This is a genomic window from Rhodopseudomonas sp. G2_2311 (genome assembly GCF_047501505.1).
Classification (GTDB): Bacteria; Pseudomonadota; Alphaproteobacteria; order Rhizobiales; family Xanthobacteraceae; genus Rhodopseudomonas; species Rhodopseudomonas palustris_H.
The window spans coordinates 1-57,306 of record NZ_JAZDRK010000006.1 but is presented as its reverse complement, the minus strand read 5'-3'; the positions used below and the strand labels follow the sequence as shown (position 1 = coordinate 57,306).

The following is a 57,306-nucleotide window of genomic DNA, read 5'->3' as shown; positions in this document are numbered from 1 at the left end:
CGGCAGCGTGTAGACCAGACCGAAGGTGCGAGCGTGATCGCGGAATTCGGATTTCGACAGCGCGCTGTTGTCGATCGTGCCATCGGCGGCAGCGGCGACGCCGGCGGAGACCGCCACGGCGATGAGCGCGGAAGTAATCGAAGTCAGCAGGGTGGTGCGCATGAGTTGGCCCTTGGTGGGAACTGAACGGGGGCGATGCGATCGCGCAGGCGCGGTCCCGATCGGGCGCGACGTGCGATCCGCACCAGGCGGTCGATGACGAGACATCGACTGCGAATTACCGATGCTGCATGACAGTGCTGTTGCAGACGCCCCGCCGCGGCCTGAGGCGCACTGTCGCAGATCGGCGCGACGGCGCGCGCCCGATCGTCGCGTTGGATGACAAAGTGGCCGCAACACCGCCTCGTTTCGTCCTGATACATATTGCGCAAATCTTGGCGTAGCAGGTGATGAATGATCGATCGGCGTGAATTGATGAAGGCCGCGACGGGGCTTGCCGGCTTAGTCCTGTTCGGCAGTTCCGCCGCGCTGGCAGCCGACGCACTCGCCGATACGTGCGCGCGGCTCGAAGCCGGCAGTGGCGGCCGGCTCGGCGTCGGCGTGCTCGACACCGCCAGCGGCCGCATGATCGGTCATCGTCTCGATGAGCGATTTCCGATGTGCAGCACCTTCAAGGCGCTCGCCGCCGGTCTGGTGCTGGCGCGGGTCGGCCGCAAGCAGGAAAGCCTCGACCGCCGGGTCAGCTACACCAAGTCGGACCTCGTCACCTACTCGCCGGCGACCGAGAAACACCTCGAGGGCGGCATGACGATTGCCGAGCTGTGCGAGGCCGCGATCACGCTGAGCGACAACACCGCCGGCAATCTGTTGCTGGCGAGCTTCGGCGGGCCGGCCGGGCTCACGGCGTTCGCGCGATCACTCGGCGACGACACCACGCGGCTCGATCGCATTGAAACGGAACTCAGCCAAGCGCTGCCCGGCGATCCGCGCGACACCACCTCGCCGCGTGCGATGGCGCAGACTCTGCGCGCGCTCACGCTGGGTGACGCCCTGTCGGCGACGTCGCGCGCGCAACTGATTGCTTGGCTCAAGGCCAACACCACCGGCGGCACCCGCCTGCGCGCCGGCGTGCCGTCCGGCTGGGTCGTGGCGGACAAGACCGGCACCGGCGACAACGGCACCGCCAACGACGTCGCCGTGTTCTGGCCGCCGCAGCGTGCGCCGTTGATCGTCACGGTGTATCTCACCGGCGCGACGGTGGCGCGCGATCAGCAGAACAAGATCATTGCCGATGTCGGCGTCGCGGTGGCGGACGCCATGCGCGGCTGAGCCGCGAGGGCGCGGACGAGGCCGGCCATGACGGCGACTGATGAAAATGACGCGCTCGAAACAGTCGCCGAGGGGCAGCCGCGAGCGCGATGCCTCAGCTTCGCTTGGCCGTGCCGGTGACGAGCTGGGTCTGGCCGGTGGCCGGATCGGTGACGACGTTGCGGATCGAGGCAGTGTCGTTCTTGCCGAGCGCGAACTTGGTATCGCCAATCCGGAACGAGCCGTCCTTGATCAGCACGCTCTGATACTTCACCGTGCCTTCGCTTTGATACTTCACCTGCGCGCGGAAGCCCTGCACGTCGGAGACGGTGATCGAGAATTTCTTGGTGTTCGAATAGGTGCCAGTCCAAGTGCCGTTGTAGAGCGCCGGATCGACATTGACGTATTTGGTCTTCGACGGCGTTTGCAGCGCCGCGGACGTATAACCCGACGCCAGCACGCTCATGATGTCAGCCATCGCGCGGCTCCCATGACGAATCTCGCCCGGGCACTCCACACCCGGCGGGTTAACAGTGTGTTAAGGATTGGCGCGTCGGTTGGCCACAGGCCCTGTGAGCGCGCAAACAAAAACCCCGCCGGTGAGGGCGGGGTTTGTAGCTATCAGCTCTACGTGGCGTGCGATCAGTGCGCGGCTTCCAGCGCCGCCTGCTCCTGGCGGGCGATGGTGCCCTTGACGGCGCTCTGCACCTTCTCGAACGCCCGCACCTCGATCTGGCGCACGCGCTCGCGCGACACGCCGAACTCGGCGGCGAGATCTTCCAGCGTCATCGGCTCGTCGGCGAGGCGGCGCGCCTCGAAGATCCGCCGTTCGCGCGGGTTGAGCACCTGGATTGCGCCGTTCAGCGCGGCCCGGCGCTGGTCGAGCTCTTCATGCTCGGCCATCACGGCTTCCTGGCTCGGCGACTGATCGACCAGCCAGTCCTGCCATTCGCCCGGCTCGCCGTCGTCACGGATCGGCGCGTTGAGCGAGGCGTCGCCGCCGAGACGGCGGTTCATGTCGACCACGTCCTGCTCGGTGACGCCGAGACGGGTCGCGATCAGCTTGACCTGGTCGGGATGCAGATCACCCTCGTCCAGCGCCGAAATCTTGCTCTTCGCCTTGCGCAGGTTGAAGAACAGCTTCTTCTGGTTCGCGGTGGTCCCCATCTTCACAAGTGACCACGAACGCAGGATGTACTCTTGAATCGACGCCTTGATCCACCACATCGCGTAGGTGGCGAGGCGGAAGCCCTTCTCGGGCTCGAACCGCTTCACCGCCTGCATCAGGCCGACGTTGCCTTCGGAGACGACTTCGGAAATCGGCAGGCCATAGCCGCGGTAGCCCATCGCGATCTTGGCGACGAGGCGAAGGTGGCTGGTGACGAGTTGATGCGCCGCGTCGCGATCACCGTGTTCGCGCCAGCGCTTGGCGAGCATGTACTCTTGGCCGGGCTCGAGCATCGGAAACTTGCGGATTTCCGCAAGGTAACGAGCGAGGCCGGATTCTCCGTTAAGGACCGGGAGCGTAGCAGCACGGGCCATTCAGCGCCCTCCAATTGGGTTTCAGGCCCCCGATAGCGGGCGGCCAGGCAGGCGGATCGCTGTGTCAAAGCCGACCGGCCTGCGATGTTCCGCGTTGGGCCATCCCAACGCACCTGCAATATACAATACGTTAGTCGCGCAAGTTTAGTTACGGTCTTGTCACGTCGTTGTTACGCCGCAACAACGCGGTGAAATGATTTACGTTTTCTGACTTCGCCGCGTCATTCCGTCGCGATCAGCGCGGCCTGAAGATGCGCCAAATCGGCCGGCAGGGGCGATTCCCAGGTCAGTACCTCGCCGGTCGACGGGTGCTCCAGCGTCAGCAAATACGCGTGCAGCGCCTGCCGTCCGAGCTCCGATAGCGCGCTCCGCGCCGCCGGGGCGAGCTGGTTCGCCTTGGTCTTGAAGTGCGGCCCATAGACGTCGTCGCCCAGCAGGGGGTGGCCGAGATGGGCGAGGTGGACGCGGATCTGATGGGTCCGCCCGGTCTCGAGCTGGCACGCGATCAGCGCTGCGACCGGCTTGCCGTCCTTGCCGGCGAAGTTCTCCAAGACCTCCCAATGGGTGATTGCCTCGCGGCCGCCCTGGCGCACCGCCATTTTCTCGCGCGCATGCGGGTGGCGGTCGATCGGCGCGTCGATCGTGCCGTATTTGCGGCCCGGAACCCCCCAGACGAAGGCGAGGTAGCCGCGGCGCAGTTCCCCGGTGCGGCCGTGGTCGGCGAATTGGGCGCTCAGCGACTGGTGCGCCTTGTCGTTCTTGGCCGCCACCATCAAGCCGGTGGTATCCTTATCCAGGCGGTGCACGATCCCCGGCCGCCTCACCCCGCCGATCCCGGACAGCGATGCGCCGCAATGCGCGATCAGGGCGTTGACCAGAGTGCCGGTCTCGTGCCCGGCCGCCGGGTGGACCACCAGCCCGCGCGGCTTGTTCAGCACGATGATGTCGGCGTCCTCGTAAACGATGTCGAGCGCGATCGCCTCGCCGGCCGGCTCGGCCGGGACCGGCGGCGGCACGTCGATTGTGATCGTCTCGCCCGGGGAGGCGTGATAAGCGGGGTCACGGACGGCGTTGCCGGCGATCGCCACCCGGCCGTCGAGGATCAGCGCTTTCAGCCGCGACCGCGACAGCTCGGGGCAACGCGCCGCCAGCACGCGGTCGAGCCGCGGCGAGCCCTCGTCGCCGGCCACCACCACATTCACGGGATTTTCCGGCGTTTCGCCCACAACCGCACCTTCCAAAACAGCCGCCTTCAAACAGAGATTCGCATGACCGACACCGCCACGCCCGACCCCACCCCCGAGCAGGCCGCGCTGTTTGCGCGGGTGCGGCGGATGATGCTGATCGCGGGCCTGACCACGACGCTGGCGGTGGCCGCGGTGTTGATCGCCATCGGCTATAAGCTTTTCCGCGCCGAGGGAAGCGCGCCGGCCGCGACCGAGCACACCCTGCGGCTGCCGAAGGGCGCGCGTGTGGTCTCCACCGCCTCCGCCGGCGACTATGTGGTCGTCACCCTCGACATCGGCGGCGCCACCGAGCTGCGCACCTTCGAGGCCAAAACCCTGAAACCGACCGGCCGCCTGACCTTCGCCACCGAACCGTAGGCGGATGGGGGAGAAGCCGTTCGGGCACCGTTCGATTGGTGAGCCGACCGCTGCCCCATCAAAGCCGTCATGGCCGGGCTTGACCCGCCTGCGCGGCCGAAGCCGCTTCGGCGCGGCGAAGGCCCGGCCATCCACGCCACAGGCACGGACATTTCTTGTCGATGGATGCCCGGGTCGAGCCCGGGCATGACGGATTTCGGAAAAGCCCGCCCCCCGATCTTGCGGCGGCGCGGTTTCGCGGCTATTGGTTCGGCCCTCACGCTCCCTTCGTCTAGCGGTTAGGACGCGGCCCTCTCAAGGCTGAAACAGGGGTTCGATTCCCCTAGGGAGCGCCAGAGCTTTTTCCTGAAACGCTGATCTTTGAAAAATTTCGTGCGGGAAGCGTTGTTTGCGTCCGATCGACGACAGGCATCCGTTGTTTTTTCTTGTCGCGCCTTTCTCTACCAAACCATTAGCCAAATATGGCGAGGGGTGAGCTTCTCTGTGCTGTGTAGTCGTTTAGTGCCAAGAGAAGCCGTCGATCTTTCAAAAAGGCCACTTGATGACGCAGGATGTTTGTTGCGAGCGCTGAGCGTGCTTAGGGAGCTAGACAAAATAAAATAAGGCGGTCTGCGTTGCTTGAATTCTGGAACTCGGATGTTGGTAGAGTCGCGCTTGGAGGCGTAATTGCCGTGAGTGGGCAACTTGTGGCTACCCTGCTTGCATGGCTAAAAGAGGCGCGTTTCGCCGCGGCCAAGAAACGCAAAGATGCTGAGTATCTCGCAATGCGTCTAGTTCTTACTTTGGATTCACTTGTGGGCGCTTGTTATAATGCAGTCCACGATCCGCTCATGACAAATAACGAGGGCATCGTCGAAAGCAGTGTGTCTGATCCAACGCTCACGCTGCCTACAGATGGGGACTATAAAGCGCTTCCGCGAAATCTAATGTATCAAATACTCTCCATTCCGAATAGGCTGGACGATATCAAAGAAGGTCTTGCGGCCACGTCGGAAGACTCATTCCCTCCAGATTTTTGGGAGTACTATGAGTATCGCGAAGAACACTTTGCTAAGCTTGGCCTCAAAGCTCTGGAATTAGTTGATGCTCTTTGCCGGCAGTACAAAATTCCGACTCCAGAACGGCCTAAGCACTACACTCCGAGAGAGTCGTTCGAAGAAGTACTATTCAAGATTAAAAGAGCCCAGCGAGAGCGGTGCGAACGCAACACTGAGCTTGTTGCAAGATTAAAGGCCTAATCCTATTGGGAATGCTCTGCCTCTAACAGTCGATGCGCTCAGCTTTTCGTCTTCATCACCGCTTCCCGCTCAATCTCCGCCGCCACCACCACCGCCTCATCCGCCGCGACCGGCCGCGAGAACACGTAGCCTTGCACGAAATCGCAGTCGAAGGCGGTGAGCAGATCGACCTCCGCGGCGAGCTCGGCGCCTTCGGCGACGACGCTCATGCCGAGGCCGTGCGCCAGCGCGATGATGCCGCCGAGCAGCTTGCATTTCTCCGGCACGGTGGCGATGCCGTCGACGAAGGTGCGGTCGATCTTCAGGCGATTGAAAGGCAGGCGCGTCAGATAGCCGAGCGACGAATAGCCGGAGCCGAAATCATCGAGCGCGAGCTGGATGCCGAGCTTCGACAGCGCCGCGAGCGTCGTGCTGACTTTCTGCTTGGTGTGATCGACGAACAGGTTCTCGGTCAGCTCCAGGCACAGCAGCTCCGGCGGCAGGCCGGTCTCGGCCAGCACCGTGGCGACGACTTTTTCGAAATCGCCGTTCCAGATCTGCGCCGGAGACACGTTCACCGAGATGGTCCGGGCCGGCAGTCCGGCGTCGAGCCAGCCGCGCATCTGCTTGCAGGCATCGCGCAGCACCCAATGGCCGAGGTCGACGATCAGGCCGGTGGTTTCCGCGATCGGAATGAACTCCGCCGGCGAAATCGGTCCGCGCTCGGGATGGCTCCACCGCAGCAGCGCCTCGAAGCCGATCACCCGCCCGGTCTTGAGATCGATCTGTGGCTGATAGTGCGTGTTGAGCCCGCCGCTGTCGACGGCATGGCGAAGCCGCCGGCCGAGGTCGAGCTTCTGGTCGACCGCCTCGGCATACATCGGCTCGAACAGCTGCGCCCGGCCGCGCCCGGCTTCCTTCGCCATGTAGAGCGCCAGGTCGGCGTTGCGCGAAGCCTTCTCGGCGGTGGCGCCATGCTCTGGTAACAGCGCGATGCCGATGGTGGCGCCGATGCAGGCTTCGCCTTCGGCAAGCTCGACCGGGACCGACAGTTTCGCGATCAATCGATCAGCAAGCGCGGTCGGCGGTTCGCCAGATGGATTCGGACTGTCTGTCAGCACCGCAAATTCGTCGCCGCCGATCCGGGCGATAAATGCCTGCGGATCCAGCTCCCGCCGCAGGACTCTGGCGACGTGAATCAGCAGGCTGTCGCCGGTGGAATGGCCGAGCGAATCGTTGACCTCTTTGAAGCGATCGAGGTCGATCAGGTAGAGCGTGTGCTGTCCGTGCTCCGACAGCTGGTTTTCGAACAGATCGGCGAGTTTGCGCTTGTACAGTGCGCGATTAGCGAGGCCGGTCAGCGGGTCCGTATAGGCAAGCTGCTCGAGCCGCCGCTCCGCCTCCTTGCGATCGGTGACGTCTTGCGCGGTGCCGATCAGGCCGATGACCGTCCCGTTCGAAATCTCCGCCTTGCAGATGATGGCCAGGTCGCGCGGCGCGCCGTCGGTGTGCAGAATCCGGATGTCGGTGGCTTCCGTCGTGCTGGTGCGAAGCACGCGCTTCTGGATCTTCAGCAGGCGGGCGGCGTCGTCATCCAAAAAGAAAGGCTCCGTGCCTTCATAGGTCGGTTCGAACGCATCGGGCTCCAGGCCGAGCAGCTGATAGAGTTCGGGCGACCACACCGTCCGGCCGGTGTCCAGCCGATGCGTCCAGGTTCCGATCCGGCCGAGCCGATGCGCCTCTTCCAAGGCTCCGGTGCGCTGGTCGAGCAAGGTTCTGGCGGCGGCGAGCTGGGTGATATCACTCGCGGTGCCGCGATAGCCGAGGAATGTCCCGTCATCGGCAAAGATCGGCTTGCCACTGGTGGAGATAATGATCCGCGAGCCGTCATTGCCGATCGATGTGTAAACGAAGTCGCGGAACGGGCGATGCGCTTCCATGTCTGCCTGGTGCAGCGCCATGGAGGCCTCTTCTTCAGGTGCGTAGGCAAGCTCCCATCGGGCCCGTCCGCCGGACGCGACGGTCTGCAGCGCCGCGTTGCCGTCGAGTGATTTCGGGTAGGGCAGCAACCGATGATCGGGGCCGGACTCCCAACACCAGTCCGACGCGGTGCTGACGAAATCCGCCAGTCGCTGCTCGCTCACGGCGAGCTGCCGGAGGGCGGATGTTTCAGGGGTCGCATCGCGAACGATGCCGAACACGCGCTGCACCTGACCGTTCGCATCGAACTCCGGTTCGCCGTGCACGACGCAATCGAGCAGGCGACCGTCAGGCTTGATCAGTTTGGTTTCCACCGCAAACGGCCGGCCCTCCGTCCAGCACGCGGCGTAGTGAGCCTGCAGAATCGCGTGGCTGTCGGTGAGGTCATGATCGTGAGCCGGCGTGATCGCGACGCAATCGTCGGGCGTTTCGGCGTCGTAGAGGGAAGCGAATTCGGTCGACATCCAGAAGTCGGTTGCGGCGGCGCTGTGCGACTCCCAATACGCGGCGCGTGCCATCCGCATCGCGCGACGCAGCGACCATTCCTGATGCCACCCCCGCGGTTCTCGTGGGTATGGCTGCCGCAATGACACTCCACGAACGGCCATCTCTCACCACCCAAGACGAACCCTCACCAGAGTACAGTCGTAACATGGTGCCGGTCGGCATCAGAGCGAAAGTTCCAACGAGATCAGAGTGTTCGCCATCGTGGTGTAATTTGCGTGAACCGAACTGGGAACCGGCCGGGCCGCTACCAGTCTGACCGAAGGCGGAACTTCGGGTTCCGGTGTTGTCGTGGAAGCGCGCAGGCCACAACGCTCCTAATTTAGTCTCCTCGCGGTCGTTCAACCGCCGCGGTACAGCCCACGGCGGAGGTGATCGCCCGCCATCTGGTGTTCGGCTGCTGGCAGCACTGAACCGGTGACGCTCAGCGCAGCGCGGCCACCGACGCAGCTTCGCTGGTACGCAATCGGAAGATCACGAATTTCTCGATCAGGATCGATTTCTGTTCGATCTGCTGCCACGAGAACCCTGCTTCCTGCGCCCACGCTCTCAGCAGCGGGATGTTGGTGTCGGAGGACAGCAGCAGCAGCATCTCGCCACCAGCCGCGAGGTGCCGGCGCGCCGAGCCGAACAGGTCGCGGAGATGGCAGTAACCCGGGCCGGCGACCCAGGCATGGTCGGCGATATCGACCGGCTCGCCGGCGAACGACGGCGGGCTCGAAATAATCAGGTCGAATCTTTCATCTGGAGTGACGGCCGAGAACAGGTTCGACAGCCGCGCCTCGACGCGATCGGCGACGCCGTTGGTCGCGGCGTTGATCCGGGCGGCGTGCACCGCGTTGGGATTGATGTCGAGCGCCACCACCTTGTCGGCGCCGGCAAGCGCGGCCGACAGCGCCAGAATGCCGGACCCGGTGCCGATCTCGACGGCGCGCTTGCCCCGCAGGTCGAGCCGCCGCAGATGCGCCGCGAACATGCCGCTGGTGACGAACACGCCGGGATGAAACACCGACGGCGGCACCTCGAGCACGAGGTCGCCGACGCGGGTTCGCCGGGTGCGTTTGCTGGAGAGGATGAAGGTGTGAGACGCCCAGTGGACGAATTTGCGGAACAGGGTGCGAGGCAGCGAGTAGCGGTCGGCCGTGGCTGGGCCACGCAGCGCTGAATCCGTCAATGTTTCCCCCCAGCTTTGAGCTTGGTCGGGCGACAACGACGGTCCGGCGCTACCGTTCCTATCTGCGCCGGAGGCGATGACGAAGCGATGAGATACTGCGCGCTTAGTGCGCGAGCTGCTGCCTCACCCAGCGGACGATCTCTCCCGCCGGCATCGCGCCCGAGGTCCGGGCGCGCTCGCGTCCGTTCTCGAATAGGATCATGGTCGGAATCCCCTGAATGCCGAGCCGGCCGGCGATCTGCTGCTCGTTGTCGGAGTTCAGCTTGATCAGGCGGACGTTCGGCTCCAGCTGATGCGCCGCCTGCTCATAAGCCGGCGCCATCGCCCGGCACGGCCCGCACCACGGCGCCCAGACATCAACCAGCACCGGCACGCTGCTCCGCGACACCTGCTTGTCGAACAATTCACCGCTGACGTCGGCCGGATGGCCCTCGAATAGCTTATGACCGCACTTGCCGCATTTGCCATCCAGCGCCGGCCGCTGCTCCGGCAACCGATTGACCCCGCCACAATGCGTGCACACCACGAGATGGTCGGACATGGTCGGATCCTCCTCGCCGACAGATGTAGTGGTCGTCTGCGTCATTGCGAGGAGCAAAGCGACGAAGCAATCCAGGTCACGCTGCGCGGCCTCTGGATTGCTTCGCTGCGCTCGCAATGACGGGGCGAGGCTTTGCTACGGCACCAGCACGGCGGCGCCGAGCAGCTCGCCGGCGCGGAGCTTGCCGAGCACGGCGCCGGCCTCGCGCAGCGGGAAGGCGTGGGTCTCGGTCCGGATGCCGGCTTGCTGCGCCACCTTCAGAAAATCGACACCGTCCTGCCGGGTGAGGTTGGCGACCGAGACGAGCTGGCGTTCTTCCCACAGCAGGTCATACGGAAAGCTCGGGATGTCGCTCATGTGGATGCCGGCGCACACCACGCGGCCGCCTTTGCGCACCGCCTTCAGCGCCGCCGGCACCAGGCTGCCGACCGGCGCATAGATGATCGCGGCATCGAGCGGCTGCGGCGGCAGCTCCTCCGAGGCGCCGGCCCACACGGCGCCGAGGCTGCGGGCGAAGTCCTGAGCGGTGCCATCGCCGCCGCGGGTGAAGGCATATACCTGCCGCCCCTGCCAGCGCGCGACCTGCGCCACGATGTGCCCGGCGGCGCCGAAGCCGTAGATGCCGAGCCGCTCGGCGTCTCCGGCAATCACCAGCGAACGCCATCCGATCAGTCCGGCGCACAGCAGTGGCGCAATCGTAACGTCATCGCCGGCCTCGCCGAGCGGAAACGCGTAGCGCGCGTCGGCGATGGCGTGGGACGCAAAGCCGCCGTCGCGGGTGTAGCCGGTGAACAGCGGCGCGTCGCACAGGTTCTCCATGCCGCTTCTGCAGTAGCGGCACACCCCGCAGGTGTGGCCGAGCCAGGGAATCCCGACCCGGTCGCCGACCTGGTGACTAGTGACACCGGCGCCGACCGCCGCGACGCGGCCGACGATCTCATGGCCGGGAATGATCGGATAGCGGATGTTCGGCAATTCGCCGTCGACGACATGGAGGTCGGTGCGGCAGACGCCGCATGCACTCACCGTGACCATCACCTCGCCGTCGCCCGGCTGTGGCGTGTCGCGCGGGTGCCATTGCAGCGGCGTGCCCGGCGCCGTCAACACCATCGCATCCATCGCGATGCTCCAGGGTCGGAAAGATCGGATAGTATGGATATAACGCGCGCAGGCTTATCAATCAAAGCCGAGCCGATCAGCTCCGCTCGCGTGCCACCCAGTTTTCGCCCAGCTTGCGGTACTGTTTCTTCACCGCCGCCCAGGCGACGCGATGGGCGGTCGCCTCCTGCTCCTCCGCGCCGCGATCCTGGTACTCGGCGAAGGCGTTGTTGAAGGCCGCGATGTAGATCTCCTGCGCGTGCAGCGGCAGCCGGACTTGCAGCCCCGGCGGTAGATCGTCGGTGGAAGCATAAGGCACGCAGGCCCTCCCTTATCGCGCCGCTCCGCCGAGGAACTGGCGACGGTGATCGCCCGTTCCTGGGTCGTGCGGCGCTACCTGTCGCGACGCTCGCACCCGATTGCGGCAAGCTCGCGTCGCGGTGTGGGCGTTGACGCCGGTCAATCGGCCGGCTGGCCCAGGCTCCTAGACTGACACCAGCCCGGCCGATCGGGCCCCGGCCAACAAAATAACAAGCACGGGGGAGATGGCGATGACGTCTCCGGCTTCGGACTTGCCGCCGCTCAGCGGGCGGTCGTTCGCGGTGCTGCGCGAGTTGATGGTCGAGCGCCAGATTGCAGCGCGCGGCGTGCATGATCCGCGCGTGCTGGCCGCGATGCGCAAGGTGCCGCGCGAAGCCTTCCTGCCCGAACCGATGCGTGATCTGGCGTACGAAGACGCGCCGGTGCCGATCGCCGCCGAGCAGACGATGTCGCAGCCCTATATCGTGGCACTGATGGTCGAGGCGCTGCTGCTGCAGGGCGGCGACAACGTGCTCGAAATCGGTGCCGGCTCCGGTTACGCCGCCGCGGTGCTCGGCGAAATCGCCGGTCACGTCACCACGGTCGAGCGCATCGCCGCGCTGGCGGACGCTGCTGCGGCAAAGCTCGCCGCGCTCGGCTACGGCGATGTCGACGTGCATCGGGGCGATGGCACCCGCGGTTGGCCTGCGGCCGCACCTTACGACGCGATCGTGGTTGCCGCCGGGGGGCCGCAGGTGCCGGAGTCGCTGAAGGCCCAGCTCAAGATCGGCGGGCGGCTGGTGATGCCGGTCGGCGCCGATCAGCACGCCCAGGAGCTGGTGCGGCTGACGCGGCTCGGCGAGGCCGATTTCAAGCGCGAGCATCTCGGCGACGTGCGTTTCGTGCCGCTGCTCGGCGCCGAAGGCTGGCAGCAGCCGGAGCCGGCCGGCAGGACGGCACGGGACAACGGATGATCAGGGATGATCAACCTTGCGGAAGATCAGCATTGCCCGATCTTCATCGGTCTGGAACAAAGGCGGTGCTAAAGTTCGAGGATTGGCCGTCGGCGCCCGTCACGGCCTCCCCTCATGACCACTTCGAATCAAATCCAACAAGACGCAGCCGGGGAGCGCGACATGATCAAGGATCTCATCGTCAATCTCGAACGTAGCACGGATCGCCAGCAGATCACCGACATCGCGCTCGGCGTTGCCGAGCTGTTCGGCGCTCATGTGGCCGGCTGCTGCTTTGCCTATGATTCGCTGCCGAGCTTCACGATGCCGGACTTTCCGTCCGACGTGCTGAGCAAGATGCTGGCGGCGAGCGAAGAAGCGGCGCGCGCTGCGGTCGCCCAGTTCGAAGCCGCCTGCAAACGCGAGGGCGTCTCGGCCGAGCATCATCTGCTCGAGACCGCCTATGGCACTTCGGGACGTTTCCCCAAGCTGGCGCGCCGGTTCGATCTGTCGGTGATCATGCAGTCCGACGCCGAGAACGGCGACAATGACATTCTGATCGAGCAGGTGCTGTTCGACTCCGGCCGGCCGCTGCTGATCGTGCCTTACATCCAGAAGACGCCGGTCAAGCTCGATCGCGTGATCTGCTGCTGGGACGGCAGCCGCGCCGCGACCCGGGCCATCAACGACGCCAAGCCGTTCCTGCGCCGCGCCGGCCAGGTCGAACTGGTGATCGTGCGCGACCACAAAGTACGCGATCCCAACGAACTGCGCGGCATCGAGATGGCCAATCACTTGGCGCGCTACGACGTCAAGGTCGACATCAAGACCATCACGGCGCCCGATATCGGCGTCTCCGGCACCATTCTGTCGCACGTCGCCGACACCTCGGCCGACCTGTTGGTGATGGGCGGCTACGGCCACTCCCGCCTGCGCGAATTCGTGCTCGGCGGCGTCACCCGCGAGATGCTGACGTCGATGACCGTGCCGGTGCTGATGTCGCATTGAGGCGGCCGTTCGGCACTCTGGCCGAACTCCTCACCGTCATTCCGGGGCGCGCGCAGCGCGAACCCGGAATCTCGAGATTGTTGCGCACCAGCCGGTTTCCACGACGTCGAGATTCCGGGTTCGCTTGCTCACGCAAGCGCCCCGGAATGACCATTGCGATCGCTCCGAGTCCGCCCCGCAATGACCGAGTGTGCGTGGCGTAGTAACGCTACACACACTTCCGAATATACGGCCGGTTGATCTCCCACAGCTCGTCCAGGATCTTCTCGGCCGCGACCGCCGAGTTGACCACCGGATCGATCAGCAGCGCCTGCAGGGCGAGTTCTTTCGAGGCGTGAACGGCGGCTTCGACCGCGAGCTGCTGGACGCTGGCCTGCATCAGCATCAGCTTGGCGATCGGGTCGGGCAGCGGGCCGAGCGACACCGGATGCACTCCGGCGGAGTCCACCGTCACCGGGACTTCGACGGCGAGCTCCGCCAGCAGGTTGGGGATCACGCCGCGATTGAGCACGATGCCGGACTCGATGAAGCGCTTCTGGTTGTGCAGCATCGCGGCGATCACCGCGGCGCCCCGCTCGCCCGACGGCTCCGTCCACCACTGCGGAATCGGCATCGTGCCGCCGAGCACGCCGTTCAGCTGGGTGAGGAATTCGCCGCGCCAGCGTTCGTCCTGATTGAAATCGTAGCCCTTCTCGCCGGCTTCCCAGCCATACGGCAGATACTCGCCGAGATGATCGTCGCTGCAGGTCAGCCAGTAGCCGAACGCGCGATACAGCCGCCGCGTGAACCGCCAGGCATCCGGATCGAAGCTCTGCTCGGCGGCGCGAAATCGCGGATACAGATCCTCGCCGGTGTCGCGGTGGCGGATTTCTTTCAGACACTGGAAGTGATTGAGCCCGGCGCCCCAGACTTCGATCTCGTCGCGCGGCATCTGCATGATGTAGGCGACCGCGTCGCGGCCCATGAAGATGCCGTGACACAGCCCGATGTGGCGCACCTTGGTGTAGCGGCCGAGCGCCAGAATGATCCGGCTTTCGGGATTGGAGTAGTTGAGGAACAGCGCGTTCGGACACAGCTCCTCGATGTCGCGGATGAAGTCGAACACCAAGGGCAGCGTGCGCAGCGTGAAGAACAATCCGCCGGGGCCGCCGTTCTCGCCGAGCGTGTGACGGATGCCGTGCTTCTTCGGCACCTCGAAGTCCTGCTTCCAGAGCCGGTTGCGATCGATCGCGGTGGCGTTGATGACGAAGCCGGCGCCATCCAGCGCGGCGCGGCGGTCGGTGGTCTGCTCGATGATCAGTCCGGCACCGGACCTTGCGTTCATGAGCTTCGCCAGCTCCGTCATTCTGCCGAGCGTTGCCGGATTGCGTCCGACCAGCGTCAGCGTCGAACCGGCCAGCACCGGCGACGCAAACAGGTCACGAAACATGCTGAGACCGAACGACGCACTGGAGGCGCCGAGGAACACGATCTTGGTGGTGTTGGTCATCTCAGGTCGCCTCCGCCGGCAGGCCGGTTAGCCGCGTGGAGCGGGCAGATCCGCGCATGGGCTTTCGCCTGCTACTCCGCTGCAAACGGATCTGAAGTGAACCGCAGCCGTGCGGGCGCGGTCTTGACGCCGATCAACGGCACCGGCACATCGCCACGCCACACTGACTGCCCGCCCGCCTGTCGAAATTTCCTCAAAAGCATCAAACCGGAGTGCGCCTCGCGATGGTCGACATCGTCACCCTTACGCCCAATCCTGCGATCGACCTGTCGACGTCGGTCGAGCGTTTGGTGCCGAGCCGCAAACTGCGTTGCGCGGCGCAGAAGCGCGATCCCGGCGGTGGTGGTATCAACGTGGCGCGGGTGGTGAAGCGGTTCGGCGGTGACGTCGAGGCGATCTTTCCGGCCGGCGGCTTCACCGGCAAGCTGCTCAAGCTGCTGCTCGACGAAGAGAACGTGCCGAGCCGGATCGTCGAGGCGGTCGCCGAGACGCGCGAGGACTTTTCGGTCAGCGAGAACGCCACCGGCGAACAATACCGCTTCGTGCTGCCCGGCCTGCCGCTCGCCGAGCACGAATGGCGCGGCATGCTCGATGCCTTGGCGGCGACCTCGCCGGCGCCGAAGATCGTGATCGGCAGCGGCAGCCTGCCACCCGGCGTGCCGGTCGATTTCTACGCGCAGGCTGCTGCGGTGGCCAAGCAGCTCGGCGCCAAGTTCTTCCTCGATACCTCCGGCAAGCCGCTGACCGCGGCGCTGGCGCAGGGCGTCACCCTGATCAAGCCGAACCTGCGCGAGATGCAGGAGCTCGCCGGCCGCCCGCTCGGTTGCGAGAAGGAATGGGTCGACGCCGCGCGCGCGCATATCACGGCCGGCCAGGTCGAGATCGTGGCGCTGTCGCTCGGCCATCTCGGCGCGCTGCTGGTCACCAAGGACCAGGCGCTGCGCTCGCCGGCACTGCCGGTGACCGCTGTGTCCACCATCGGCGCCGGCGACAGCTTCCTCGGCGCAATCGCGCATCGGCTGGCGCAAGGCGGCTCGATTGCAGAGGCGTTCCGGCTCGGCCTGGCGGCGGGCTCGGCGACCCTGACGGTGCACGGCACGCAATTGTGCGACCCGGACGAGGTCGAGCGGCTCTACGCCCAGGTGATCATCGAGCCGATCTGACCGAACGAGAGGCTCGCGCGGTTTTACCGCGCGGGCAAAGGAACTGTTCGCGGAACCCTTGGTTGACGTGCGCTAGGGCTGGCGGCGCGTTGCCAGGAGTTCGCATGTCCCAAGACGAGTCCCGACTTCACGACACCGACATCCCCGATCCCGCCGACGGCACGGTGGCGTATGACGGCCCGGCCGGCGGCTGGGGCTCGCTGCAGGGGATCAGCAGAATTTTCGGCAAAGAGTGGAGTTCGCCGGCCGCGATCGAAACGCTGATGCGCCAGAACAAGCCGAAGGGCTTCATGTGCGTGTCTTGCTCCTGGGCCAAGCCCGCCGACTATCACACCTTCGAATTCTGCGAGAACGGCGCCAAGGCGACGCTGTGGGAGCTGACCAGCGCGCGCTGCACGCCGGAATTCTTCGCCGAGCACAGCGTCACCGAGCTGCGCGGCTGGTCCGACTACGATCTCGAAATGCAGGGCCGGCTCACCCACCCGATGCGCTACGACGCCGCGACCGATCACTACGTGCCGTGTTCGTGGGACGAGGCGTTTCAGGCGATCGGCGAGCATCTAGGCTCGCTCGATCCGAAGTCGGTGGTGTTCTATGCGTCCGGCCGCGCCAGCCTGGAGACGTCGTATCTCTACGCGCTGTTCGCGCGGCTGTACGGCACCAACAACCTGCCCGACAGCTCCAACATGTGCCACGAGACCACCTCGGTGGCGCTGAAGAAGCTGCTCGGCGTCGGCGTGGGCACGGTGGTGTTCGACGATCTGTCGAACTGCGACGCGATGTTCTTCTTCGGCCAGAACACCGGCTCTAACAGCCCGCGTTTTCTGCATCCTCTGCAGGAGGCGGCCAAGCGCGGCGTCGAGATCATCACCTTCAATCCGGTGCGCGAGAAGGGCCTCGAAAGCTTCGTCAATCCGCAGAACCCGGCCGAGATGCTGACCGGCCGCGAGACCAAGATCAGCAGCCAGTATCATCAGGTCAAAGCCGGCGGCGATGTCGCGGTGCTGATCGGCCTGTGCAAGCACGTGTTCGCGCGCGACGATGAAGCCAAGCGCGAGGGCCGCCGCGTGCTCGACGTCGATTTCATCCAAGCGCACACCGATGGGCTCGACGACTTCGAGGCCAAGGTGCGCGCCACTTCGTGGGATGAGATCGAGCGCGAGTCCGGTCTCAGCCGCGCCGCGATCGAGGCGGCCGGCGACGTCTATGTGAAGGCCGATCGCGTGATCGGCATCTACGGCATGGGGCTGACCCAGCACGCCCACGGCTTTTTGAATGTCGCGATGTTCGTCAATCTGCTGCTGCTGAAGGGCAACATCGGCCGAGACGGCACCGGCATCTCGCCAGTGCGCGGCCATTCCAACGTCCAGGGCCAGCGCACCGTCGGCATTTCCGAAAAGCCCGAGCTGGTGCCGCTGGATAAGATGGCCGCGCAGTTCGGATTCGATCCGCCGCGCCACAAGGGCATGAACACGGTCGAAGCCTGCCACGGCATTCTGGCGGGCAAGGTCGGCGCCTTCATCGGCCTCGGCGGCAATTTCGTCCGCGCCATCCCGGAGCGCGACGCGATGGAAACCGCCTGGACGCGGATGCAGCTCACCGTGCAGATCGCCACCAAGCTGAACCGCAGCCATCTTATCAACGGCAAGTCCGCCTACCTGCTGCCCTGCCTCGGCCGCACCGAACAGGACATCCAGGCCGGCGGCCCGCAGGCGGTCACGATGGAAGATACCTTCAGCTGCATCCAGGGCTCGATCGGGCTGCGCAAGCCGGCCAGCGAGCATCTGAAGTCGGAGCTCGCAATCGTCGCCGGCATCGCCAAGGCGACGCTGCCGGGCGGCAACCCGAAGCTGAGATGGGACGACTGGGTCGGCGACTATGGCTTGGTCCGCAATCTGATCGAAGAGAGCTACCCGGAGATGTTCGGCGACTTCAACGCGCGGATGTTCACGCCCGGTGGTTTCTACAAGGGCAACGCGGCGCGCGAGCGGATCTGGAAGACCGAGAGCGGCAAAGCGGAGTTTACGACGCCGGACCGGTTGAATTCGATCGGCTTCGATGAAGCGCCCGGCCGCTACCGGCTGATCACGATGCGCTCCAACGACCAGTTCAACACCACGGTCTATGGCATGAGCGACCGGTTGCGCGGCATCGAGGGGCGCCGCGACGTGCTGCTGATCAATCCGGACGAGATGGCCAAGGCGGGCCTCACCGAAGGCCAGCAAGTGTGGCTCGAAGGCGACGCCGGCGATGGCGTCCATCGCGAGGCTGGGCCGCTTGTCGTGACGCCGTTCAAGCTGCCCGACGGCTGCTTGGGGGCGTATTATCCGGAGATGAATTCGCTGATGCCGGTGTGGCACCATGACGGGCCATCGAAGACGCCGGCGGCCAAATCGGTGCCAGTGCGGATTCGGACCTGAGACGGCATGTCTGCTTGATCCACGTCATCGCCTGTTCACGCCGGTCGATTAAGCCGCAGCAGGATGCGTCGTGTCGCACGCGCGTCATCCTGCCGGCTTGCGGATTGCTGCCATCGAATGATCGGGTTGCGTCTGTGCACGGCGGGGTGGCATTGCAAGCCCTGCACGCGTCGGCCACTATGTGGCGCTGCGACATCGCCGTCGTCATGCGCAAGACACCGTCGCGCACAGTGGGAATGGCCGGCTCCCGGCCGCTGGAATGAGAGGCCGCATGAGTCAAGGTGTCACCGCTCCGTTCGCCCGTCATGCGATGGCTTACGTGCTGGCGGGAGGACGCGGCAGCCGCCTGATGGAGCTGACCGACTGGCGCGCCAAACCGGCGGTGTATTTCGGCGGCAAATCCCGCATCATCGATTTCGCGCTGTCGAATGCGCTGAATTCCGGCATCCGCCGCATCGCAGTGGCGACGCAGTACAAAGCCCACAGCCTGATTCGGCATCTGCAGCGCGGCTGGAACTTCTTCCGGCCGGAGCGCAACGAGAGCTTCGACATTCTGCCGGCGAGTCAGCGCGTCTCGGAGGAGATGTGGTACCGGGGCACGGCGGACGCGGTCTATCAGAACATCGACATCATCGAGAGCTACGATCCGAAGTTCATCGTCCTGCTCGCGGGCGACCACGTCTACAAGATGGACTACGAGAAGATGCTGCAGCAGCACGTCGAGCAGGGCGCCGACGTCACGGTCGGCTGCCTCGAAGTGCCGCGGGCTGAAGCCACCGCGTTCGGTGTGATGCATATCGACGAGAGCGATCGCATCATGTCGTTCCTGGAAAAGCCGGCTGATCCGCCGGCGATGCCCGGCAAGGCCGACAAGTCGCTGGTCAGCATGGGCATCTACGTCTTCGAGACCAAATTTCTGCTCGACGAGCTGCGCCGCGACGCCGCCGATCCGAATTCGACGCACGATTTCGGCAAGGACATCATCCCCTACATCGTCAAGCACGGCAAAGCGGTGGCACATCACTTCGACAAATCGTGCCGCCGGTCGAGCTCCGAAGCGATCAGCTACTGGCGTGACGTCGGCACGGTCGATGCTTATTGGGCTGCCAATATCGATCTCACCGACATCGTGCCGGAGCTCGACCTCTACGACCGCGAATGGCCGATCTGGACCTATGGCGAGATCACGCCGCCGGCGAAATTCGTCCACGACAAGGAAGGTCGCCGCGGCGAAGCGGTGTCGTCGCTGGTGTCCGGCGGCTGCATCATCTCGGGTGCATCGCTGCGGCATTCGCTGCTGTTCACCGGCGTCCGCGTCCACTCGTTCTCGCATGTCGAGAACACCGTGGTGCTGCCTTACGCCGACATCGGCCGCTCGTGCCGGCTGAAGAACGTGGTGATCGATGCCGAGGTCAAGCTGCCGGTCGGTCTGGTGGTCGGTGAAGATCCGGAGCTCGATGCCAAGCGGTTCAGGCGCACCGAAAACGGCATCTGTCTGATTACCCGCGCGATGATCGAGAAGCTCGACGCATGACCACACTGGCGGTTCTCTCTGTTGCGTCGGAACTGTTTCCGCTGATCAAGACCGGCGGCCTCGCCGATGTGGCGGGCGCGTTGCCGGCCGCCCTGCGGGCCAACGACATCGCCGTCACCTCGCTGCTGCCGGGCTATCCGGCGGTGCTCGGCGGGATCGAGGATCCGCAGCAGGTCCACAGCTTCAACGAATTGTTCGGCGGCACCGCGCGGCTGCTGGCGGCGCGCTGCGGCGATCTCGATCTGTTCGTGCTCGACGCGCCGCATCTCTATGTCCGGCCCGGCAATCCCTATGTCGGCCCGGACGGCAAGGATTGGCCCGATAACGGCCTGCGTTTTGCGGCGCTGGCGCAGGTCGGGGCCGCGATCGGCCAGGGCCTGCTGCCGCACTACAAGCCGGACGTGCTGCACGCCCATGATTGGCAGACGGGACTATTGCCGGCCTATCTGAAATACAGCGGACGGCCGGGACCGAAGACTGTCTTCACCATCCATAATCTGGCGTTCCAGGGGCGGTTTCCCTACGAGCTGCTCGCCAGGCTGGGCCTGCCGGAGCGCGCCTTCGGCCTCGACGGCATCGAGTATTACGGCGGCATCGGCTATCTCAAGGCCGGCCTGCAGCTTGCCGACCGCATCACCACCGTGTCGCCGACTTATGCAGCCGAGATCCAGGGTTCGGAAGCCGGCATGGGCCTCGACGGCCTGCTGCGGCTGCGCGCCGACCGGCTGTCCGGCATCCTCAACGGCATCGATACCGACGTCTGGAATCCGGCCAATGACGCGTTGATCTCGGCCACTTACGACGTCGAAAGCATCGCGGCCCGCACCCGCAACAAGAAGGTGCTGCAGGCACGGTTCGGTCTCAAGCCCGAGCCGGGCGCGCTGCTGTACGGCGTGATCAGCCGGCTGTCGTGGCAGAAGGGGCTCGACCTGTTGCTCGAAGCCCTGCCGCAACTGATCGCGGGCGGCGCACAGCTCGCCCTGCTCGGCTCCGGCGATGCCGAACTCGAACAGGCCTACGCGGCCGCGGCGCGCAAATATCCCGGCCAGGTCGGCGCAGTGATCGGCTACGACGAAGCGCTGGCGCATCAGATCCAGGCCGGCGCCGACGCGCTACTGGTGCCGTCGCGGTTCGAGCCCTGCGGCCTGACGCAGCTCTGCGCCTTGCGTTATGGCGCGGTGCCTGTGGTGGCGCGGGTCGGCGGTCTGGCCGATACGGTGGTCGACGCCAACGAGATGGCGACCGCGACCGGCGTCGCGACCGGCGTCCAGTTCGCACCGGTGACGACGGACGCGCTGATCAAGGCGTTCGGCAAGACCCGCGCGCTGTTCGCCGATGTCGTCGCCTGGCGCAATCTGCAGATCAACGGCATGACCACCGACGTGTCGTGGAAGAACCCGGCGCAGCACTACGCGAAGCTGTATCGCGACCTGGTGACCGAGCGCTGAGCCGGCCGCGGGCGGGCTCCAACGATGAACCCGCATCCCGGCCTTGTCGCTGATGGTCTTGATCGCCGTCACGGCTCGTGACAGCGATGCTGTCATGACGATCCCGCCAAGGGACGCAAGGCGACCAAAAGGGAGAAACCCATGCCCAGCCAGGACACCGTCCGGATCGAACGCGATGGTCCGGTGACCATCGTCACGATCAACCGCCCCGAACGCCGCAACGCTGTCGACGGCGCCACCGCCAAGAAGCTGTACGATACCTTCCTGGCGTTCGATGCCGACGAGACCGCGTCAGTGGCGGTGTTCACCGGTGCGGGCGGCACGTTCTGCGCCGGCGCCGATCTGAAAGCGGTGGCGGCCGGCGACGCCGAAAAGAAGCGCGAGATCGCCGGCCACAACACGCTGGCGCCGATGGGCCCGAGCCGGCTGCGGCTGTCCAAACCGGTGATCGCCGCGGTCGAAGGTTTTGCGGTCGCCGGTGGCCTCGAATTGGCGCTGTGGGCCGATATGCGCGTGGTCGCCGAAGATGCCACCTTCGGGGTGTACTGCCGCCGCTTCGGCGTGCCGCTGATTGATCTCGGCACCATCCGGTTGCCGCGGCTGATCGGTCACTCGCAGGCGATGGATCTGATTCTCACCGGCCGTCCGGTGGCGGCCGACGAAGCGCACCGCATCGGGCTCGCCAACCGCCTGGTGCCGCGCGGTGAGGCGCTGCCGCGCGCGGTCGAACTCGCCAAACAGATCGCGCAATTCCCGCAGACCTGCCTGCGCGCCGACCGGCTGTCCGCCCTGCAGCAATGGGACCTGCCGGAAGAAGACGCGATCATGAACGAGATGCGCGGCGGGCTGAAAGTGATCCAGTCCGGCGAAACCCTGTCCGGCGCCACCCGGTTCGCGCAGGGCGAAGGCCGCCATGGAGCGTTCGGCAAGCCGGCTCCATGATCAGGCACGGCGAGCAGGCTGGGGCCAGCAGATCGCATCGCGGTGTGGTGACCGCGTTGATTTGCGCTGCGCTGTCGCTTGCCGCCTCCTCCGTCCGCGCCGATTGCTACGACCGCGACCGCAGCGGCCATCAAACGCGCTTTCGTCTGGCGGCCGCGGAGGCGATCGACCAGCGCACCGGGCTGATCTGGCAGCGCTGCTCGGTGGGCAACAGCTGGAGCGGCAGCGCCGGCTGCAAAGGAGCGGTCAGCTATCTCGGCCTCGATCAGGCGATCGCGGCGGCAAGCAGTGCTGGCGATGGCTGGCGCGTGCCGTCGGGCGCAGAGCTCGAAAGTCTGGTCGATAGCGACTGCGGCAGCCCGGTGGTCGATACCACGGTGTTTCCCGACATCGTGCCGACCGAGGAAGGCCTCGCCAAATACTGGACCGTCACGCCGTATGGCATGCTCGATCTGTACTGGAATTTCGACTTCGTCGACGGCCATCCGGACAGCAACAGCCGGGGCATCCGCCTCGCCGTCCGGCTGGTGCGCTCGGCCGGTCCCGAAGCCAAGCCGGGCGCGAACTAAGCCCGGCCAGCGGCCTCAAATCAGCCTCAGCCCCTTGAGGCTGGCGTGACCGTTCTTGCCGACGATGATGTGGTCGTGCACCGCGATGCCGAGCGGCTCGGCGATCGTCATGATCGACTTGGTCATCTGGATATCGGCCTGCGACGGCGTCGGATCGCCGGATGGGTGGTTGTGCACCATGATCACCGCGGTGGCGGACAGTTCGAGGCCGCGTTTGACGATCTCGCGCGGGTACACCGGCGTGTGGTCGACGGTACCGACCTGTTGCAGTTCGTCGGCGATCAGCTGGTTGCGCTTGTCGAGAAACAGGATCCGGAACTGCTCCTTGTCGGCGAACGCCATGGTGGTGCGGCAATAGTCGATCACCGCCGACCAGGACGACAGCACGGTGCGCTGCTTCACCTGCCCCTTCGTCACCCGCGCCGCCGCAGCCGCGATCAGTCCGATTTCGATGATGGCGGCGTCGCCGACCCCGCTGACTTCGCGCAGCCGTTCGGCCGGCGCATGCACCGCCTCGGCGAACGAACCGAACCGGGCGATCAGCTCTTTGGCGATCGGTTTGACGTCGCGGCGCGGCAGCGCCCGGAACAGCACCAGTTCGAGCAGCTCGTAGTCGGACAGCGCGTCGGCGCCGGCGTCGCGAAACCGCTCGCGCAGCCGCTCCCGATGGCCATGATAATGCGGCGCTTCGGCAAATCCGGCTGGATGCAATCGCTCGGCGTTGTCTGTCGGCATGTCCACGGCCGCGCAGGTCTGGTCACGCACAACCATGCCGTGCCGCGCGGCTTTTGCAACCCGAATTCGGCACTGGTTTTCGGCGCTTAACAGAGTTCCGGCGCTAGTCGGCGCTTGGCAGCCGCCGCATGGTGAATTCGATGGTGTCGTCCGGCAATTCCCGCCAGCTCTCGACGCTACTCATATAGGCGGCCTTCGGCCACGCCTCGAGAAACGCCTTCGCCTTGGCCCGGGCGGCCGGGCGGGGCAGCACGAAGGTCTCGCGCAGAAAGCCGTCGGCCGGCTTGCTGCGCCGCGCCATCCGCGTCGCAAGATCGCGCGGCAAATCCCGGGGACGATCGATCATGGCGGCGGCTCCGCTCTCCTCGACAGCAAGATAGTCGGTCGCGGGAACGAATCCGAGTCCTTCCGGCTTTGAGTCCGGTTCGAGTAGCAGTGGAGTATGCGTCATGGCCCCCCGCGCCAACTGGAAGGGCTTTCTCAGGTTGTCTCTGGTGACCTGCCCGGTAGCGCTCTACCCGGCCACATCGGATTCCGAAAAAATCAGCTTCAACCAGATCAACCGGGCGACCGGGCATCGGATCAAATACCTGAAGGTCGATGCCGAGACCGGCGACGAGGTGCCGGCCGACGAGATCATGAAGGGCTACAAGGTCGATACCGACAGCTACATCGAGGTCACCAAGGATGAGCTCGACAACATCGCGCTGGAGTCGACCCGCACCATCGAAATCGATCAGTTCGTGCCGCGGTCCGAGATCGATGATCTGTATCTGGTGCGACCGTATTACCTGGTGCCGGACGGCAAGGTCGGTCACGACGCCTATGCGGTGATCCGCGAAACCATCCGCAGCATGGACAAGGTGGCGCTGGCGCGCGTGGTGCTGACCAATCGCGAGCACGTCATCGCGTTGGAAGCGCGCGACAAAGGCCTGGTCGGAATGCTGCTGCGCTATCCCTACGAGGTGCGTGACGCCGGCGACTACTTCGACGACATCCAGGACGTGAAGATCACCAAGGATATGCTCGATCTCGCCAAGCACATCGTCGAGCAGAAGTCCGGCCACTTCCAGCCCGATCTGTTCGAAGATCACTACGAGAGCGCCCTCACCGAACTGATCAACAGCAAGATGGCCGGACAGCCGATCAAGCCGCAAGCCCGCCCGCGCGGCGATAACGTCGTCGATCTGATGGACGCGCTGCGCAGGAGCCTCGGCGACGCGAAGTCGGCGCCGGCGGCCAAGAAGTCAGCTTCATCCGAAACTGCGGAGAAGTCAGCCCCCGCCAAGCCCGCCCGCGCCAAGAAGCGCAAGACCGCGCCTGGGCAAAAAGAAATGCTGCTGCCGATCGCGGGGAACGGCACGGGCAAGGCGAAGGAAGAACCGGCGAAGGCAAAGAAGCCCGCGCGGAGCGCGGCGGGGCCTAAAGCCCGGAAGGCCGGTTAGTTCATCACAACGTCAATGCCCGCGTTGCCCTCACCCCAGCCCTCTCCCGCAAGCGGGAGAGGGAGCGCGCCGTGCGCGGGGCCAGGACTTTGGCTTTGCGAGAGCCGTGTGTGAGCAGGCTGTGGCTTGCGAGAAAGCCGCTAGTTTGGCGAGAGGACCTGTGGCTCGGAAGATGACTGTGGCCTGCCACTCTACGTCCGCTCGAAATGTATTACTTAACCCCGCAGGCAGCCAGCTCCCTCTCCCGCTTGCGGGAGAGGGGTGGGGTGAGGGCGACGCGAGCACTGAGTTGACTCTTCAGCGTCGGCACCGCGCTGAGCGGCGTTTGCCGACGCTACGGCGGCTGCGCGATGGACGCGCTCAGCTCTGGAACGGCGGCTTGTCGAGGCCCTTGGGCGAAGCCGTGAAGATCTCGCAGCCGTCTTCGGTGACGCCGATCGAATGTTCGAACTGCGCCGACAGCGAGCGGTCGCGGGTGACCGCGGTCCAGCCGTCGGACAGGATCTTCACATACGGCTTGCCGAGATTGATCATCGGCTCGATGGTGAAGAACATGCCGGGCTTCAGCACCGCGCCCTGCCCGGGGCTGCCGACGTGGATGATGTTCGGCTCGTCGTGGAACAGCCGGCCGAGGCCGTGGCCGCAGAAATCGCGCACCACGCTCATCTGCTGCGGTTCGACGAAGCTCTGAATGGCGTGGCCGATGTCGCCGGTGGTGGCGCCCGGCTTGACCGCGGCGATACCGCGCAGCAGCGACTCGTAGGTGACGTCGATCAGCCGCTCGGCTTTGCGGGCGATCGGACCCACCGGATACATCCGGCTGGAGTCGCCGTACCAGCCGTCGACGATCATGGTGACGTCGACATTGACGATGTCGCCTTCCTTCAGCGGCCGGTCACCCGGCATGCCATGGCAGACCACGTGATTCAGCGAGGTGCAGGTCGAGTAGCGATAACCCCGATACATCAGCGTCGCCGGATAGGCGCCATGGCTGAAGGCGAATTCGCGAACGAAGTCGTCGATCTTCGAGGTCGGAACGCCCGGCTTGACGATGTCGACCAGTTCGTCGAGGCAGCGCGCCACCAATTGGCCGGCCTTGCGCATGCCGGCGAAGCCGGCCGGGCCGTGCAGCTTGATCTGCCCGGTCTTGCGCTGGGCGGTTTCGGTGGCGTCGACGTAGCTCATGCGGACCAGTCTTTTGGGGATGCGGTGATTTGAGCCCAATCTAGTGATCGCAGCCCGCCGCAGCAAGCGCGCACGCCGGCCGTCTGGGTCGCCGGCCGGACATGGCCGCTGCCGAAGGCCATCGGCCGCAATGCTCTCTTGGCGACGCAATCCGGCGACGTTAAGGATGCGGCAGCGTCCCGTCACCCAATCGCAGAGAGGCAATGGAGTCCCTCGACTCGGTCAGCATCGCCATTCTGCTCGGCTCCGTCCTGGTGATGGCGGGGATCCTGTCGAGCCTGCTGGCGCTGCGGTTCGGCGCGCCGCTGCTGCTAGTGTTCCTGGTCATCGGCATCCTGGCCGGCGAGTCCGGCCCCGGCGGCCTCAACTTCAACGATCTCGGCACCACTTACCTCGTCGGCTCCGTGGCGCTGGCGCTGATCCTGTTCGACGGCGGCCTCAAGACGCGATTCTCCAGCATCAAGGCGGTGCTGGCGCCGTCGATGGGGCTGGCGACGGTCGGCGTACTGCTGACCGCGCTGGTGACGGCGCCGGTGGCCCGCTACGCGCTCGATCTGAGCTGGGTCGAAGCGCTGCTGGCCGGCGCGGTGGTCGCCTCGACCGACGCGGCTGCGGTGTTCCTGCTGGTGCATGCCCAGGGGCTGCGGCTTCGCCCGCGCGTCGGCGCGACCCTGGAGGTCGAATCCGGCACCAACGATCCGTTCGCGGTGTTCCTCACCCTGATGCTGGTGGAGCTGATCACCCGCGGCGAAAGCTCGATCCTGCATGTGCTGATCGAATTCGTCCGCGAGGCGGCGCTCGGCGCGGTGATCGGCGTGGTCGGCGGCCGCGTCGTGGTGATGGCGCTCAATCGCGTGGCGCTGCCGCAGGGCCTGCACGCGCCCTTCGTGACCACCGCGGCGCTGGTGGTATTCGGCGCCGCGCAGATGTCGCACGCGTCGGGATTTCTCGCGGTCTATCTCGCCGGCATGATCATCGGCAATCAGCCGACCCGCGCGCATAATTCGGTGGTGGCGTTTCTTGATGCCGCGACCTGGCTGGCGCAGATCGTGATGTTCGTGCTGCTCGGCCTGTTGGTGTCGCCGCAGCGGCTGATGGACAGCATCGGCCCGGCGGTGGTGATCGCGTTGGCCTTGATGCTGGTGGCGCGGCCGCTCGCGGTGTTCATCTGCCTGGCGCCGTTCCGCTTCAATTGGCGGGAGCGGCTGTTCATCGCCTGGGTCGGCCTGCGCGGCGCGGTCGCGATCTTCCTGGCGTCGATCCCGATGCTGGTTGGGCTGTCGAAGGCGTACATCTATTTCGACGTCGCCTTCGTGGTGGTGCTGATTTCGCTGATGCTGCAGGGCTGGACGCTGGCACCGGCGGCCCGCAAGCTGCACGTCGCGCTGCCGCGCACCGATCGCGGGCCGCGGCGCATTGAACTCGACCTGCCCGGCCAGCTCGAACAGCAGCTCGTCGGTTATGCGGTGCGGCCGAAAAGCCTGTATCTGAAACGCGGCCTGATCCCGTCGTGGTCGAAGCCGACGCTGGTGATCCGCGACGAGCGCATCCTGACGCCGGAGGAAGCCGATCCGGTCGCGCCCGGCGACTACGTCTATCTGCTGGCGCCGCCCGAAAAGGCCGCCGCGCTCGACCGCTTCTTCGTCGACATGCCGCCGTCGACTGCGCCCGATCCGCATCTGCTCGGCGATTTCATCGTGCCGGGCGAGACCTCGCTGGGCGATCTTGCGGCCGCTTACGGCGTCAGCGTGCCGGCCGGCCAGGAAGCGCTGACGCTGGCGGATTACTTCGACATCTATCTCGACCAGGCCCCGATGGTCGGCGCGACACTGCCGCTGGACTCGATCGTGCTGGTGGCGCGCAGCCTCGGTGGCGGCCGCGTCAATGTGGTCGGCCTGCGGCTGCCGGAGGAAGAAGACGAGACGCCGCCGCCGACCCGGCTCGCCAAACTGAAGTCCAAGCTGTCGGACGTCTGGTCGGCGCTCGCGGGCGTGTAGCTCATCGTCTCTCCGGGCTGATCAGTCCGGCTTCTTGTCGGGGGCGTTCAGCACCGCCCGGCATTCGGCCGGCAGCTCGGACAGCGTCAATTGGTGCCGCGGCGGGGGTGGCTTCAGCGGCGGCTTCGGATGCAGCACCGCATCGCTGAACCAATAGGCGAAATCAGAGGCGCCACAGCCTTCGCCCGGCGGCGGTTCGGCCTGCGACTCGCAGCCGTCGATCCCGGCCGGACAGCGCAGCCGGATGTGGAAGTGGTAATCGTGGCCGTACATCGGCCGCACCTTGTGCAGCCAGCTGCGGTCGCCCTTGGCTTCGCGGCACAGCGCCTTCTTGATCGCGGCGTTGACGAAGATGCGGTCTACCTCCGGCTCCAGCGCCGCGGCCCGGATCACCTTCCAATGCGTCGGCGTCCAGGCCGACGGCTCGATGTCGAGCCGGTCGCTGCGGACCATCATCACCGCCGACATCTCTTCGCGCTCGTTGCGCGACAGCAGCCGGTTCGGCATCGGCGTCAGCCAGATGTCGGCATCGAGCCCGACCTGGTGGCTGGCGTGGCCGGTCAGCATCGGCCCGCCGCGCGGCTGCGACATGTCGCCGATCAGGATACCGTTCCAGCCGGCCTGCTCGCGCGCCTTGTCGGCAAGGCGCTCGATCAGCCGCACGGTGGCGGGAAGCGCCCACGCCCGGTTGCGCGACAGGCGCATCACCTGCCACGTCGGACCGTTGATAGGTATTGAAGTGCCGCCGGCCATGCAGCCCTTGGCGTAGAAGCCGATTGGGCGGGGCTGTTGCGCGGTTGGGCGCAGCTTGCGGGCGAACAGCTCGCGTGCCGCGAGGTTTGGATCGTTGGGATGCGCCAGCGGCGGCAGCGGTTTGGGGTCGAGGGTGCCTTTGTCCTGGGCCATCGCGGCCGGGACGAACAACATCATCGCAGCCAGCAGACTGGCGAGCCGGACCGGAGCAGCAAGAATCGCGCGGCGCATACGCTCACTATACCGCACGCGCGCCTGATCTCGACTGGGTTGGGCTCGGGGCTGTAGCTTGGCGGAGATGATTTCGCGCGGAATTCGCCTGTCTTTAAGCCGGCGCTAACCTTGCTGGAGTCTGGCGCAATTTGCAGCGCCGGGTGGGCAATCGCTCACCGCGTGGGCAATGCCGGGCCGGAGTCCCCGGAAAGACGGTCGAATCCCTGTGCTGGAGGTTATTCGGCACCGCCTCGAGCTGGCAAATTGCCTGTCCCACGAGCACGCCGGGCCCGGCTGTTAACCCTTCCAGCCTGCGACATCCCTGCCGTTATACAATTTTTTCAGACACTTATTGCACAACCAGGGCGTCATTTGCGTGGTGGTGATGCGTGGTGAGTCCGCAAGTCCGGCTGAAGAAAAAGAAGACGGCTCGAATCCGTCCGTCTGCCGGCAGCGCTAAGCCGCGCCGCAGCGCGCTGCCCGCCCCCAAACTGTCGTCAAAAACACGCCGGATGGCGCGGCCGGCGGACGTCGCCGAAGGCGAGCGCGCGGTCGCAGCCGCGCTCGAGGAAGCGCGGCGCTCGCACGCCCGGCTCCGTGAGGCGATCGACATCCTGCCCCAAGGCATCGTGTTTCTCGATGCCGACGGCCGCTACATCCTCTGGAACAAGCGCTACGCCGAGATCTACAAGGCCAGTGCCGATCAGTTCGAGCCCGGCGCGCGGATCCAGGACACCATGCGCATCGGCATCGCGCGCGGCGACTATCCGGAGGCCGAGGGCCGCGAGGAGGAATGGATCGCCGAGCGGCTGCAGCGGATGTTCAATCCGGGCTCCAGCCACGAGCAGGTGCTGGCCGACGGCCGCTGCATCCAGATCGAAGAGCGGACCACCTCCGACGGCGGCATCATCGGCCTGCGCGTCGACATCACCGAGCTGAAGCAGCGCGAAGCTTCGTTCCGGCTGATGTTCGAAAGCAATCCGGTGCCGATGATCGTCTGCCAGCTCAATGACGAGCGCATCCTCGCCGTCAACGATGCCGCGGTCGAACACTACGGCTACTCGCCGTCCGAATTCGCCTCGCTGACAATCCGCCGCCTGCAGGCATTCGAGACCGAGCTGCCCTGGACCGGCAATCACACCCACGAAGAACGCACCGCGCGGACCTGGAAGCACGTCAAGGCCGACGGCTCGCTGATCGATCTGGCGATCTACTCACGCCAGCTCACCTATAATGGCGAGCCCGCGGTGCTGCTGGCGCTGATGGACATCACCGAGCGCAAGCGCGCCGAGATGCGTCTCGCCTTTATGGCGCATCACGACGGGCTCACCGGGCTGCCGAACCGCAATTCGCTGCGCAAGCGGCTCGACGAGCTGCTGATCCAGACCCGACGCACCGGCGAGAAGATCGCGGTGCTGTTCGTCGGCATCGACAATTTCAAGGCCGTCAACGACACGCTCGGCCACGCGGTCGGCGACAAGCTGCTGCGCGGCGTCGCCCGCCGGCTGCGTTCGACGCTGCGCGAGGAAGATCCGCTGGCGCGGCTCAACTCCGACGAATTCGCCGTGATCCAGACCGGCATCAAGCGGCCCGAGGACATCGTGCTGCTCGCCAAGCGGCTGCTGCACGCAATCGCCGAGCCCTATCTGCTGCAGGGCCATTCGGTGGTGGTCGGCGCCAGCATCGGCATCGCGGTGGCGCCGGGCGACGGCGACGATTCCGAAAAACTGCTGATGAACGCCGACATGGCGCTGTCGCGCGCCAAGAAGGACACCCGCGGCACCTTCAGCTTCTTCGAAGTCGGAATGGACGCGCGCGCCCAGGCGAGGCGCAAGATCGAGACCGATCTGCGCGCAGCGCTGCAGCACGAAGTGCTGCGCCCTTACTATCAGCCGCTGGTCCGTCTCGCCGACGGCCGCATCACCGGCAGCGAAGCGCTGGTGCGCTGGCCGCATCCGGAGCGCGGCATGATCTCGCCGGCCGAATTCATCCCGGTCGCCGAAGACACCGGACTGATCAACGCCATCGGCGCGCAGATCCTGCGCTCCGCCTGCATGGACGCCGCGCGCTGGCCAGATGACGTCCGCGTCGCCGTCAACTTGTCGCCGCTGCAATTCCGGGTCGGCAATCTGCTCTCGGTGGTGATGGATGCGCTGAAGCAGTCCGGCCTGCCGCCGCGCCGGCTGGAGCTCGAGATCACCGAGACGCTGCTGCTGGAAAAGAGCAGCCAGGTGCTGGCAACGCTGCATGCGCTGCGCGCACTCGGAGTGCGGATCTCGATGGACGATTTCGGCACCGGCTATTCGTCGCTGAGTTATTTGCGCAGCTTCCCGTTCGACAAGATCAAGATCGATCAGTCGTTCGTCCGCGGGCTGTGCGACAACCGCGAATCCCAGGCGATCGTGCGCTCGATCATCAGCCTCGGCAACGGTCTCGGCGTCACCATCACGGCCGAGGGCGTCGAAAGCGAGGCGGAGCTGAGCTGGCTGCGCGCCGAAGGCTGCCAGGAAGCGCAGGGCTTCCTGTTCAGCCAGGCCCGTCCCAACGCCGAAATCACCGGGCTGCTCGACCTGCAGCAGAGCGGTGCTTCCGCCGGTGCAGAGTTTGCGATGGGATCGGCGCGGGTGGCTTAAGCGCGCCGCCTGCTACTTGGCCTCGGCGCCGAGGCCAAGCGCGTCGGCCATCACCCGGAACACATCGGTGTTCTCCAGCGAACCGCGAACGCGCTCGCTGCCGGGGCCGGCGGCGGTCAGGATCACGTCCTCGCCGGAGTGAACGCTGGCGTTCATCATCGCCGGCAAATTGCCGATGCGCAGCACCGCGCCGGGCACGCCCTTGTACTTGTCGTTGGCCTTGAAGGTGCCGGGCTTGTCGCCCGCCTCGGTCGGCTGGTTCGGGCCGTCGAGCTTCGGCCGCAGCGTCTCGTAGTGATCCGGCAGGCTGGCGGAGAAGATCGCCAGGCGCCGGCTGACATCGACGCGCTCCGGATAGCCGTCCGCATCGGGCGCCGGATAGTTCGGAAAGCCGGCGCGCTCGTACACGCCGATCCGCTCGCGCAGCGGCACGTCGTCGCCCTCGGCGAGATCGTCGCGCACGGTGCCGACCAGCGCGTTGGGATGGTTGTGATCCGCCACCACCAGGATCAGCGTGTCGTCGCCGCGGGCCTTGGCCCAGTCGCGGGTCTGGCGCACCGCATTGTCGAGCATGATGGTGTCATAGACGGCGCGCTCCATGTCGAGTGCATGGGCGTATTTGTCGATCAGGCCGGATTCGACCATCAGGAAGAAACCTGCGTCGTTCTTCGACAGCACGTCGAGGGCGACCGCGACCTGCTGGGTCAGATCAGGCTGGTCCGGGTTCTTGGCGACCCCGCCACCTTTGAGGAAGCGGCGGTCGAGGACGCCGTCCATGTTGCCGGGCGCGAACAGGCCGAGCAGTTTTCGCGGGCCGGTCTTGCTCGCCGCGTCGAGGTCGGTCGCATTGGTGGCAACCGCGTAGCCGGCGTCGCGGAATTTCGCCAGATAATCGATATCGTCCTTACGCTTGCCGTTCGCGGCTTTCGGCAGGAAGTAAGCGGCGCCGCCGCCCATCAGCACGTCGGGCTGGGCGGCGTAGAACTGCGCGACGATGTCGTCATATGCCGCGCGGCGGCGGGTGTGGGCGATCACCGCCGCGGGCGTCGCGTCTTCCACTTCGGTGTTGGTGACGATGCCGATCGACAGCCCGAGCTTCCGCTTGGCAAGCGAGGCCAGCGTTTCGACCTTGGGATCGTCGAGCGGGTCGGGGGTGCGGTCGGCATAGACCCCCATCGCGTTGACGGCGGCCTTGTGGCCGGTCGCATAGGCGCTGGCCGCATTGGCCGAGTCGGTGATGATCGAGTCGCTCCCCGCGGTCGACACCAGCGCCATCTGCGGCATGTCGTCGATCGCCAGCTTGCCGCCCGCGCGGCCTTCTTGGATGCCTTTCGACAGCAGACGCGCCGCCACCCGATGCGCCGGCGACAGACCGTCGCCGACAAACAGGATCACGTTCTTGGCCCGCCGAGGCCCGGTGTCGTACACGGTCCAGCTCACGCTGCGGCGCGTAGCGCCGTCGCCGGCCTCGATGCTGTAACGACCGGGTTTGTTCAGCGTGACGTCGCGGAGCAGCAGTGCGGACCGGGGTTGTCCCGCCTCTTGCGCGATCAACTCCGGGGCTTTGCCGAACACGGCCGCGGCGTCAGCACCATTGATGGTGAGGCTGGCTTTGTCCGCGGCGACTTCACCGGCGAACTCGACCTTGAGGTCGAACCTGGCGCCGGCCAGAATCTCGGCGCGGTCGATTGGGTAAATGGTTTGAGCCGAAGCGGCCGAAACGAACATCAGCGACGCAAACGCCGTCGCGACAACATGCCTGGTCATCATCACGGTCCTGATTGATGCGCGGGACCGTATGAGCGGCAAATGACGGTTGGATGACGCGGCCGCGTGGTGGTGGATGTGTGCTCGATCTTAGTGACTAACCAAGCATGTCATTCCGGGGCGCGCGAGCGTCAGCTCGTGCGATCCCGGAATCTCGACGTTCGGGGTACCGCCGGTCGTTCAACAACCTCGGGATTCCGGGTTCGCTCGCTCCGCGAGCGCCCCGGAATGACGGTGAGCTGCTACTAGCCCTTGTCGTTTTCCAGCTGCGGGATTGGGGTGCCTTCGCCGGACGACAGCAGGCCGGTCTTGGCGTAGAGGCCGAGCTTGGCGCGGGTGTCGGTGATGTCGAGGTTGCGCATCGTGAGCTGGCCGATGCGGTCCGCCGGCGTGAACGGCGCGTCCTCGACCTTCTCCATGCTCAGCCGTTCCGGCGCATAGGTAAGGTTCGGGCTCTGGGTGTTCATGATCGAGTAGTCGTTGCCGCGGCGCAGCTCCAGCGTCACTTCGCCGGTGACGGCGCGGGCGACCCAGCGCTGCGCGGTCTCGCGCAGCATCAGCGCCTGCGAGTCGAACCAGCGGCCCTGATACAAGAGCCGGCCGAGCTTCATGCCGTTGATGCGGTACTGCTCGATAGTGTCTTCGTTGTGGATGCCGGTTACCAGCCGCTCGTAGGCGATGTGCAGCAGCGCCATGCCGGGCGCTTCGTAGATGCCGCGGCTCTTGGCTTCGATGATGCGGTTTTCGATCTGATCGCTCATGCCGAGGCCGTGACGGCCGCCGATGGCATTGGCTTCGTAGAACATCGCGACCGGATCCGTGAAGGTCTGGCCATTGAGCGCGACCGGCTGGCCTTCCTCGAACCGCACCGTGACCGCCTCGGCCTTGACCGCGCAATCGTCGCGCCAGAACGGCACGCCCATGATCGGGTTGACGATCTTGATGCCGCTGTCGAGGTGTTCGAGATCCTTGGCCTCGTGGGTGGCGCCGAGCAGGTTGCTGTCGGTCGAATACGCCTTCTCGGCGCTCATCTTGTAGGCGAAGCCGTGCGAGGTCATGAACGCCGACATCTCGGCGCGGCCGCCGAGTTCGTCGATGAACTGCTGGTCGAGCCAGGGCTTGTAGATCCGCAACGCGGGGTTGGTCAGCAGGCCGTAGCGGTAGAACCGCTCGATGTCGTTACCCTTGTAGGTCGAGCCGTCGCCCCAGATGTTGACGCCGTCTTCCTTCATCGCCGACACCAGCATGGTGCCGGTCACGGCGCGGCCGAGCGGGGTGGTGTTGAAGTAGGCGATGCCGCCGGTCGAGACGTGAAAGGCGCCGGCCTGGATCGCCGCGATGCCTTCGTGCACCAGCTGGGTGCGGCAATCGACCAGCCGGGCCTTCTCGGCGCCGAACTCCATCGCCTTGCGCGGGATCGCGTCGTAGTCCGCCTCGTCGGGCTGGCCGAGGTTCGCCGTATAGGCGAACACGCGGGCGCCCTTCTGCTTCATCCACAGCAGCGCCGCGCTGGTATCGAGACCCCCTGAGAAAGCGATGCCGACGTTTTCGCCCTTGGGCAGGCTTTTCAAGATCGTAGTCATTGGAAGTCCCAATCGGTTGAAGCAGTTGCGGTTGCTGCGCGCATACCAAACTTCGCGGCCAGCGGCACGCGTTTAATCGCGGCGGAGGAACGGATGCGGCTCAGGCGGCCGGCGCCGGGCCGATGTCCTGGCCGCGCCATTTCTTCAGCCGCAGCCTGTACAGCGGCCAGAACGCCCGGGTCAGCGCCGCGTCGATCGCCTCGTCCGAGGTCCGGCTCCAGGCCCAGCGGTAGATCAGTGCGTAAAGCAGCCAGATCACCAGAAAGGTGACGAGGCCGGCGATCGCGACGTCCGTGAAGAAATGCCCGCCGAACGCCATCCGCAGGCCGCTGGTGACGGTGCCGAAGGTGAAGGCCGCCGCATAGGCGTAAGGACGCACCGCCGGCGGGGTCAGGGCCGCGGGCGCGAAGGTCCAATAGGCGGTGGCGCCCTCGCCGGAGAAGAACGAGCAGTTCTTCGGGCAGGCGCCGGAATTGTCCCACCACGCCTTGAACTGCCACGGGCCGTTGAATTCGGTCACCGCGGCCGGCCGCGGTCGGCCCCAATGGCTCTTGAAGGTCATGTTGGTGAGGACGCCGGCCGACAGCGTGATGCTGATCAGCAGAAACGCGACCGTGCGGCCCGGCATCACCAGCGGCCGGTCCGGGCGGATCATCTTGTAGACCAGCGCGAAGATCGACGGCGCCGCGATCGCCCAGGCGATCCACATCGCAAAATCGCGGGCGAATTCGAGATCCGGCATCGCGCGCATCGGGAAGGTCTTGGCGGCCGTGTCGTAGAACAGGCCGGCCAGCCACAGGTCGAGGCCCGGAAACAGACCGAACGTCAGCCCGATGCCGGCGAACAGCGCCAGCGCGATGAGAAGTCCGTTGCGGTTCATGGGGCGCGGTTTACCGGAGGCGGTGCGGGTTGGGAAGGCGGCAAGGGCGCGCGCCGGCGGGGCGGATCGCGCCAGGCACCGGCGTTGCGGCCGGCGACCAGCCAATACACCATGCCGCCGACGATGCCGGCCCCGGTCATGATTTCGAGGTGGCGGCGGATGATGCCGTCGAAATGCAGGGTCGCCGGATCGAATGGCACCAGGCCGAGATAGCATGCGACCCCGACCAGCGCGCCGCCGATCGCATAGGCCAGGGCGCTGCGGATCGAAAACGCCTCAGTGATCAGCACCACCACCAGCGCCGGCAGCAGCGCAAAGCCGGACACAAAGATGAAGCCGAAGCCCATCACGATGTTCAGCGCATCGGTGTCGATCGGCCCGTCGGCGATCTGGCTGAGCTCAGGAAACAGCAGCATCCCGACCACTACCAGGCCGGCGGCGATCGAGGCGAACAGGAAGCCAATCGCGATCACGAACAGGCGGCCGAGCAATGCCATTAGTCGGGTGCTCCGGAGGCTTGCTGAGCTGTCATCCGCGCCCTTGTGTCGTTGTCGAGTTCGGCGCGGATCGCACCGATCAGCGGGTGAACCGCGGTGTGCTTGGTGCCGTAATCGAGATTGAACGCGTAGTCGAAGTCGGTCGGGTTGAGGCCCTGCGTGTGCTGTAGGATGGTTTCCAGCTTATCAAGCCCCTTGGCGAGCCGCCCTTCCGGCGAGGCTCCGATCTCGTAGTCGTGCCACAGAGCCAGAATCTCGGCGCGGCGCCTATCGTCGAGCGGCTGCGTCAGAGTTTCGATATCGGCGCGCTCCCGTGCGGCTCTGTCGTCGCCCTCGACTTGAGCCACGGCCGGCACGTCGCCGTGCAGGGCTTCACCGAGGTCGTGGACGATGCAGATCTTCAACAGGCGGGCCACATTGATATCGCCGAGCCCGTCGGCGAGCAGCATCGCCATCAGGCACAAACGCCAAGTGTGTTCGGCGGTGCTTTCGGGGCGGCCGGTGGACGTGTACCCGCTGCGGATCACGCTTTTGAGCCGCTCGGCTTCGCGCAGGAAGGCGAGCACGCCCTTGATCTCGTCGGCGGGCAGCATGGATCAGTCCGTCATCGCCATCGCGCGCAGCGCGTTGCGTTCGCGCACCGACAGCTTTTCGGTCTCGGATTTGAGCTGACCGCAGGCGGCCAGAATGTCGCGGCCGCGCGGGGTGCGCACCGGCGACGAGTAGCCGGCGTTGAAGATGTATTCCGAGAACTTCTCGATCTGGTCCCAGTCCGAGCATTCGTATTTCGAGCCGGGCCACGGATTGAACGGGATCAGATTGATCTTGGCCGGAATGCCCTTGAGCAGCTGCACTAAGCGGCGCGCATCGTCGAGCGAGTCGTTGACGCCCTTCAGCATCACATATTCGAAGGTGATGCGGCGGGCATTCGACGCGCCCGGATAGTCGCGGCAGGCCTGCAGCAATTCCTTCAGCGGGTACTTGCGGTTCAGCGGCACCAGTTCGTCGCGCAGTTCGTCGCGCACGGCGTGCAGCGAGATCGCCAGCATCACGCCGATCTCGTCGCCGGTGCGCTTGATGTTCGGCACCACCCCGGAGGTCGACAGCGTGATCCGCCGCCGCGAGATGCCGATGCCTTCGTTGTCCGAGACGATCAGCAGCGCGTCGCGCACCGCGTCGAAATTGTAGAGCGGCTCGCCCATCCCCATCATCACGATGTTGGTGATCAGGCGATTGCCGTTCGGGGTCTCGCGGTCGATCCAGTCACCGAGCCGGTCGCGCGCCACCATCACCTGGCCGACGATCTCGCCGGCGGTGAGGTTGCGCACCAGGCGCTGGGTGCCGGTGTGGCAGAACGAGCAGTTCAGGGTGCAGCCGACCTGGCTGGAGACGCACAGCGTGCCGCGGTCGGTCTCGGGGATATAGACGCACTCGACCTCGTGAGCCTTCTGGCCGTCGCCGCCGCTCGGCAGCCGCAGCAGCCATTTGCGGGTGCCGTCGGCAGAAATCTGCTCGGCCACCACTTCGGGCCGGTCGACCGTGAAGTGCTCCCCCAGCGTTGCCCGCATCTCCTTGGACACATTGGTCATTTCGGAGAAATCGCGGGCGCCCCGGACATAGATCCAATGCCACAGCTGCTGCGCCCGCATCTTGCGCTGCGGCGGCGCCACGCCGACTTCGCCAAGCCGGTCGCACAATTGCGCCCGCGACAGCCCGATCAGCGACGGCTTGGCCGGCGGCACATAGGTTTCCAGCGGGGTCTTCTCGACCAGGGCCGAGGCGGCAGAAGGCGTCATCGCATCACGTTCAGGTTGGTGGCCGGCCATCCGCGGCGGGCGTGCAGAGCGGGGCACAAGCCGCCGGTCGCCATGCATATAAGAACCCGCCGCCCGGTTGTCGCCGGCTGGCGGGTCGTCTGTACCGGAATGCTTTACCGAACGGGGCGGCCGGCCTCAATAGCGGCGGCCCGCGGGGCGGGCTCTCAGCTGCCGCAGGCCTGCGCCACCTTGTCGAGCGCCTGGGCCAGCCCCTTCAGCGAAAACACGTCGGTGCTGGCGGTTCCCTTGGCCGAGACCCCCTTGACGGTGATCTCGGCGCCGCGGCGCATCGCCTCGACCAGGCGTTCTTCCTCGGCGGCGTTCTTGATCCAGATGCCGTCGCCCTGGGTGTACATTGCAAACGAGCTGCCGGCGACCTCGATGGCCGATTCCGAGCCCGGCTTCAGCGGATAGCCGACCATCACCGAGACCTCGTTGACCACCTTTTCGGACGGCCGGGTCGAGATGAACGCGTAGGCCGGATCGCGCGGCCGGTTCGGCGGTGTGGTCTTGGAGGAGGATGGCTTGGCCAGCGCGAAGCACACCTTCTTGCCGCCGGGCGCCGCCGTATAGGCGCCCCAGCTGCCGAACTGGCCGATCAGCGTCGGCTCCGCGCCGCCCGAGGCAGCCGCCGGCGTCGCGGCCGGCTTGCCCTTGGCTTCGCGCGCCACCGCAGCGTTGCCCGCCGCAACCATCAATGAACCCGCCAACGCGGCAATCAGCATTCGCCTCATGATCATGGGCAAGTCTGGTCCCTCATCATTGTGACTGCAAAATGGCTCGCGGGGGTCCGCTGATCACGACGCCCGGAATAGCCGGGACGGTCGATTCTGGAAAGCCGTCAACGGGCGTTGCTCACCGCCGATGTGGCTTCGGCATGTAGCTGGCGTACCTTCAGGATTTGGCGCGTCCGGCCCGGTGCGCGGCCCATTGCTGATCGCTCCATTGCAGCAGGTCCTCGGCGCCGGAGCTGCGCAGATGGGTGCCGCCGTCCTGCACCACCATCTCGCCAGTGATGTAGCCGGCCTGATCGGAGATCAGGAAGCTCGCCAAGTTAGCAAGCTCGTCGTGGCGGCCGACGCGGCCGAGCGGCACCCGGTCCGCCGGATCGGCGGCGCGTCCGTCCGGCCTGAGCTGCGCGGTCGCACCCGCGGTCGGAAAGGCGCCGGGCGCGATCGCCACCAGGCGGATCTGCTTCGGCCCCCACTCCACCGCGAGGCTCTTGGTCATCGCCAGCACCGCCGACTTCGCCATCGCGGACGGTACCGTGAAGGCGCGCCCCGTGATCGTCGAGGTCGAGAGGATGCTGAGCACGACGCCCGCGCGGCCGCCGTCGATCCAGCGCCGCCCGGCGCCGAGCGTGCAATACATCGCGCCGTGCAGCGTCGGTGCCAGGATCGCGTCCGCGGCGCGCGCCGACATTCGCTCGGTCTGCGCGATAAAGGTCGCGGCGGCATTGTTGATCAGCACGTCGAGCGGCGCCGCGCCCCAGATCTCATCGAGCATGGTTTCGACCGCTTGCGGATCGCGCACGTCGCACACGAGGGTGTCGACTTGGCTGCCGCGTGACCGGAGTTGCTCCGCGGTCTCGTGCAGCACCTCGGCGCGTCGTCCGCACAGCACCAGCGACGCACCGAGTTCGGCAAAGCGTGCCGCCATCGCTGCACCGAGTCCGGAACCGCCGCCGGTAATCAGAATCCGTTTGTTCGCGAGCAGACCAGCCTCGAACATCGCGCGCCTCCTTGATTAACCGCGAAGCGGAATTCGTGCGGACCTGTGAACTCGTCATTGCCGGGCTTGACCCGGCAATCCATCACTCGCGCAAGAACTTCGATCGCGTTTGTTATGAAGAGTGATGGATGCCCGGATCAAGTCCGGGCATGACGACGTGTGTGAGGCGACGGCACGACTGGCCGAATCCGATTGTCCCTGCCGTGCAAATCCGGCAGAACGGTAGGCAATCACAAACCTCGCACCTGGGTGGATACATGAAGGCCATTCTCTGCCAGCAATATTGCGGTCCCGACGATCTCGTTTACGCCGACGTGCCCGATCCGGTCGCCGGCCCCGGCGAGGCGGTGATCGCCATCAAGGCGGCGGCGCTGAATTTCTTCGACATCCTGATGATCCAGGGCAAGTACCAGATCAAGCCGCCGTTCCCGTTCTCTCCGGGCGCGGAAGTCGCGGGCGTGATCGAGAGCGTCGGCGAAGGCGTCACCGACCTGAAGCCCGGCGACCGCGTCGCGGCGTCCTGCGGCCACAATGGCGCGCGCGAAAAGATCGCGCTGCCCGCCGCGTCGATCGTCAAGATCCCCGACAGTCTCGATTACGATCGCGCCGCCGGCATCTTCATCATCTACGGCACCGCGCTGCATGCGCTGGAAGACCGTGCCAGCCCGAAGCCGGGCGAGACGCTCGCGGTGCTCGGCGCTGCCGGCGGCACCGGCCTTGCGGCGTGCGAGCTCGGCAAGCTGATGGGCCTCAAAGTCATCGCCTGCGCCTCCTCGGACGAGAAGCTGGAATTCGCCAAGCAGCACGGCGCCGAGCTGACGCTGAACTACGCGACCGAAGATCTGAAAGAGGGGCTGAAGAGACTCACCGGCGGCAAGGGCGTCGACATCGTGTTCGACCCGGTCGGCGGGGCTTACGCCGAAGCCGCGCTGCGCTCGATCGCCTGGGAAGGCCGCTTCCTGGTGATCGGCTTTGCGGCCGGCGACATTCCGAAGATGCCGCTCAACCTCGCGCTCCTGAAGGGCTGCGACATCCGCGGCGTGTTCTGGGGCGCGTGGACGCGGATCAACCCGGAGAAGAACCGCGCCAATCTCGAGAAGCTGGTGCAGTGGGCGGCCGAGGGCAAGATCTCCTCGCACGTCGACCGCACCTTCCCGCTGGCGCAGACCGCCGACGCCCTGAAGGTGCTCGCCGGCCGTCAGGCGATGGGCAAGGTGATCCTGCATCCGTAAGTAACAGCAACCGAAGGGTGGGGACGCACGCGGCCCCACCTTCGAACTAAGCAGGTGTCAGCTCCGGCATCGCCTTGGCGGGAGGCTTTGCTGGTGCGGCCGTCGCGTGGGCCAAAAGTCCCGGCAGCAGCGCTTCGGCCGCTTCGGCACCTGATATCACCACGGCCTCGATGCCCGCGCCGATATTGCCGCCGCCGGCGATCACCAGATTGCGCAGCGGCGATTTCGAGCCTTTGAGCTGACCGGCGCGCGACATGCCGTAGATCGACCCGAAGCTGGCTCCATCGTAGCGCGCGTAGGTCACCGGGCTGGCGTCGGTGCGGTACACGATGTGCTGCGACAGGTTCGGGATCACGGTTTCGGCCGCTGCGATCATGCGGTCGCCGAGCTCCTGCTTGCGGCGCAGATACGCTTCCGAACGCCGCCAGGATTTCCAATCGTGTTCGGTCTCAGGCGGAAACCAGCTTTTCGCCTCCGCATGCGGCACAAGATGAATCAGCGACAGGATCGAATGCCCGGCCGGCGCGGCCGAAGGGTCGAGCTTCGACATCATCGCCAGCCCGACCCGCATCGGCGCGTGCAGATGCACCGACGGGCGGATGTCCGGCACGCAGTCGAGCCCGAGATGCACGCTGAAGCAGGAATTCGCCGGCGCCGCTTCGGTGATCCAGCGGCGGGCGTCGCGTGGCAGCGCCTCGGCCGGGACCAGGTCGAGCAGTGTGTGCTTGAGGTCTGCGTTGGAGATCACCGCGCGGGCCCGCACCGCCCTGCCGTTGCCGAGCACCACGCCGGCAGCGGCATTGTTCTCGATCAGGATGCGCGCCACCGGCGTCTTGAGATTCACCTCGCCGCTGCGCGCCTCGATCGCTGCGACCAGCGCGTCGGAAACCACGCTCGAGCCGCCGCGCGGATAGTAGCCGCCGTGGAAGTAATAGCCGAAGATCGGTACCATCCGGGCGCAGGTCGGCGGCTCGCTGCCGTCGCCGATATAGCCGGCGAGGCCGTTGATGAACGCTACCGCTGCGGGATCCTGGACATGCGCCGCGACCAGGTCGGCGAACGGCCTGTTCATCCAGCGATAGGCGTGCGGGTGATTGCGCGGAAACGCCAGCAGCTCATCGATGCTCGCCGGCATCCCGGGTACGCCGCCGCGGCCGGCAGCGGTCGCGAACATGTCGTCGAAGATTGCCTTGATCTCATCGAACAGCGCCGCGAGACCGCTGGCGCTGCCGGGAAACCGATCGCCGAGCAGCCTCACGTAGTCGCGCCAGTCCGGCGGCACGTCGATCGCGCCGCTTGCAGTATGGAAGCTATGCGTCACCCGCTCCCAAATGATGCGATCGGCGACGCCGAGGCGCCGCAGCAGCGTGGCGAAGGGTCCACCCGGCTGCACGCCGGAGAAATCGTGCGGGCCGGCGTCGAACCGGTACAGCACCGGCCGGCCCTGATGATGCGCTTTGCGCAGGTAGTTATGGCAATAGCCGCCGGCGACGACGTGCTGCTCGAATACTTGCACTTTCAGCCCGGCGTCGGCGAGCAGCGCCGCCGCCGTCAGGCCGCCGATGCCCGACCCGATGATGACGACGTCGCAGTCCTGCCCCTCGGACGGCGTGAACGACGGCGCCGCCCAGCGGTAGCTTTCCCGTGACGCCGCCATCCGGTTCAGGATCAGGTGAATGGCCAGCTTCGGTCCGAAGATCGAGATCACCGCGCCGACGCTGACGATCGCGGTGATCACTTCGCCCGGCGCGGCGACATAGCGGCAGACGGCGATCGCGGCGAACAGCACCGCCCAGAGACCGGTAATCGCAGCATTGACCATGAAGAACTGCGGGGTGTCAGCGTTATCCGGATGCGCGGCGCGCGAATAGTCGGACGTCCACGGTCGTCGGGCCGCCAGGCTGAGCGCGCTGACCGCTGCCAGCCCGGCAAACGACAGCCAGAGTGCATTGGCGGCCGCGGTCGCCGGATCGATCAGGTGGAGGGTCGCCAGGCCTGCGAACAGCACCAGGCCGCCGGCTTCGAGCACGAACAGCTTGCGCCGATAGGCCCGCCAGGCATTGCCCGCGAGCGAGAGGGCGAGGCCTGACCACATCGCCATGGCTGGCTGATGCAACGCCAGCAACGCCCAGAACACCGCAAACGGAACCAGAACCAGTTTCACCGTCAGGAAGGTCTTCATGCTGCCTCCGGGCTCAGGTCCGTCAAACACCGGCTTTGACGTCGGTCGGGCTTGCGGTACCATTGGGTACCAAAGCCTATCACATCCGGTACCGAATGGTACCAGAATCTCGGGGCAATTGAAGCCGTCGCCAAGTTATGGAAAAACAACAAGAAACTGAGCAAGACCCGCGCCGCGCCGCGATCCTGCAGGCCGCCTTCGATGTCTTTGTCGAGAAGGGATTCGAGGCGGCGACCACCGCCGAGATCGTCCGCCGGGCTCGCACCTCGAAGCGGACGCTGTACGAGTTCTTCGCCAGCAAGCAGGAGATCCTGACGGCGCTGATCCGCTATGGCGCCGCCAAGATGCAGCCGTCGCCGGAGCTCCCGGAGCCGCAAAACCGGCAGCAGTTTCTCGTGGTGCTGGAGCAGTTCGGCCGGATCTTCCTCAGCGAGCTGCTGCATCCGGAGCGGACTGCGATGTATCGGCTGGCGATCGCCGAAGCGGGACGCGGCGGCGGTTCGGTCGCACGCGAGCTGGAAGCCAGCGGCCGGGCGCCGGTGACGCAGGCCGCGACCCGGTTCTTCGAGCAAGCTGCGGACCGCGGCATCATCCGCTGCGACGAGGTCGCGACGCTGATCAGCGTGTTCTTCTCAGTGCTGATCGGGATCGCGCCGCTGCAGGCCCTGCTCGGCGAGCCGCCGATCAGCACGGACGCAATGGCGCAGCGTGCCGCACTCGCCACGCGGGTTTTGGCGCGGATGCTGGAGCCGGCTTAAAGAAGAAATGTGCAGGGGCGCCGTTATGCTTCTTCTTCCAGCCCGCGCTGCATCGCGGCGCGCGCGGCTTCGCGGTGCTCGGTCGTGATGTTGCTGGCGACCATCCGCAGCGCGGTGGCGAGGATCGCGGCGTCGTCGGTGAAGCCCAGCACCGGCAGGATATCGGGCAGGAAATCGAACGGCAGGATGAAGTATGCGATCGCACCCAGCAGCGCGATCTGGACGTGCCGCGGCGTCTGCCGGTCGAACGCGCAGTAATACGCGGCCAGAATGTCTTCGACGAACGGCAGCCGGACCGCGACGCTTTTGATCTTGCGCCAGAACCGCCGGCGCACCTGTTCCGGATCCTGCGCCAAGCGGTCGGCAGGTTCGAACCCCACGCTGTGATCAGTCGTCATCGAAGCACTCCCGCGCGCGGCGGAACAATTGATTGGTCCCGCCGGATTTGGTGATCGGCCGGCGTGCTCGCAAGACTGCGCGTCACTTCGCGCCGCATTGCACTGCGATCGCGTCCATCGCCCGGGCAAGCCGGATGTCACGCTCGGTGACGCCGCCGGCATCATGAGTCGTCAGCACAACGTCCACCGTCCTGTAAACGTTGCGCCATTCGGGGTGATGATCGGCCTTTTCAGCGACCAGCGCGACCCGCGTCATGAAGCCGAACGCTTCGCCAAAATCCCGAAACTGATAGCTGCGGCCGATTGCCTCGCGGCCTTCGACCTCGCGCCAGGCGGTGAGGTCCGCAAGCGCAGTCCGTCGGTCGGCTTCAGATAATCGCTTCATGCCGTGTGTCTCCCAAGTGCCGTCGCCATCTGGCCACCATAATGCAGCCAAACCGCTCGGCTAGCGAAGCAGCAGGCGGCGGAACCGCGTCCGCTGGGAACTGCTGACGGGAGGGGTTCGGATCACGGATGAGCAGCACGCAGCGATTGTCACGGTTGGCGGACGGTTCCGACTCCATGGAGACCATGCTGCAGCCGTCTTTGCGCTCGCCCTGGCGCCGGATGCTGTTGGTCGTGCTGGCGACGGTCCTGTCGCTGATCGGGATCGCCAGCGCGGGCTATTACTTCGCGATGCGGCCCGTCACCCTGAAGATCGCTGTCGGTCCGCAGGCCGGCGACGATTACAAGCTGATCCAGGCGCTCGCCCAAGTGTTTGCGCGCGAGCGTAATACCGTTCGGTTGCGGCCGGTGGTGACCGATGGTCCGGCCGCGAGCGCGCTGGCGTTGAAGTCCGGCACCGTCGATCTCGCCGTGATCCGCGGCGACCTGCCGGTTCCGAAGCAGGCCCAGTCGGTGGCGGTTCTGCATAAAAACGTCGCGGTGCTGTGGGCGCCTGCCGGCACTGAACCGAAAGGCAAACGCAAGGGCGGCAAGACCGCGGGCATCGCCGCCATCACCGATCTGACCGGCAAGCGGGTCGGCGTCGTCGGCCGCACCGAAGCCAACGCCGGTCTGCTCACCGTGATCCTGCAGCAATACGGCGTCGATCCGTCGAAAGTGCAGACGCTGGCGGTACCGGTGGCCGAAGTCGCCGACGCGGTCCGCACCGGCAAGGTCGATGCACTGCTGGCCGCCGGTCCGCTCAACAGCAAGATCATCGGCGATGCGGTGGCGGCCACCGCTCACACCGGGCGCGAACCGGTGTTCCTGTCGATCGAATCCTCCGAAGCCCTGGCAGCCAATCACCCGTCCTATGAGGCGGCGTCGATTCCGGCCGGCGCGTTCGGCGGCGCACCGGCGCGGCCGGACAACGAGATCAAGACCGTCAGCTTCTCGCACTACATCGTGGCGCGCGAAGGCGCCTCCGACACCACGATCGCGACGTTCACCGAGCAATTGTTCACCGCCCGCCAGATCGTGATGGGCGAAGTGCCGCTCGCCGCGAAGATCGAAACGCCCGACACCGACAAGGATGCGGTGATTCCGGTGCAGCCGGGCGCCGCCGCCTATGTGGACGGCGAAGAGAAGAGCTTCCTCGATCGCTACAGCGACCTGATCTGGTTCTCGCTGATGGGGTTGTCGCTGATGGGTTCGGCCGGCGCGTGGTTCGCCAGTTTCCTGCGCAAGGATGAGCGCACCAGCACGGCGTCGCAGCGCGAGCGGCTGCTCGACATGCTGGCGACCGCGCGGCGCTGCAGTTCGGCCGAAGAACTCGACGCCATGCAGACCGAGGCCGACGCGATCCTGCGCGACACGCTGACGGCCTACGAGAACGGCGCGATCGACAGCGCGGCGCTGACGGCGTTCAGCATCGCGCTGGAGCAGTTCCACAACGCCGTCACCGACCGCAAGCTGCTGCTCGCCGACGTGACGTCGCTGCCACCGGTGCGTGGCGCCCGGCCGCAGGCGGTGTAGCGCTCAGCGCACCAGCCGCCGCCAGCCAATCACCACGCCGCTGACCGAGATCACCAGGCCGGCGAGTGACAGCACGATCACCACCAGATCCCAAGCCGGCCGATACGCCAGCAGTACCGGGAAGTCGAAGCTGTGTGGCGCGTTGAACAGCCACCGATAGCTCCGAGCGCTGGTGTCGCTGCGCCCGAGCAGCTCACCGGTCGCAGGATCGAGGTGAAACCAGGTCGAGGCTGGGTCGTCGAAGCCGACCCGGAGCACCGGTAGCACGCGCTGCCGATGGTGCTGGTACCAATAGGTGTCGTACCGTTCGAGCCGCTGCCGCAACACCATCGTGGCGTCCGGGAGCAGCATGGCCGCGGCGGCGATGATCGTTTCCTCCGGCAGCCGTTTCGCCGTGCCGTCTTCAGGATCGGCGGCAGTCTGGCGTCCGTCGCGGTGTCCCAGCAGCATCAGCGGCGTGCCGCCGATCCAGCCGAAGCGGGCTTCGACGACACCCGGGAGGAGCGTGGTGGGAAGCTTGGCATCGATCGTCGGAGCATCGTGGCCGGCATAGCGCTGCAGCATGTCGCGGCTTTCGCCGCGGCGGGCGAAGGCTTCGCCCGGATTCATCGACAGCCAGCCTGAGAACATCCAGGTCAGCACGACTACGCCGCCGATCAGCCCGGTGATGTGGTGCCACGCCATCCAGCCGCGATACGGAGTGATCCGGCCCGATGCGTAGCGCCGCCGCAGACCGGCGCGGAGCAGTCCGATCCAGATGCCGCTCGCTGCGACCGCCATCAAGATGCCAGAGACCCACAGCACCACCTGCCGCCATAGCGGCCCGTCCTGGCGCAGCACCGTGAAGTAGATCCAGTGCGGGATCGCGCCGAACCAATTCCAGATCCGCTCCTGCCGCGTCGTATCGAGGACGATCTCGCCGCCGCGGGACGCAACATAGAGCTCTGTGCCGGCAGCGTCGCCGAGCCCGATCAGGTATAGCGGCCTGAACGCATCGTAGCGCGAGGTCACGCTCCACTGGTCGCGATCGACCGTCTCGATCAGCCGCGGCGCGACTGCGGCCGGATGATGCCGCGCGATCCCCAGCGCCTGAACGGCGCTGACCTGATCGATCTTGCGGCCGTCGACCGCCGAGATGGTGGTGCGCTGACCTCGCCAGTCGAGCAGCCGGTACACCGGCTCGGTATCGAGCATCACCAGCCGCAGGTCGCGCGGATAGTGCATCACGCCGGCCACCTGCATCGCCTGATCGGGCGACAGCGTGACGCGCTGCCAGGCGAGGTCGGGCAATGCCGCCCAGCGTTCTTCTTTGTCGAAATGCGGAAACGCGACGTACATCATCACCACGCCGGAGATGAACCACATCGCGAACAGCAGACACCCGGCAATGCCGAGCCAGCGGTGGCCGAGATACAGCCACCGCTTCGCGCGCCTGACGACGCTGGACATCGCCCTAGAACTTCACGTTGTAGGAGAGTTCAGCAGTGCGCGGCATGCCGAGGATCCACTGCGACGTGCCGCCGGAAGTCGCATAGACGGTGTCGAACAGATTATAGACCCGCAGTGCCAGCGTCTGCCGGGCGTCCGGCTTCCACATCAGCCCGGCATTGACGACGTTATAGGCCGGCCGCACCAGCGTATTGGCGTCGTCGGCCCAGGTGTCGCCGACGAGCTGGATGCCGGCATTGGCCGACCAGCCCGGCGCGAACGCCCAGGTCGCCCAGATGTTGCTGACGATCTGCGGCACGTTGTTGGGGACGTTGCCGGCGTAGTTCACCGCCCGGCCGCCGACCACCTGGGTGAAGTCGTCGTATTTGGCCCGCAGCCAGGCGACGTTGGCGTCGAGCCGGATGGTTTCGGTGACCTTGAGGCCGGCCGAGGCTTCGATGCCGCGCGACGATTGCTGGCCGATCTGCAGCGGATTGGTGTTGGCGGGGTTCTGAGGATCGCGCGCCAGCAGGTTGTTCTTGACGATGTGATACGCCGCCAGGGTCCATTCCGCGCGACCGCCGGCGAGCTGCTGCTTGATGCCGACCTCCACCTGCTTGCCGGTCGAGAGCGAGAAGTCGCGGTTAACGCCTGTCATGGTGATCAGGTTGGTGACCGGATCGACCGCGGTCGAATACTGACCGTAGATCGAGAGGTTCTCGATCGGATTGTACACCGCGCCGACCCGCCAGCTCGGCGCCGAGTAGGTCTTCTCGAAACTGTTCGAAGGCGAGAGGAAATCGGTGCGCTGCACCGTCGGATTGTCGGAGCGGATGCCGCCGATCAACGAAAGCTGGTCAGTCAGGCTGAGCCGGTTCTCGGCGAACACGCCATATTGCGTCGTCAGCGTATGGAAGCTCGGCCGCGTCGGGCTCACCGGCAGGAAAGTGCCTGGATCGAAATTGTACGTGGGCACCGAGGAAGTGCCGGCGTAAGGCGAGTTGTTGGTGTGGGTGAAGGCGATGCGGTTGACGTCGAAACCGGCGACGAATTCGTTGGCGAGGCCGAAGACATGGCCCTTGAAGGTGGTGTCGAAGCGGTTGCCGATCTGCTCCTGGTCGTGAAAGATCTCGATATAGGAGCTGCGGTTGATATTTCCGGTGGTCGGGCTGAACGCGTAGCTCTCGACGTCCTTCCAGTGCCGGTGCGTGCTGAGATAGTAGGTGACGTTCTTCACCGAGACGCCTTCGGCAACGTCCCACTCGGTCTTGAGCTGGGTCCAGTTGTCGCGATAGCGGATCGAGGCATCGCCGACATTGTAGTTCTGGAAGCGCAGCGACTCGTCGAGCCGGCCGTTCACCAAAGGCGTGCCGAAATAGCGCGACGGGCTGCGGTCGGCGTAGTCTTCGCTCAGCGTGAAGGCGAGATTGTCGGCGGCCTGCACCCGCACCGAGCCGGACACCGCGACGTTCGATGTCTTGTCACGGTCGACCCAGCCGTCCGACATGTTGCCGATCGCCGCCAGCCGATAGCTGACATTGGGATTGATCGGGCCGCCCGAGTCGACCGCGAGGCGCCGGGTCAGGTTGGTGTCGAGCGAGATCTCCGCCTCGTTGCGCGCCACATCGAGCGGCTTCTTGGAGATCACGTTGATGGCGCCGCCGATCGCGCCTTCGCCATACATCACCGAGGCCGGGCCGCGCAGCACTTCGATGCTCTGCGCCGTCCAAGTATCGAACGGGAACGTCATGGTGCCGGAGCCGACATACAGCCGGGTGCCGTCGTAGAGCGACATCACCGTGCCGTTGCCGGTGAAGCCGCGCGTGGTGAAGGCGAGGCCGCCATTTCCCGGACGCGGGCTCGCGGTGAACCCGGTGGCGTTCTGCGTCACCGCGTCGATCACGTTGTGCTGGCCGCGCTCGGCGATGGTTTCGGCGCGAATCACTTCGACGCTGGCCGGTGTTTGCAGCGGCGTCAGGCCGAGTCGGCTGCCGGTCGACGACGGGGTGCCGAGGTTGAAGGTGGGGGCGGTCGACGCGGTCGTCGTCGGCTGAGTGGGCGCGGGGGCCGGCGTTGCGACCGGACGCGCGGCAGCGCGGCGCTGGCGCGACGATCCGGCATTGGCCGTCGCGCGCGGCTTGGCGGCACGTACGGTCTGGCCCTCGACCACGATCGGGTCGAGACCGCGCGGATTGGCCGAGGCGGTTTGCGCAAGGCCGTCGACCGGCCAGAGCAGAGGGACGAGGGCGACAGAGGACAGCAGGCGACGATTGCGCCCGAGAGGCAGAACGGCGGGAGTCATTTTCTTGGCTCGCGGCTAACGTGGCACGTCACCGCGAAACAGGTCTGCCGCAGCCTTCTTGTGGGCTACGGTTCGACACGCACCAGGACACCCCGCCCGATGTGCTCGCGTGTGACCACGACTGACGGCAGGTCTCCTGGCTCGCGGGTCGTTGCCGTTCACCGCCTTCCCAGGACGAAAGCCCAGTGGCGTGTGGCGAATGGCTCGCCGCTTACAGTTGCGGGGGCAGCCGCGGAATAGAGCCCGAAGACCCGCACCGCGTTCCCTATTGATCCCTTTCGGGAACCGTCGCTGGTCACGGTATTGGACATACGGCAGCGGTGTCAACGAACCGAACGGAAAAAATCCAGTCAGTCCAAGGGGCAGCGGCTGCACTATGAAATTACCTATCGCAGCGACGATGAATGTAATGTTATAACATCACATCACTAGGTCAAGCAGTCTGAGGAACAATGCCGGAGGCGCTCCGGGGCACGTTCCGGCGGCCACCGCGCCGAAGCGGGTCTGTCCATCCGCAACCGTCATTGTTATTTCGCGATTTCTGCGTATATTGCGTCGCAACGCGTGCTGGTGCCCGGTCCTATTCGGCCGGGCCTGTTTTTTGCGATTTCAGATTGCGATTGCCCGGCGCGTTTCAGACATAGGCTGGCTTCGGCGCGCCCTTCGGCGCATCCCGCGGTGTGCCTATGATCTCGCTGATCAGGCAACGCCCGCAGGACCGACAGAAGAGCCATGACCCTCCGTAACATCGCCATTATCGCCCACGTCGACCACGGCAAGACTACTCTTGTCGACAAACTGCTGCAGCAGTCCGGCACCTATCGCGACAACCAGCGCCAGGTCGAACGGGCGATGGACTCCAACGATCTCGAACGCGAGCGTGGCATCACCATTCTGGCGAAGTGTACGTCGGTGGTCTGGGGCGACACCCACATCAACATCGTCGACACACCCGGCCACGCCGACTTCGGCGGCGAAGTCGAGCGCATCCTGTCGATGGTCGACGGCGTGATCGTGCTGGTCGACGCTGCCGAGGGCCCGATGCCGCAGACCAAGTTCGTGGTCGGCAAGGCGCTGAAGCTCGGCCTTAAGCCGATCGTGGCGATCAACAAGGTCGACCGCTCCGACGCCCGCGTTACCGAAGTGGTCAACGAGGTGTTCGACCTGTTCGCCGCACTCGACGCCACCGACGAGCAGCTCGACTTCCCGATCCTGTACGGCTCCGGCAAGAACGGCTGGATGTCGGACAAGCCGGACGGCGATCCGAGCGAAGGCATGAAGCCGCTGTTCGAGCTGGTGCTCAAGCACGTTCATCCGCCGGTGGTGGAAGAAGGTCCGTTCCGCCTGCTCGGCACCATCCTCGAAGCCAATCCCTATCTCGGCCGCATCATCACCGGCCGCATCGCTTCGGGTACGGTGAAGCCGAACCAGGCCGTCAAAGTGCTGTCGCGCGACGGCAAGCTGGTCGAGCAGGGCCGCATCAGCAAGATCCTCGCCTTCCGCGGCCTCGAGCGCGTGCCGCTCGATATCGCCGAAGCCGGTGACATCGTGGCGATCGCCGGCCTGACCAAGGGCACCGTCGCCGACACCTTCTGCGATCCGGCGGTCGATACCCCGATCCAGGCGCAGGCGATCGATCCGCCGACGGTGTCGATGTCGTTCATCGTCAACAACTCGCCGCTCGCCGGCACTGAAGGCGACAAGGTGACGAGCCGCCTGATCCGCGACCGCCTGCTCCGCGAGGCCGAGGGCAACGTCGCGCTGCGCGTCGTCGAATCCGCCGACAAGGACGCGATGGAAGTGTCGGGCCGCGGCGAATTGCAGCTCGCGATCCTGATCGAGAACATGCGCCGTGAAGGTTTCGAACTCAGCGTGTCGCGTCCGCGCGTCGTGCTGACCCGCGACGAGAACGGCCAGCTGCTCGAGCCGGTCGAGGAAGTCGTGATCGACGTCGACGAGGAGTTCTCCGGCGTCGTCGTGCAGAAGATGAGCGAACGCAAGGCCGAGATGATCGAGATGCGGCCCTCGGGCGGCAATCGTCTGCGGCTGGTGTTCTACGCGCCGACCCGCGGCCTGATCGGCTACCAGGGCGAACTGATGACCGATACCAAGGGCACGGCCATCATGAACCGGCTGTTCCACAACTACCTGCCGTATCGCGGCGAGATCCAGGGCCGCCGCAACGGCGTGCTGATCTCCAACGATCAGGGTGAAGCGGTCGCCTACGCGATGTTCAAGCTGGAAGATCGCGGCCCGATGATGATCGAGCCGGGCTGGAAGGTCTACAAGGGCATGATCGTCGGTGAGCACACCCGCGACAACGACCTCGAGATCAACGTCCTCAAGGGCAAGCAGCTCACCAACATCCGCACCACCTCGAAGGACGAAGCGGTGCGTCTGACGCCGCCGATCCGGATGACGCTGGAAAAGGCGCTGGCCTATATCGAAGACGACGAGCTGGTCGAGATCACCCCGAAGTCGATCCGGCTGCGCAAGCGCCTGCTCGACCCCAACGAGCGCAAGCGCGCCGAGAAGAGCAAGCAGGCGGTCGCCTGATCCCTTTCCGTCATTGCGAGCGAAGCGAAGCAATCCAGGTCCGCACCGAGCCGTAGATTGCTTCGTCGCTTCGCTCCTCGCAATGACGGTGAGAGGTCGGTGATCGATCCGAACGCCGGAACTTGACACCCTTTTGATACCCGATGCCCGGCCTTCGTGCCGGGCATCGTCGTTTCGAGGCCCCTGACATCGAACCGCCGTCAGCGCCGTGGTAGGATCGCGCATGTCGTCATCCAGCTTTCCGTCCTCGGTCGACATCGCGATCATCGGCGCCGGTGCGTCCGGCCTCGGTGCCGCGCGCACGCTGGAGGGGACGGGTCTGTCGGTGATCGTGCTGGAAGCGCGGAATCGGATCGGCGGCCGGGCCTGGACCCGGATGGTGACGCCGGAGATCGCATTCGACGTCGGCTGCGGCTGGCTGCATTCGGCCGACGAGAACTCATTCGTCGGCATCGCCGAGCAGCTCGGCATCGGCATCGACAAGACGCACCCGCCGTGGGGCGAGGCGAGCTTTGGCGATGTGTTTCCCAAGCGCGACCGCGCCGCCTTCGGCAAGGCGCTCGACGCGTTCTACGAGCGGGTCTGGCGCGCGGCGAAACACAAGACTGATGTGGCTGCCGCGACGTTGCTCGAGCCGGGCAACCGCTGGAATCCGATGATCGATGCGGTGTCGACCTACGTCAACGGCGCCGAGCTTGATCGCATCTCGGTGCATGATCTCGAATCCTATCGCGACACCGGCATCAATTGGCGGGTTCGCGAAGGCTACGGCAGCTTGATCGCAGCTTACGGTGCGCCCTGCCCGGTGGTGCTGAACTGCGCGGTCGAGCTGATCGATCACGCCGGGCGGCAGATCAAACTCATCACCTCGCTCGGCACGCTCAGCGCCGGCCAGGTCATCGTCACGGTGCCGACCAATCTGATCGCCGACGAGGCGATCCGGTTCGCGCCGGCGCTGCCGGCCAAGGTCGAGGCCGCGCGCCATCTGCCGCTCGGCGTCGACGACAAGGTGATGCTGAAGCTGTCCGATCCGAACGGTTTTCCCGCCGACGGCAACTTACGCGCTGCCACGATGCGGAGCGCGATGGGGACGTATCATCTGCGCCCGTTCGGCCATGATTGTATCGAGGGCTTCTTCGGCGGCCGCTACGCGCGCGAGCTGGAAGACGCCGGCGAGGGGGCATTCGCCGCGCAGGCGATCGACGAGATCGCTGATCTGCTCGGCAACGACATTCGCCGCAAGCTGTCGCCGCTGGCGGAATCGCGCTGGGCCCATGATCCGTTGGCGCGCGGCGCCTATTCGCATGCGCTGCCCGGCCATGCCGGTGCCCGCGGCGCCTTGGCGGCGCCGGTCGATGGCCGGCTGTTCTTTGCCGGGGAGGCGACCTCGCCGCAGTTCTTCTCGACCGCCCATGGCGCGCGTGATTCGGGCGAGCGTGCAGCGCGACAAGCGATCGATTGTCGCAGCGGTGCAGGTTTCGCCGCGAACTAACTTCCACCCGACGTGTCGCGACCGCCGCAAATCGACGCGGAAATACGCAGGTCGTCCGGTGAGTTGTCCGATTCCGGCACAGCGCGGGCGGCGTCTGGTGCAGAAAATCCACACGTTAACCGATAATTAACGTTGGAGCTTGAAGCCGGCCCCGCGACTTGCTTTGATCACCGTCATGAGCACGACCCTGATCGAGGTACGAGCGGCAAGGGCAGCGGATGCGTCCGCGGTCGCGGCCACCCATGACGAAGCCTGGCGTTCCGCGTATCAGGGCATCATCCCGGGTGCGGAGCTGGAAAAGCTGATCAACCGCCGCGGTCCGACCTGGTGGGACTCGGCGATCCGCAAGGGCAGCCGAATCAGCGTGCTGTGCTTCGGCGACAAGATTGCCGGCTACGCCAATTACGGTCGTAACCGCGCCCGCAGCCTGCAGTTCGAAGGCGAGATCTACGAGCTTTATCTGCGTCCCGAGTTCCAGGGGCTGGGCTTCGGCCGCCGCCTGTTCGCCGCCGCCCGGCGCGATCTGGTGCAGAGCGGCCTGAAGAGCATGGTGATCTGGGCGCTGTCGGATAACGAGCCGGCGACCGAATTCTATCGTGCCCTTGGCGGCCGGATGGTTGCCCGATCGTCGGAGCGGTTCGGGCCGAAGTCGCTCGACAAGGTTGCGTTTGCCTGGAGTAACTAAGCTTTTTGCGCTGGCGAACGCCGCCAGCGCAGGCTATTCGGGTGGTTCCTGAAATCAAATCAGTCTGGAGCTCTTGATGCGCATCGACGCAATCCCCGTCGGCGTGAACCCTCCGTATGACGTCAACGTCATCATCGAGGTGCCGGTCGGCGGTGAGCCGATCAAGTACGAAATGGATAAGGCTGCCGGTACCCTGGTGGTCGATCGGTTCCTTTATACCTCGATGCATTATCCGGGGAATTACGGCTTCATCCCCCACACCCTGTCGGACGACGGCGACCCCTGCGACGTGCTGGTTGCCAACACCCGCGGCATCGTGCCGGGCGCGGTGATGAGCGTGCGGCCGGTTGGCGTGTTGTACATGAGCGACGAAGCGGGCCACGACGAGAAGATCATCGCGGTACCGTCGTCGAAGCTGACCCAGCGCTACGACCGCATCAAGACCTACTCGGACCTGCCGGAGATCACGCTGGCTCAGTTTCAGCACTTCTTCGAGCACTACAAGGACCTCGAGCCCGGCAAGTGGGTCAAGGTGGTGCGTTGGGGCGGTGCCGACGAAGCCCATAAACTGATCCTCGAAGGCCTCGACCGGGCCAAGCAAGCCAAGAAGGGCTGAGCGGCCGGACGAAACGCCGGCGAACAGGAGTTCTGATGCGCCGGCTGCTTCGATGGATTCGGAACCTGGTCGCGATCGCCGTGCTGGCGGTCGCGGTCCTGGCCGGCGTACTGGCCTACAACACCTTCCGGCACGGCTCGCGGCAGATCGATGTCGCCGCGGTGCCGCCGATCGCGATCGACGAGCAGGGCTCCGCGCAGCGGCTGTCGCAGTCGATCCGCTTCCAGACCATCTCCAATTTTCTCAATCCCGAGCAGGACGCCGAGGCGCTGCGCGGCTTGCGCGCGCACATCGAGGCCAGCTTCCCGGCGTTCCATGCGGCGGCCAAGCAGGAGGTCATCGGCGGTCACAGCCTGCTCTACACCTGGGCAGGCAGTGACCCGCAGGCCAAGCCGATCGCGCTGCTCGCGCATCAGGACGTGGTGCCGATCGCGCCGAAGACCGAAGCAGACTGGCAGCAGCCGCCGTTCAGCGGCGCGATCCAAGGCGGCTTCGTCTGGGGTCGCGGCTCGTGGGACGACAAGGGCAACCTCTACGCGATGCTGGAGGCCGCCGAGCTGATGGCCAAGCAGGGCTTCCGGCCGAAGCGGACGATCTATTTCGCGTTCGGCCATGACGAGGAAGTCTCCGGCCTGCGTGGCGCCGCCAAGATCGCCGAGCTGCTGGCCTCGCGGAACGTCCGGCTCGATTTCGTGCTCGACGAAGGGCTCCTGATCACCGACGGGGTGATGAAGGGCCTCGACAAGCCCGCCGCGCTGATCGGCGTCTCCGAGAAGGGCTATGCCACGCTGGTGCTGACCGCCCGCGGCACCCCGGGCCATTCGTCGATGCCGCCGCGCGACACCGCGATCGGCATGCTGGCGGCGGCGCTGACCCATCTCGAAGACAACCGGCTGCCGATGCGGATCCGCGGCTCGGTGGCCGAGATGTTCGACACGTTGGCGCCGGAGATGAGCGGCTTCAGCCGGGTGGCGCTGTCGAACCTCTGGCTGTTCCGGCCGCTCTTGCTGCGGGAATTCGCCAAGAGCGGCACCACCGCGGCGATGGTGCAAACGACGACCGCGCTCACCGTGTTCAATGCCGGCGACAAGGACAACGTGCTGCCCGGCGTCGCCGAGGCCAGCGTCAATTTCCGCCTGCTGCCGGGCGACACCCAGACCAGCGTCACCGATCACGTCCGCAGCGTGGTCGCCAACGACAAGATCGCGGTTAGCGGCTTCGAAGGCAATTTCGATCCGCCGCCGGTGACCGGCACCAGCAGCCCGTCCTATCAGGCGCTGAACCGCACCATCCGCGAGGTGTTTCCGGACGTGATCGTGGCGCCGGGCCTGATGATCGCCGCAACCGACTCGCGGCACTACGCCCAGGTCGCCGACAACATCTTTCGGTTCTCCCCGGTGCGCGCCACGCCCGAAGACCTCAAGCGCTTCCACGGCACCAATGAGCGCATCAGCATCAAGAACTACGCGGACATGATCCGGTTCTACGTGCGGCTGATGCAGAGCACGGCCGGTTAGACGGAAGCCTTTCCACGTCATTGCTGTGCATGTTCAACAATTCGGTGATCGAATCCACCCATCAGGGAGGCTTCGATGCGCGACAACAGCTTCGATCGGACGATTGAAAGAAACTACATCCAGAAGTGGCGTTTTCTGATCGCTGAGTACG

At 65.8% G+C, this 57,306-nt stretch carries 49 protein-coding genes, 1 tRNA gene and 1 riboswitch (1 of these 51 only partly in view); of the genes, 23 read left to right on the top strand and 27 right to left on the bottom strand.

Going from position 1 to position 57,306, the window contains the following annotated elements:
• Positions 1–162: the 5' end (the start) of a hypothetical protein gene (locus VRZ08_RS11245; RefSeq protein ID WP_414532586.1), read on the bottom strand. The gene continues 714 nt to the left of window position 1, outside the view; the window shows 162 of its 876 coding nt (coding positions 1–162); the start codon lies at positions 160–162; its stop codon lies off the left edge, out of view.
• A 291-nt stretch (positions 163–453) separates the two neighbouring features.
• Here VRZ08_RS11245 and bla point away from each other — a divergent pair, with 291 nt between their 5' ends.
• Complete coding sequence (gene bla, locus VRZ08_RS11240) at positions 454–1,329, top strand: class A beta-lactamase (RefSeq protein WP_414532584.1); 876 nt, start codon at positions 454–456, stop codon at positions 1,327–1,329.
• Positions 1,330–1,423: 94 nt separating this feature from the next.
• On the opposite strand, the gene VRZ08_RS11235 is transcribed toward bla, so the two are convergent.
• From VRZ08_RS11235 to VRZ08_RS11225, 3 genes are all read right to left on the bottom strand, one after another.
• Positions 1,424–1,786 (bottom strand): hypothetical protein, encoded by a 363-nt coding sequence (locus VRZ08_RS11235; protein WP_107342593.1) that lies wholly within the window; start codon positions 1,784–1,786, stop codon positions 1,424–1,426.
• Positions 1,787–1,950: 164 nt separating this feature from the next.
• Entirely contained in the window at positions 1,951–2,850 is a 900-nt protein-coding gene (rpoH, locus tag VRZ08_RS11230) for an RNA polymerase sigma factor RpoH (protein WP_107342595.1), read from the bottom strand.
• A 221-nt stretch (positions 2,851–3,071) separates the two neighbouring features.
• Positions 3,072–4,046 (bottom strand): RluA family pseudouridine synthase, encoded by a 975-nt coding sequence (locus tag VRZ08_RS11225; protein ID WP_414532666.1) that lies wholly within the window; start codon positions 4,044–4,046, stop codon positions 3,072–3,074.
• A 72-nt stretch (positions 4,047–4,118) separates the two neighbouring features.
• Between VRZ08_RS11225 and VRZ08_RS11220 the strand changes: the two genes are divergently transcribed.
• From VRZ08_RS11220 to VRZ08_RS11210, 3 genes are all read left to right on the top strand, one after another.
• Positions 4,119–4,454, top strand: a complete 336-nt coding sequence (locus VRZ08_RS11220) for a hypothetical protein (protein ID WP_012494099.1) — start codon at positions 4,119–4,121, stop codon at positions 4,452–4,454.
• Positions 4,455–4,714: 260 nt separating this feature from the next.
• Positions 4,715–4,789, top strand: a tRNA-Glu gene (locus tag VRZ08_RS11215).
• A 279-nt stretch (positions 4,790–5,068) separates the two neighbouring features.
• On the top strand, positions 5,069–5,692 hold the full coding sequence (locus VRZ08_RS11210; protein WP_414532582.1) for a hypothetical protein: 624 nt from the start codon (positions 5,069–5,071) through the stop codon (positions 5,690–5,692).
• Positions 5,693–5,730: 38 nt separating this feature from the next.
• On the opposite strand, the gene VRZ08_RS11205 is transcribed toward VRZ08_RS11210, so the two are convergent.
• The 5 genes from VRZ08_RS11205 to VRZ08_RS11185 all read right to left on the bottom strand — a co-directional run bounded on the left by VRZ08_RS11205 (position 5,731) and on the right by VRZ08_RS11185 (position 11,287).
• Positions 5,731–8,259: an EAL domain-containing protein gene (locus VRZ08_RS11205; RefSeq protein WP_414532581.1), complete on the bottom strand. Its 2,529-nt coding sequence runs from the start codon at positions 8,257–8,259 to the stop codon at positions 5,731–5,733.
• Positions 8,260–8,579: 320 nt separating this feature from the next.
• Positions 8,580–9,329 carry a 50S ribosomal protein L11 methyltransferase gene (locus tag VRZ08_RS11200; protein WP_414532580.1) on the bottom strand — a complete coding sequence of 250 codons (750 nt, stop codon included), beginning with the start codon at positions 9,327–9,329 and terminating at the stop codon, positions 8,580–8,582.
• A gap of 103 nt (positions 9,330–9,432) precedes the next feature.
• Positions 9,433–9,870, bottom strand: coding sequence for a thioredoxin TrxC (gene trxC, locus VRZ08_RS11195; protein ID WP_264053981.1), 438 nt, complete (start codon positions 9,868–9,870; stop codon positions 9,433–9,435).
• Between the two features lie 135 nt (positions 9,871–10,005).
• On the bottom strand, positions 10,006–10,989 hold the full coding sequence (locus VRZ08_RS11190) for a zinc-dependent alcohol dehydrogenase family protein (protein ID WP_414532579.1): 984 nt from the start codon (positions 10,987–10,989) through the stop codon (positions 10,006–10,008).
• Between the two features lie 76 nt (positions 10,990–11,065).
• Entirely contained in the window at positions 11,066–11,287 is a 222-nt protein-coding gene (locus tag VRZ08_RS11185; RefSeq protein WP_107342603.1) for a ChaB family protein, read from the bottom strand.
• A 232-nt stretch (positions 11,288–11,519) separates the two neighbouring features.
• Here VRZ08_RS11185 and VRZ08_RS11180 point away from each other — a divergent pair, with 232 nt between their 5' ends.
• Positions 11,520–12,242, top strand: coding sequence for a protein-L-isoaspartate(D-aspartate) O-methyltransferase (locus VRZ08_RS11180; protein ID WP_414532578.1), 723 nt, complete (start codon positions 11,520–11,522; stop codon positions 12,240–12,242).
• A gap of 162 nt (positions 12,243–12,404) precedes the next feature.
• On the top strand, positions 12,405–13,229 hold the full coding sequence (locus VRZ08_RS11175; RefSeq protein ID WP_414532577.1) for a universal stress protein: 825 nt from the start codon (positions 12,405–12,407) through the stop codon (positions 13,227–13,229).
• A gap of 208 nt (positions 13,230–13,437) precedes the next feature.
• On the opposite strand, the gene VRZ08_RS11170 is transcribed toward VRZ08_RS11175, so the two are convergent.
• A complete protein-coding gene (locus VRZ08_RS11170; RefSeq protein ID WP_414532576.1) occupies positions 13,438–14,718 on the bottom strand; it encodes an alpha-glucosidase/alpha-galactosidase in 1,281 nt (426 codons plus the stop codon).
• Between the two features lie 224 nt (positions 14,719–14,942).
• Here VRZ08_RS11170 and VRZ08_RS11165 point away from each other — a divergent pair, with 224 nt between their 5' ends.
• From VRZ08_RS11165 to VRZ08_RS11140, 6 genes are all read left to right on the top strand, one after another.
• Entirely contained in the window at positions 14,943–15,881 is a 939-nt protein-coding gene (locus VRZ08_RS11165) for a 1-phosphofructokinase (RefSeq protein WP_414532575.1), read from the top strand.
• Positions 15,882–15,985: 104 nt separating this feature from the next.
• On the top strand, positions 15,986–18,301 hold the full coding sequence (locus VRZ08_RS11160) for an FdhF/YdeP family oxidoreductase (RefSeq protein WP_414532574.1): 2,316 nt from the start codon (positions 15,986–15,988) through the stop codon (positions 18,299–18,301).
• Between the two features lie 271 nt (positions 18,302–18,572).
• Positions 18,573–19,835 carry a glucose-1-phosphate adenylyltransferase gene (glgC, locus tag VRZ08_RS11155; protein WP_107353943.1) on the top strand — a complete coding sequence of 421 codons (1,263 nt, stop codon included), beginning with the start codon at positions 18,573–18,575 and terminating at the stop codon, positions 19,833–19,835.
• The gene (glgA, locus tag VRZ08_RS11150) at positions 19,832–21,283 is read left to right on the top strand and encodes a glycogen synthase GlgA (protein WP_414532573.1); all 1,452 of its coding nucleotides are present in this window, start codon (positions 19,832–19,834) and stop codon (positions 21,281–21,283) included. Before glgC ends, glgA begins: the two co-directional genes overlap by 4 nt.
• 141 nt (positions 21,284–21,424) lie before the next feature.
• Entirely contained in the window at positions 21,425–22,225 is an 801-nt protein-coding gene (locus VRZ08_RS11145; protein WP_414532572.1) for a crotonase/enoyl-CoA hydratase family protein, read from the top strand.
• 47 nt (positions 22,226–22,272) lie between these two features.
• The gene (locus VRZ08_RS11140; protein WP_414532571.1) at positions 22,273–22,794 is read left to right on the top strand and encodes a DUF1566 domain-containing protein; all 522 of its coding nucleotides are present in this window, start codon (positions 22,273–22,275) and stop codon (positions 22,792–22,794) included.
• 15 nt (positions 22,795–22,809) lie between these two features.
• On the opposite strand, the gene radC is transcribed toward VRZ08_RS11140, so the two are convergent.
• Complete coding sequence (gene radC / locus VRZ08_RS11135) at positions 22,810–23,529, bottom strand: RadC family protein (RefSeq protein ID WP_164572304.1); 720 nt, start codon at positions 23,527–23,529, stop codon at positions 22,810–22,812.
• 103 nt (positions 23,530–23,632) lie between these two features.
• Positions 23,633–23,875, bottom strand: coding sequence for a hypothetical protein (locus tag VRZ08_RS11130; RefSeq protein WP_107342612.1), 243 nt, complete (start codon positions 23,873–23,875; stop codon positions 23,633–23,635).
• Between the two features lie 103 nt (positions 23,876–23,978).
• On the opposite strand from VRZ08_RS11130, the gene VRZ08_RS11125 reads away from it, so the two are divergent.
• Positions 23,979–24,974, top strand: coding sequence for a Ku protein (locus VRZ08_RS11125; RefSeq protein WP_414532570.1), 996 nt, complete (start codon positions 23,979–23,981; stop codon positions 24,972–24,974).
• Positions 24,975–25,334: 360 nt separating this feature from the next.
• Here VRZ08_RS11125 and map read toward each other — a convergent pair whose 3' ends face one another.
• On the bottom strand, positions 25,335–26,159 hold the full coding sequence (map, locus tag VRZ08_RS11120; protein ID WP_107342614.1) for a type I methionyl aminopeptidase: 825 nt from the start codon (positions 26,157–26,159) through the stop codon (positions 25,335–25,337).
• A 203-nt stretch (positions 26,160–26,362) separates the two neighbouring features.
• Between map and VRZ08_RS11115 the strand changes: the two genes are divergently transcribed.
• The gene (locus VRZ08_RS11115) at positions 26,363–28,156 is read left to right on the top strand and encodes a potassium/proton antiporter (RefSeq protein ID WP_414532569.1); all 1,794 of its coding nucleotides are present in this window, start codon (positions 26,363–26,365) and stop codon (positions 28,154–28,156) included.
• Positions 28,157–28,177: 21 nt separating this feature from the next.
• Here VRZ08_RS11115 and mepA read toward each other — a convergent pair whose 3' ends face one another.
• On the bottom strand, positions 28,178–29,140 hold the full coding sequence (gene mepA, locus VRZ08_RS11110) for a penicillin-insensitive murein endopeptidase (RefSeq protein ID WP_414532567.1): 963 nt from the start codon (positions 29,138–29,140) through the stop codon (positions 28,178–28,180).
• Positions 29,141–29,634: 494 nt separating this feature from the next.
• Between mepA and VRZ08_RS11105 the strand changes: the two genes are divergently transcribed.
• Complete coding sequence (locus tag VRZ08_RS11105; RefSeq protein ID WP_264053993.1) at positions 29,635–31,755, top strand: putative bifunctional diguanylate cyclase/phosphodiesterase; 2,121 nt, start codon at positions 29,635–29,637, stop codon at positions 31,753–31,755.
• Between the two features lie 12 nt (positions 31,756–31,767).
• Here the strand turns inward: VRZ08_RS11105 and VRZ08_RS11100 are convergent, their stop codons facing one another.
• The 8 genes from VRZ08_RS11100 to VRZ08_RS11065 form a co-directional block, all read right to left on the bottom strand.
• Positions 31,768–33,525 (bottom strand): alkaline phosphatase, encoded by a 1,758-nt coding sequence (locus VRZ08_RS11100; RefSeq protein WP_414532566.1) that lies wholly within the window; start codon positions 33,523–33,525, stop codon positions 31,768–31,770.
• Positions 33,526–33,767: 242 nt separating this feature from the next.
• Positions 33,768–35,105, bottom strand: a complete 1,338-nt coding sequence (argG, locus tag VRZ08_RS11095) for an argininosuccinate synthase (RefSeq protein ID WP_408017677.1) — start codon at positions 35,103–35,105, stop codon at positions 33,768–33,770.
• A gap of 100 nt (positions 35,106–35,205) precedes the next feature.
• Positions 35,206–35,985: a phosphatase PAP2 family protein gene (locus VRZ08_RS11090; protein WP_264053996.1), complete on the bottom strand. Its 780-nt coding sequence runs from the start codon at positions 35,983–35,985 to the stop codon at positions 35,206–35,208.
• Positions 35,982–36,482, bottom strand: coding sequence for a hypothetical protein (locus VRZ08_RS11085; RefSeq protein ID WP_164573593.1), 501 nt, complete (start codon positions 36,480–36,482; stop codon positions 35,982–35,984). Before VRZ08_RS11085 ends, VRZ08_RS11090 begins: the two co-directional genes overlap by 4 nt.
• A complete protein-coding gene (locus tag VRZ08_RS11080; protein ID WP_414532565.1) occupies positions 36,482–37,075 on the bottom strand; it encodes an HD domain-containing protein in 594 nt (197 codons plus the stop codon). The genes VRZ08_RS11085 and VRZ08_RS11080 overlap by 1 nt, the downstream gene beginning before the upstream one ends.
• Positions 37,076–37,078: 3 nt before the next feature.
• Complete coding sequence (gene rlmN / locus VRZ08_RS11075; protein ID WP_414532564.1) at positions 37,079–38,278, bottom strand: 23S rRNA (adenine(2503)-C(2))-methyltransferase RlmN; 1,200 nt, start codon at positions 38,276–38,278, stop codon at positions 37,079–37,081.
• 185 nt (positions 38,279–38,463) lie between these two features.
• Positions 38,464–39,039, bottom strand: a complete 576-nt coding sequence (locus VRZ08_RS11070) for an invasion associated locus B family protein (protein ID WP_107342624.1) — start codon at positions 39,037–39,039, stop codon at positions 38,464–38,466.
• Positions 39,040–39,193: 154 nt separating this feature from the next.
• Positions 39,194–40,030: an SDR family oxidoreductase gene (locus tag VRZ08_RS11065; protein WP_414532563.1), complete on the bottom strand. Its 837-nt coding sequence runs from the start codon at positions 40,028–40,030 to the stop codon at positions 39,194–39,196.
• 257 nt (positions 40,031–40,287) lie between these two features.
• Here VRZ08_RS11065 and VRZ08_RS11060 point away from each other — a divergent pair, with 257 nt between their 5' ends.
• A complete protein-coding gene (locus VRZ08_RS11060; RefSeq protein WP_414532562.1) occupies positions 40,288–41,262 on the top strand; it encodes an NADPH:quinone oxidoreductase family protein in 975 nt (324 codons plus the stop codon).
• A gap of 46 nt (positions 41,263–41,308) precedes the next feature.
• Here VRZ08_RS11060 and VRZ08_RS11055 read toward each other — a convergent pair whose 3' ends face one another.
• Complete coding sequence (locus VRZ08_RS11055; protein WP_414532561.1) at positions 41,309–43,444, bottom strand: phytoene desaturase family protein; 2,136 nt, start codon at positions 43,442–43,444, stop codon at positions 41,309–41,311.
• A gap of 137 nt (positions 43,445–43,581) precedes the next feature.
• On the opposite strand from VRZ08_RS11055, the gene VRZ08_RS11050 reads away from it, so the two are divergent.
• Positions 43,582–44,202, top strand: a complete 621-nt coding sequence (locus VRZ08_RS11050; RefSeq protein WP_414532560.1) for a TetR/AcrR family transcriptional regulator — start codon at positions 43,582–43,584, stop codon at positions 44,200–44,202.
• A gap of 23 nt (positions 44,203–44,225) precedes the next feature.
• Here the strand turns inward: VRZ08_RS11050 and VRZ08_RS11045 are convergent, their stop codons facing one another.
• Both VRZ08_RS11045 and VRZ08_RS11040 read right to left on the bottom strand, forming a co-directional pair.
• Positions 44,226–44,600 carry a YkvA family protein gene (locus tag VRZ08_RS11045; RefSeq protein WP_414532559.1) on the bottom strand — a complete coding sequence of 125 codons (375 nt, stop codon included), beginning with the start codon at positions 44,598–44,600 and terminating at the stop codon, positions 44,226–44,228.
• An 82-nt stretch (positions 44,601–44,682) separates the two neighbouring features.
• Positions 44,683–44,985 carry a 4a-hydroxytetrahydrobiopterin dehydratase gene (locus tag VRZ08_RS11040; RefSeq protein ID WP_414532558.1) on the bottom strand — a complete coding sequence of 101 codons (303 nt, stop codon included), beginning with the start codon at positions 44,983–44,985 and terminating at the stop codon, positions 44,683–44,685.
• Positions 44,986–45,170: 185 nt separating this feature from the next.
• On the opposite strand from VRZ08_RS11040, the gene VRZ08_RS11035 reads away from it, so the two are divergent.
• Positions 45,171–46,559, top strand: a complete 1,389-nt coding sequence (locus tag VRZ08_RS11035; RefSeq protein ID WP_414532557.1) for a TAXI family TRAP transporter solute-binding subunit — start codon at positions 45,171–45,173, stop codon at positions 46,557–46,559.
• Positions 46,560–46,562: 3 nt separating this feature from the next.
• Here the strand turns inward: VRZ08_RS11035 and VRZ08_RS11030 are convergent, their stop codons facing one another.
• Positions 46,563–48,008 (bottom strand): PepSY domain-containing protein, encoded by a 1,446-nt coding sequence (locus VRZ08_RS11030; protein WP_414532556.1) that lies wholly within the window; start codon positions 48,006–48,008, stop codon positions 46,563–46,565.
• Positions 48,009–48,012: 4 nt separating this feature from the next.
• Positions 48,013–50,289: a TonB-dependent receptor gene (locus tag VRZ08_RS11025; protein ID WP_414532555.1), complete on the bottom strand. Its 2,277-nt coding sequence runs from the start codon at positions 50,287–50,289 to the stop codon at positions 48,013–48,015.
• A 108-nt stretch (positions 50,290–50,397) separates the two neighbouring features.
• Positions 50,398–50,594: riboswitch (cobalamin riboswitch) on the bottom strand.
• A 427-nt stretch (positions 50,595–51,021) separates the two neighbouring features.
• Between VRZ08_RS11025 and typA the strand changes: the two genes are divergently transcribed.
• The 5 genes from typA to VRZ08_RS11000 all read left to right on the top strand — a co-directional run bounded on the left by typA (position 51,022) and on the right by VRZ08_RS11000 (position 57,155).
• On the top strand, positions 51,022–52,845 hold the full coding sequence (typA, locus tag VRZ08_RS11020) for a translational GTPase TypA (RefSeq protein WP_107353966.1): 1,824 nt from the start codon (positions 51,022–51,024) through the stop codon (positions 52,843–52,845).
• A gap of 223 nt (positions 52,846–53,068) precedes the next feature.
• The gene (locus tag VRZ08_RS11015) at positions 53,069–54,337 is read left to right on the top strand and encodes a flavin monoamine oxidase family protein (protein WP_414532554.1); all 1,269 of its coding nucleotides are present in this window, start codon (positions 53,069–53,071) and stop codon (positions 54,335–54,337) included.
• 175 nt (positions 54,338–54,512) lie between these two features.
• On the top strand, positions 54,513–55,022 hold the full coding sequence (locus VRZ08_RS11010; RefSeq protein WP_011155978.1) for a GNAT family N-acetyltransferase: 510 nt from the start codon (positions 54,513–54,515) through the stop codon (positions 55,020–55,022).
• 76 nt (positions 55,023–55,098) lie between these two features.
• A complete protein-coding gene (gene ppa / locus VRZ08_RS11005; protein WP_107342636.1) occupies positions 55,099–55,638 on the top strand; it encodes an inorganic diphosphatase in 540 nt (179 codons plus the stop codon).
• Entirely contained in the window at positions 55,635–57,155 is a 1,521-nt protein-coding gene (locus VRZ08_RS11000) for a M20 family peptidase (protein ID WP_414532665.1), read from the top strand. The genes ppa and VRZ08_RS11000 overlap by 4 nt, the downstream gene beginning before the upstream one ends.
• The last annotated feature ends 151 nt before the right edge of the window (positions 57,156–57,306 follow it).

Coding starts and splice junctions, on each gene's coding strand:
- bla (WP_414532584.1), top strand. CDS start 454: ATGATCGATCGGCGTGAATTGATGAAGGCCGCGACGGGGCTTGCCGGC.
- VRZ08_RS11235 (WP_107342593.1), bottom strand. CDS start 1,786: ATGGCTGACATCATGAGCGTGCTGGCGTCGGGTTATACGTCCGCGGCG.
- rpoH (WP_107342595.1), bottom strand. CDS start 2,850: ATGGCCCGTGCTGCTACGCTCCCGGTCCTTAACGGAGAATCCGGCCTC.
- VRZ08_RS11220 (WP_012494099.1), top strand. CDS start 4,119: ATGACCGACACCGCCACGCCCGACCCCACCCCCGAGCAGGCCGCGCTG.
- VRZ08_RS11205 (WP_414532581.1), bottom strand. CDS start 8,259: ATGGCCGTTCGTGGAGTGTCATTGCGGCAGCCATACCCACGAGAACCG.
- trxC (WP_264053981.1), bottom strand. CDS start 9,870: ATGTCCGACCATCTCGTGGTGTGCACGCATTGTGGCGGGGTCAATCGG.
- VRZ08_RS11190 (WP_414532579.1), bottom strand. CDS start 10,989: ATGGATGCGATGGTGTTGACGGCGCCGGGCACGCCGCTGCAATGGCAC.
- VRZ08_RS11180 (WP_414532578.1), top strand. CDS start 11,520: ATGACGTCTCCGGCTTCGGACTTGCCGCCGCTCAGCGGGCGGTCGTTC.
- VRZ08_RS11175 (WP_414532577.1), top strand. CDS start 12,405: ATGATCAAGGATCTCATCGTCAATCTCGAACGTAGCACGGATCGCCAG.
- VRZ08_RS11170 (WP_414532576.1), bottom strand. CDS start 14,718: ATGACCAACACCACCAAGATCGTGTTCCTCGGCGCCTCCAGTGCGTCG.
- VRZ08_RS11165 (WP_414532575.1), top strand. CDS start 14,943: ATGGTCGACATCGTCACCCTTACGCCCAATCCTGCGATCGACCTGTCG.
- VRZ08_RS11160 (WP_414532574.1), top strand. CDS start 15,986: ATGTCCCAAGACGAGTCCCGACTTCACGACACCGACATCCCCGATCCC.
- glgC (WP_107353943.1), top strand. CDS start 18,573: ATGAGTCAAGGTGTCACCGCTCCGTTCGCCCGTCATGCGATGGCTTAC.
- glgA (WP_414532573.1), top strand. CDS start 19,832: ATGACCACACTGGCGGTTCTCTCTGTTGCGTCGGAACTGTTTCCGCTG.
- VRZ08_RS11145 (WP_414532572.1), top strand. CDS start 21,425: ATGCCCAGCCAGGACACCGTCCGGATCGAACGCGATGGTCCGGTGACC.
- radC (WP_164572304.1), bottom strand. CDS start 23,529: ATGCCGACAGACAACGCCGAGCGATTGCATCCAGCCGGATTTGCCGAA.
- VRZ08_RS11130 (WP_107342612.1), bottom strand. CDS start 23,875: ATGATCGATCGTCCCCGGGATTTGCCGCGCGATCTTGCGACGCGGATG.
- VRZ08_RS11125 (WP_414532570.1), top strand. CDS start 23,979: ATGGCCCCCCGCGCCAACTGGAAGGGCTTTCTCAGGTTGTCTCTGGTG.
- map (WP_107342614.1), bottom strand. CDS start 26,159: ATGAGCTACGTCGACGCCACCGAAACCGCCCAGCGCAAGACCGGGCAG.
- VRZ08_RS11115 (WP_414532569.1), top strand. CDS start 26,363: ATGGAGTCCCTCGACTCGGTCAGCATCGCCATTCTGCTCGGCTCCGTC.
- mepA (WP_414532567.1), bottom strand. CDS start 29,140: ATGCGCCGCGCGATTCTTGCTGCTCCGGTCCGGCTCGCCAGTCTGCTG.
- VRZ08_RS11105 (WP_264053993.1), top strand. CDS start 29,635: ATGGCGCGGCCGGCGGACGTCGCCGAAGGCGAGCGCGCGGTCGCAGCC.
- VRZ08_RS11100 (WP_414532566.1), bottom strand. CDS start 33,525: ATGATGACCAGGCATGTTGTCGCGACGGCGTTTGCGTCGCTGATGTTC.
- argG (WP_408017677.1), bottom strand. CDS start 35,105: ATGACTACGATCTTGAAAAGCCTGCCCAAGGGCGAAAACGTCGGCATC.
- VRZ08_RS11090 (WP_264053996.1), bottom strand. CDS start 35,985: ATGAACCGCAACGGACTTCTCATCGCGCTGGCGCTGTTCGCCGGCATC.
- VRZ08_RS11085 (WP_164573593.1), bottom strand. CDS start 36,482: ATGGCATTGCTCGGCCGCCTGTTCGTGATCGCGATTGGCTTCCTGTTC.
- VRZ08_RS11080 (WP_414532565.1), bottom strand. CDS start 37,075: ATGCTGCCCGCCGACGAGATCAAGGGCGTGCTCGCCTTCCTGCGCGAA.
- rlmN (WP_414532564.1), bottom strand. CDS start 38,278: ATGACGCCTTCTGCCGCCTCGGCCCTGGTCGAGAAGACCCCGCTGGAA.
- VRZ08_RS11070 (WP_107342624.1), bottom strand. CDS start 39,039: ATGATCATGAGGCGAATGCTGATTGCCGCGTTGGCGGGTTCATTGATG.
- VRZ08_RS11065 (WP_414532563.1), bottom strand. CDS start 40,030: ATGTTCGAGGCTGGTCTGCTCGCGAACAAACGGATTCTGATTACCGGC.
- VRZ08_RS11060 (WP_414532562.1), top strand. CDS start 40,288: ATGAAGGCCATTCTCTGCCAGCAATATTGCGGTCCCGACGATCTCGTT.
- VRZ08_RS11055 (WP_414532561.1), bottom strand. CDS start 43,444: ATGAAGACCTTCCTGACGGTGAAACTGGTTCTGGTTCCGTTTGCGGTG.
- VRZ08_RS11050 (WP_414532560.1), top strand. CDS start 43,582: ATGGAAAAACAACAAGAAACTGAGCAAGACCCGCGCCGCGCCGCGATC.
- VRZ08_RS11045 (WP_414532559.1), bottom strand. CDS start 44,600: ATGACGACTGATCACAGCGTGGGGTTCGAACCTGCCGACCGCTTGGCG.
- VRZ08_RS11040 (WP_414532558.1), bottom strand. CDS start 44,985: ATGAAGCGATTATCTGAAGCCGACCGACGGACTGCGCTTGCGGACCTC.
- VRZ08_RS11035 (WP_414532557.1), top strand. CDS start 45,171: ATGCTGCAGCCGTCTTTGCGCTCGCCCTGGCGCCGGATGCTGTTGGTC.
- VRZ08_RS11030 (WP_414532556.1), bottom strand. CDS start 48,008: ATGTCCAGCGTCGTCAGGCGCGCGAAGCGGTGGCTGTATCTCGGCCAC.
- VRZ08_RS11025 (WP_414532555.1), bottom strand. CDS start 50,289: ATGACTCCCGCCGTTCTGCCTCTCGGGCGCAATCGTCGCCTGCTGTCC.
- typA (WP_107353966.1), top strand. CDS start 51,022: ATGACCCTCCGTAACATCGCCATTATCGCCCACGTCGACCACGGCAAG.
- VRZ08_RS11015 (WP_414532554.1), top strand. CDS start 53,069: ATGTCGTCATCCAGCTTTCCGTCCTCGGTCGACATCGCGATCATCGGC.
- VRZ08_RS11010 (WP_011155978.1), top strand. CDS start 54,513: ATGAGCACGACCCTGATCGAGGTACGAGCGGCAAGGGCAGCGGATGCG.
- ppa (WP_107342636.1), top strand. CDS start 55,099: ATGCGCATCGACGCAATCCCCGTCGGCGTGAACCCTCCGTATGACGTC.